This is a genomic window from Chitinophaga rupis (genome assembly GCF_900109685.1).
Classification (GTDB): domain Bacteria; phylum Bacteroidota; class Bacteroidia; order Chitinophagales; family Chitinophagaceae; genus Chitinophaga; species Chitinophaga rupis.
Genome location: NZ_FOBB01000002.1, coordinates 230685 through 285652, shown reverse-complemented (window position 1 = coordinate 285652; position 54968 = coordinate 230685). Strand labels below are relative to the sequence as shown.

The window sequence follows — 54968 nt, the reverse complement described above, 5'->3', positions numbered from 1 at the left end:
GTAGCGGATAGCGAGTAGCGGATAGCGAGTAGCGGATAGCGGGTAGCGGATAGTGGTAGCGGATAGTGGTAGCGGATAGTGGTAGCGGACAGTGGTAGCGGACAGTGGTAGCGGATAGCCGTAGCTGTTAGCCATAGTGATTAGCGGTTAGTGATTAGCGGTTAACGGTCAGGTATTAAGCGCGAAGGACTAAGAGCTAAAAGCTAAGAGCCAAAAGCTAACAGCTCTACAGATCCACCCACTTAATAGCCAGCGCATATGCCATAGCAGAAAACAGCGGTGCAAACACTACATCCGTAGTATAATGTACATGCTGTACCAGCAGCAGCACTGCCACCAGGAATGTGCTGATACCTGCCAGGTAGCGGTCCTGCTTTTTTTCGCAGCAAAGGAAAATGAGGAAAAGCAAAGAAGTATGGCCGGAATAGAACAGATCCTTACTAATAGACTGCCCACCATAAAATACACCGGTCAGCGGGTCGGTTAAGGCGATCATATTCACGGGCGGTGCCAGGGGCACCAGGAAAATGGTAAGGCAGCGGGATACGCAAAGCAATATATATGCTGTAATAGCGGTCAGGAACAGCTTGGGCCGTGCTGTGGCTCTCACCACAAACAATACCATCATTCCCCATATAAGGATCATTATAGGGATTGAAACGTCAATTGCAGGTATGCTGGCCAGGATCCAGTCGTTCAGTACCGTACCATCCCGTTTTTCGATATACCGGAAAAAGGATGGAAAGGTTAAAAAAATGAGCACCAGTGTAATGCTGCCGGCGATCATTTTCTTTTTAAAACTCGTATTCTCCCATGAAATTTGCCAGCTCCTTCTCAGAAGTTGAATTTTTCCAACACGCATTTACAGCTTACGGGTTTTGCTATGTTCTTACTTACGGGGTGTAATTTTAATATAAATATACCAATAATAAAAATATGTTACACTATCAGAGATAAAAATCTATGAGCGCACCAAAATAGGCATCCTGCCATCCTTCCACAATATCGGCATAGGCGTCGTCCGGAATATTGGTATGTTTCAATTCTGCCGAAGTGCCTTTCTTATCAGGATGCAGGATAATGGTTACAATAGAATCTTCCTCCTGGTCGCCGAAATACCATTGCTGCACGATCTTTTTATCTTCCACAAACTCCAGGTTGCGGCCGGCAATGCTCCCCTCCCACAGGGAAAATTCTGAGCCCGGCTCTGTGCTCATTTCTGCCGGCTCCCCGCTCCAAAGCTGTATGGTGGCGGGGTTGGTGAGTGCCCGGTATACATCTTCCGGAGGCGCCGGTACTATAAAATGCTTTTTATAATCCTTCATAATCAGCGTAACAATGATCGGTAATTATGCGCAAATGTATTCAAATTAATTACATTCTTAAACCCCTTGTAAATGAGGCGCAAAAGAGCCGGCCGGCCGGCTATGTTATTTTATGATTATTACATTTAAAATATTTTTAATATTATTATCTTTACGAACTCATCTTTATACCTGATCCTGTCAGCTTTTGAAACCGGGCATGAGACATTTTCTTACACAACCTGTTCTGCTACAGCGGAAGGGGCAGGTAATGCGAGGTTTATCCCGCGAATTATTAAAGTTTCTTTTGTCCCGATGCATCTTCGATGTCATCTGACCCGTAAAAAATCGAACCGGCGAAGGAGGTTCACAAATACAACTAAAAAAACAAAGAACTACGAAACCAGCGAAGGAGGTTCATTGAGGCCATTAAAAAAACAAAGAACTACGAAATAGATAAATATAACAGATGAAACATATTTTTTACCTGCTCTTATGCTGCCTGGCGTTACCTGCCATCGCGCAAAACCGCTACTACCCTTACGCAGAGGGCGCCAAATGGGGGCTTACCGATGAAAACCTGGCCGTATTGGTAACCCCGCAGTTTGATACCAGCTTCCGCTTTGTAGACAACAAATTTGCGATCGTAAAAAAACAACAGCATTACGGCCTTATAAGCCCGGATGGAAATATGATCCTTCCCTGTGATTATGAAGCCCTCAGCTATTTTGGGATGAATGCAGGTACTGCGCAATTACAGGGTAAATACCAGCTGCTGAATTTTACTACCGGCAAACCCATCTCCGCTTTTGTGTTTGACAAGCTGAATGATTACAGCTACAACGATGCTATTATACTGCTGGTTACCCAGGCCGGTAAAAAGTATTTTTTAAACATCTTTACCGGGCAGCCGTTAAACCCCAAAGGTTATGACGATGCTTCATTCCTGCGGAGCTATAATAACCGCGGTACAATAAAAACCGGTAATAAATACGGCCTCATAGACCTGCGTACCGGCGCCATTGTGCTGCCTGTTAAATACGATAAGCTGGAAACAGCATGGCAGAACGGTAACAAAATACTGGTGGCCACCACCGGTAAGCTCAATACCTGGTTTGATGAGCAGGGCGTTGTAGTTCCTCAGCCTAAAAAGGAAAAACCCGCCAAAACCAAAGCAAAAAAGGAGGAGGAAATGGTTGCAACCCTGGAGGAAACAGTCATGGAAGCACCGGTAGAAGCTACGGTTGACGGCCCTGAAATGAAAAAGGACATTTACATTTATAACCAGGGTAACAACAAGTGGAAGCTGACCCTTGAAAACCGCCCCCTGTATACCTCCGGAGAGACCGAGATCTTAAATACCTTTGACCTGAACGGCTATACGAACCTGCAAAAGCTGAGCTATGATCCTTACAGCCGCGATATACCTTCCGTAACGCTGAAAGCTGTAAAGGATGGGAAAACAGGCATTATTAACCCGGCAGGAAATGTATTGGCGCCTTTCCAGTACGATGATATTATTTACACCGGCAACTATTACAAAACCATCCGCAATAACAAGATAGGGATCCTGGGCAGGGACCTGAGCGAGATAACCCCGCCGGTGCTGCAGAACATATATGCCAGCGATCCTTACCTGCGCGCCTGGCTGGTGGAAATGCCCAATGGAAAAAAAGGGTATATGGACATGAAAAGCGGGAAAATCTTTATTCCCGGTATACAGCTAACCAGTAATTAACCCCATGCATATTATAATACGGAGGGGCGCCGCTGCCCTGCTGTTATGCCTGAATGCCGCTATGGCACTTGCACAGCAAACAACGGTACCGGCAGCGCTAAGCGGCAACTGGCTTAAAACAGATGGCAGCAACCAGTTTGTAATAGGACTGTATAACGGGGTTGCCTGTTACCAGAACAATGTCTCCTCTATTACAGCCTTTAGCGGCAGTAATAACCACTGGCAAATAACCTTAGCCGGCAAACGGCTGAGCCTTTCCCTGCAGGATGCCCATACCCTTATACTTACGGAGAACGGGCAGCCACGAACGTTAAAGCATACACGTACTTATAATTACGCATACCAACCCGTACAACAGCCTTTAAAACAACCGCTGTTCCGGGTAGGAACCGCTACTGTAAAAGGTTACCTGCAGCTGCCGGCCACTGCCCCCAGGAACAAGCTGCAATACAACTATGTATTGATAAGCTATGAAAATGTGCTGACCGGCGAGCCGGAGTACTTTCCGGCCGACCTGGATAAAACAGGCTGCTTTACCATTACCTTCCCGCTGTATAAGCTGCAAAAATGTACGCTGATCTATAACCAGGATAAAATAGCCACCTTCCTGGCGCAACCAGGCAGCAGCCTGCTGCTGGCCGTGAATCCGGACATTAAAGTAAGCAGCCCCAACCCGGACTATGACCTGATAGCGCAACGCGTAGCTGTTATGGGCGATGATGCAGATCTCAATAATCAGTACCAGCATTTTTTAACCTACCGCAGCGGTTTAAATGATACGGCTTATACACAGAACATAACCGCGTTATCGCAGGTATACTCACCTGCCAGGGCGCCGCAGGTTGTTATTGATTATATAAAGGAGGAAGTGTTGTACGATTATGCCTACAAACGCTTGTCTGATACACGTAATGCAGATAGCGCCATAGCACAGCAGCTGTACCAGCGCTACCTGGTACCCGTATCGCCATACGCCGTACTGCACGACAACTTTTACCAGCTGGCCGGTTATTATGCAGACCGGCTGCGTGAAGGCAGCCGCAGTAATGGTATGCGCTACTCTTTTTCTATCGATAGGATGGATCAGCGCATTAATAACGATTACAGCCGCCTTCTTTCACCGGAGTTTATGCAGCCTTTCAAAGCTATGAAAAAAGATACCGCCCGGCTGCGCAATATGAAGGATGAAGAAATTATTAAAACCTATTTCAATGGCGACAAAGATGCGGCCATTGCTTTCCGCTACCTGACCCGGAAAATACAGGATGAGTTTCTTAAAGAACAGCGCGATTCTGTGGCTTATGCCCGGAATGCCACTATCCTTAAAGACCCGGCAGCACTTTTTGCCGCTAACCTATACCAGCTGCTGCACAGCAGCTATTCTGACGATGATCTGCGCATCCCCTCAACCTACCGGCTGAATATCTTTAAGGATGCAGCAGCAGCAGACAATATGCCCTGGTGGCTGGTAGACAGCCTTAACCGGCAAGAAGCCATTAAAACTGCCAGCGCCGGCCTGGCGGTAAAGCTGGACAGTACGCGCATCCGCGAAGTTAATAACGAAGCAGATTGGCAGGCCGTGCTGAAAAGTTATCGCGGCAAAGTAGTGGTAATATCCATGTACAACCATTTCTTTCGAAAGGAAAACGCCACCCTTGGCTTATACAACCTGGAAAAACTGCAGACTTTATACAAAGGCAAAAATGTGGTGTTCCTGAAATGTATTATACAACGGCAGCGCAGCGATAAAATGAAACAGCTGTTCGGCTACCTGCAGCTAATGGATAGCCGGCATCAGCTGCAAAATGTGCTGTACATTAACCGTAAGATCAGCGCTATGGCATTAATGGAAGAGGCTATTGAAGGGAATATGGGTATTTACGGCGTTGCGGGGGAAGCGCATCACCCGGCCATTTTTGCAAAAAAATCCAGTTACAAAGAGCGGGACAATATTACTTTAGCCGCAGAGCTGAACGCAGTGCTGGCCGGCAAGGGACACTATTATGAAAGTGATGCCGCCGCTTATTTTATAAAAGATAAAAAGAATGAGAGCTATGTTCCCAGCTACAGGAATGAAACGCTCAAAACCTGGACGCGCCGGGATTCTGCCGGCGCCTATGAAGTGTACATACCTAAAGAGCCGGATGCACCGGATTATGAAACGGGGGATTCTGTTTACAGGCAGGTGATCTTTATGGCAGATTCCTTTTTTGTAAGTGCCAGGCTGGTATTACACAGGCAACCTGTAGAAAAGAATGGCCATAACCGCCTTTTTTACTCCGGCAATTACCAGAATGAATCAACATGGGAAGATGGGTATCGTTACGAGTTTAACAAACCTGCTAAACTGCTGCAGCTTTACAATAAGCAGAAAAAGCTACAGCGGCAATACCGGGTGGTAATGATCAATACCGACATGATGGTGCTGGAAAAATTGTAGGCAGCATTTAGCTTTTAGCGTTTGGCGTTTAGCGTTTAGCATTCAGCGTATTACCGGTTTTTTATCCTTAAAGCCTATCACCAGCTGGCGGTAATCTTCTACCGGTTTAAAGTCGGCCTGTTTAGGCTCCCAGGCCGGCATATTTTTTATTACGCGGATGGCTTCCTGGTCAAAAGCATCCCCCAGACCTGTTACCAGCTGTATGTTATCTGTAATGCCATTGGGCGTGATCCTGAACCGGATCACCAGCGCATCCTCCACATTCTCTTTTACACCAGCCGGGTATACAAAGTTAGCCTGCAGGTATTTTTCAAGGTCCTGCGCCTGTGTACCAAACCGGGATGGCCCTGCAGGCAGCTTATCACGTGAAAATTCTGCTGTGTTATCAGCAGCCTGCATATTATCTGTATAAAAATGAAAGACTTTTTCCAGCCTGGTCTTAACCCGTTTTCCATTGATCACACCCGGTTGCCATAAGGGCATGTGGCGTAACAGGGCAATGGCCTGCTCATCACAACCATAACCCAGCTTTTTGGTGACGAGGATGTCTGCTACCCGTCCGTTTTCATCAATCACAAACTTGGTAACCACATTACCGCTGATATTAGCCGCCAGCGCCGCCTTGGTGGTACGCAGGCCGGTGAGTATATACTGGTCAAAAGCCTGCTCACCACCCGGGTAAGCGGCCAGCGTATCTTCAGAAGCCTTTACGCCTTCCAGGGTAGTTTCCTGCGCTACGGAATGGCCAGCCAGCGCCGCAATCAAATTAAATAAAATTAAAATGCGTTTCATGCCGGCAAGATAGTAAAAATACCAGGCGTTTAAATGAAAAGAGGTCCCCTTTTACAGGCGGACCTCTTTCCTATATACATGAAGGACAAACTTATTAGTAGCTCACTGCTTTACCGGCATTAACCTGGCCATTCCCGAAGAAACGGTCTTTACCAGGCGTACCATAATCAGTAGCGCTTTTGCGGAACAGCAGATCTACCAGTAAGGGATTAGCCAACCGGCCGTATTTGCCATAGATCAGCGCTGCAGCGGCTGAAACGTGCGGGGCAGCCATGCTGGTACCGGCAGACCAGGTATAGTAATACGTATCTGTAGCTTCATCCCAGGCGCCAATGTTAAACACAAAGTCAAACACATATTCCGGGTTAACAACACCGCCTACATTTACGATAGTAGTATTAATAGGAATGCTGTAGTTACCGCCCGGCGCACCGTAAGAAATAAAGTTCTTACCGGAGTTGGTGAAAATAGAAGGACGGTACAAGGTAGTATCCTGGTTAATACCCCAGCCCAGCGGGCCGTTGGAGGAAATGGACAGTACGCCCAAACAGGCGGCAGGATATGTGATAAAGTTCTTTTCCACGTCATAGTTATATGCATCATTACCGGCAGCAGCTACTACGGTAGTGCCCAGTAAATTTGCATAGATGGTAGCACGGTTCATAGCAATTACCAGGTCTCTTACATCACGGTCATATACCACGGTGTAATCATCGCTGGGATCATCGGGCGTGCCGTTATCATCTACAAAAGTTCTGCGGGGCAGCTCGCCACCCAGGCTCATGTTAATCACATTGGCGCCATGATTTACGGCATAGAAGATACCGTCAATAATGCCGCTCCAGGGGCCGGAGCCATTATCATCCAGTACTTTTACCAGCATCAGCTTTGCTTCCGGGGCCACGCCTACTACGCCGTAAGCATCGTCCAGCGCGGCAATAGTGCCGGCAACGTGGGTGCCATGGCTGAAACCTTCTGCGCCATGATACTGTACTTCTTCACCTTCAATAAAGCTGTGCGTTAAAATAATGTTGGGTTTAATTTCTGCATCGTTCAGCAGGAAACCGCCATCCAGTACAGCTACTTTGGCGCCACGGCCTTTGTAGCCTTTTTGCCAGGCTTGCGGTGCTTTAATGGATTGCAGATCCCATTGCAAAAAGCTGTAGGGGTTGTTGGCTAATGCATTGGATTTGGCCATAGGCCCTGCGGCTGCGGCATGCGCACCGGGTTTGTAAGATACAGAAGAGCGATAAACTTTTGTGGGCAGGCGCCAGTTCATTACAATGTCTACCGCTACAGATTGCACCCCGGGGATCTTTCTTGCTTTTTCAGGAAAGCTGGGATCAGGGGTTTGTACGTGGATTAAACCTAATTCCTTGATAGCTTCTTTGAGCTTAAATTTCTTAACGCCTAAGGCGGTTAAACCTTCTGAGATGGTTTCAAGCTTTGCGCCTTCCTGCGCAATTACAATGAAACCCCGGTCCTGTTGTTTTTTGGATTTGTTCAGTGACCCATTAATGATGTTAAGGTCTTTTTTACATGAGGCGATAACAATGAGCATCATAAGGGGTAAGACCAAACGCATAAGTTGATTTCTTTTCATAGCGAATAAAATTTAAATGAATAACGAAACGGATTTTGGAAATTAAAAACAGATTGCTACTATTTATGTGTGCATGACTCTGGCTGCTACATAGGGCTAATTGAATGTACTTAAATATTTTAGATTAATCAACTTTATATAGGGAGTGCAGAAAAAATTAATATCCCCTGCAGATAAGCGTATAAGGGATCTGCGGGTTTACGCAAAAAACCTGCCGGTAATTACCGGCAGGCAGGTTTATATGATCAGGAGAAATGGCGGCCGATTATAAAACCATTTGTGCAAGGCCTTGTCCGAACGACCAGTTTTCGGCCGTTACTTCTGTAAGCACAATGAACACATCATCCATTGTAACCGGTGTGCGTGCAGCTATTTTTTCTGCAATGGAATGGTATAACGCTTTTTTCATTTCTACGGTGCGGCCATGGCGGGCAGTGATCTCAATAAACACCAGGTTATTGCTGTGCGGCACGTTCAGGTAACCGGACCTGTATACCAGGTCGGTAAGGCGCACTTCATGTATTACATGGAAATAATCATCAGCCGGCACATTAAAATGCGCCATCAGGCTTTCGTGCACAGAAAGGGAAATATCATTTTTTATTTTTTCCGTTAAGTTTTGTGCAAGATTGATCTTTACAAAAGGCATATGATTAGTTTTTTGTACCAGGAGAAAGTATGATAACGGGCTGCCCTTTTTTAGCCAGGTAAATAGCTACAAATTTGCAGGGCTGGTCTGCAAGCGCATTCTTAAAGGTTTGTATGGGCTGATTGGCAGCTTCATGGAAGCTATCGCCCGCCTTCAATATAACAGGCGACTGGCCGGATACCTGGTATTCGATCTGGCCGGATACCACATACCCGTATACCTCACAGGGATGGTAATGCGCCGGGGCGCCCTGGCCAGGCGCACAGGTAATTTCATCTATACGTATATCCTCTACCGTAGCAGGCGCCAATGCCTGCTCTAATAATATTTTGCGGCTGATGCCGGCAGGTGTGGATTGTGCAAATGCGCTCCCTCCCACTGCCAGCAATCCTATCAAGAAGCAAACTGTTTTCATTGCTGTAAATTTTTGCACCTCAAAATTAGGGCAATTCCATACTTTTGTAATATTGAAATATCTGATACAATACTTCAATTTTATTAAACTATGACCAGCGACCTTATGGACCTGGACCTGCTTCGCACCTTTGTGCTGGCAGTAGATCTTGACAGCTTTGCCAAAGCTGCGGACCGGGTAGCCCGTTCCCAGTCGGCCGTGAGCCTGCAAATGCAACGCCTGGAAGAAATGACCGGGCAACCGCTGTTCATTAAACAAGGGCGTGGCTGGCACCTGACTGCTGCCGGCGAAATGCTGCTGGGCTACGCCAAACAGCTGCTGGACATTAATGACCGCGCAGTACGTGCCCTGAGTGATACCCAGCTGGAAGGACAGGTACGGTTAGGTATATCTGCAGATTTTGCGGAGAGCGAGCTGCCCCTGGTACTGGCCCGTTTTGCAGCAGTATACCCGCAGGTGCAGATCACCATTGTGATAGACCGGCAGGCAGTGCTCATGAAACAGCTGCAGTCCGGCCAGCTGGATGTAATTGTGAATATGCACTTTCATACGCCGGCAGACGCTATTCCCATCGGGCAGCTGCCTTTGCGCTGGATCGGCGGCCCCGACACACGGCTGGTCCCGGATCAACCATTACCGTTATTGTTATTTGAATCGCCCTGCATTGTACGCCAGGCGGGTTTAGAGGCGCTGGAAGCCGCTCAGCGCAGCTGGCGGATAGTACTGACCAGTCCCAGCTTAGCCGGGCTGTGGGCGGCTGCGCAGGCAGGATTAGGGGTGACCATCCGCACAGCCATAGGCGTACCACCGGGATGTAAGCTGCTGCCAGCGTCTGCCGGGCTGCCCGCATTACCGGTCATGCACCTGTTCTTACAGCAGCAAAAGCAGCACCCCTCACCGGCGGTGGAACGGCTCACAGAAATATTACAGGAAACATTACGTGAGCAGGTGCAACGTGTTCGTAAAAAATAAAAAATCGGTTTCTTTGTAAAGTCATGTCGTTATTTATTACATCATTGAACTCAGGCAGCAACGGAAACTGTTATTACATAGGTAATGACTGGGACGCCGTGCTGGTAGATGCGGGGATCTCCTGCCGCGAAACGGAGAAGCGGATGAAACGCCTGGGACTATCCATGCACCAGGTAAGGGCCATTTTTGTTTCCCATGAACATACAGACCATATACGCGGGATACCCGTAATTGCCCGCAAATATCGCCTGCCGGTATATATTACTGCTGCTACCCTGCTCAGTGGCGGGCTGCAGCTTAATGCACAGCAGGTTATTTCCTTCAGCGCTTATACGCCGGTACAGGTAGGCTCTCTTACGGTAACCGCCTTTCCCAAATTCCATGACGCCTCTGAACCGCATAGCTTTATTGTGAACTGCGGCGACATTAACATTGGGGTATTCACTGACATTGGCGCACCCTGCGAGCATGTGATCCGCCATTTTCAGCAATGCCATGCAGCTTTCCTGGAATCAAACTATGATGAGCAAATGCTGGAGCAGGGACGGTATCCGTATTTTTTAAAGAACCGTATCCGCGGCGGACAGGGGCATTTATCCAACCGGCAGGCGCTGGAATTGTTCAAGGCGTACCGGCCGGCCTTCATGAGCCACTTGCTGTTATCGCATCTTTCGCAGGAGAACAACTCCCCTGACCTGGTGCAGGCTTTATTCAATGAACATGCGGACGGGACAGAGATCGTAGTGGCCACCCGGTTTGCGGAGACCGCTGTATACCAGGTTGGTTTGAATTTAATTTGAAGAATATTTGGAAGAAAAAGATTAATTCCTATCTTTGCACTCCCGAAATCAAAAAACGGGAATGATTCCGTAGCTCAGTTGGTAGAGCAATACACTTTTAATGTATGGGTCCTGGGTTCGAGTCCCAGCGGGATCACAAAAGGCATTCTTAGGAATGCCTTTTTTCGTTTATACATGCCACTGTAGCTGTTTTTGCAAAAATTGTATTGCAAAGAAAATCTATCAATAGCTATCCGTTCGGTTACCATTTCGGTTACCATTCAATTTTCTGAATTTTAGGTAACCGAATGACTGGAGGGAGTTTGAAATCTTTGAAAAAGCCCAAAATGTTCAAAGGATTTCATTTATAACCTCCTTAAAAGGATAAGTATATTTTTTGTATAACTTGCATATATTGAAGTACTAATAGAAATTAAACTATCAACATGCCGCACACACCTAAAGACATAACATGGTATGAAATTACCAAAGATTTAATCATACCCTTTTTAGGCGTCATAACGACAATAGTGATTGGGACAATTATAGCTTATCTTCTAAAAAGCAAAGAAGAGAAAGCAAAAATAAAGACCTTACTTATTGATAACTACATGTTATATCTGGACAAAAAAATGCAGTTTTTTGAATACGAGCTGACTTCATTTAAATATCAAATATTTAAGGACATATTCATTAATTACGAAAAATACTTTGAACAGCAGGTGAATAACCATTTCGCTAAAGAAAAAGTTGCAAAGCTTCGTGACACATTCAAGGCAAAATTGGATAGTACTATTCAAAATGATACAAATTGGTCACCATTCACATACAGATTTGCCTTTTTACTTGGGAAAAAGAATTACGACAAACACGTACAATCTTTGGAAGACAGTGTTGTTCAAAACTATATTAGGGAAAAAGCCCGTAGTGAATTCTTAGAGCAGCTTAAAACCAAAATAGCTGGAAACAAAGAAGTGGTTGACAAAATGAATTCGTTAAACACTAATAAAATAGTAGATGCCTTAGATGACATAGAGTATTTGATTTCCATAACTTACAACGACTATCAGTTTAGAATATTCAATCCGTTTGACACAAGAATTGCTAACTTGATAGACAAATATTAACTGCTACTAACATTGCATTTCAATATGGTGGGGCGACGCAAGTGAGATGCAAAAAGGTTCGAGTTCAAGTACCAAAAGGTCGTTATAAAACAACTAAAAATCAGTGATTCTATGTGTTTATTTAGATAACCAAAGCATCGGAAAAGATGTCTATTTTGATACATTGCTATTGAACATTACACCGGAAAAGTACAGGAAGAGAGCCATTACTATTCCTTCGAGCCATCCCATGAATCTAAAAGACAGAAATCGTTTTGCCGTTCTCATCGATCGGATCTGAGTAGAAGGTTATATCTGGACGCGATTGTTTGATCTTTGCTTTAACGCATACAAAGAGTGTCGATATATAAATATCATATAATTTTTTGCTCGTTTCGTGGGGTCGTCCAAAAATGTTGTGCACATTTGGTTCTCTTTTTTCAACAAATCCCTGTAAGCCGGAAACAGTTCTATCTGAATTAATCCTGGAAATAAGATGCTTAAAATCGTCTGCAAAAAGCTGTAGTTTATTTTCGTTTTGTTCCATTCGAATATCCATGAAGTGAGATCTGAATTGGCTACAATCATTCAAAATACAAATTCCTTTTAAATTGGGTAGCAATAGCAGTTTTTCAATATCTGACTTTTGGGTAATTAGAATGTTGATGAAGAATATGTTTCTCAGCCCCCAAAAAAAATTATTGCTGAATTCGTGTGGGTTCAAAATAGTGAGAGAACGATTAATTTCGATGCCTTGAATTGGACAAACAGGCAAATATTTTTTGAGGTATACAACCAGATTACTGTAGGTGGTTGTTTCGTACGGGATATCGAAATTTACCCGGTGCTGTTCTCTTGATACGATTGCATGGCACATTTCGCTGTGGAAGGCTTTCGCCTGTGACATACTCTCATAATTAAAAGTGTTTCGGAAATTCTCATTTTCAAATATTTCGAGGGAAAGGAAATATTCTAAAATAGATTTGTGCGAAAATTTATATTGTCCACTAGCGTTCCTATTAAGCAAGGATTTACTTTTAAGGTCAATAATTGTTAAATCAATATCAAATTTTCTGGCAAGTTCGGAGAGCTCTTCTGAGTTTATAAAAAGTCCATTTCGCTCTTTTTGATTATAATATATATCGATAGCAACAGCCCTAGAGAATAGGCGTAAATCCGCTTTAAACTTTCCTTTACTGCACACCGGCACTCGGCTGGATTCCCGGTCAAGCCATTTTGTGATCAATGTGTCATAAAGCTCGTAGGAGTATTTATAGGTTTGATTTTCTGTAACAAGATTGTCAATGTAGGCCAGCAACATTGGCCGTACCATTAGGTTAGGGCATTGTTCTACTATACCTTTAGCAACTCGCTTCTTGCGTTTGTTAAAGAAGCCGTACTTCTTATTTAAATAATCCGAGACATTCTTATCATCAAAGGGTGATACATACATCTTATAAAAGAAGTGCATACCTTTGTCACCGCCAAACTTCATCTGTCCTGTTTCGTAAGGTTCCTCAATCGCCGATTCAAAAAATTGTGTCCGTGAGGTAATAATTACCTTTCTGAATTCTGATGTGAGATCTAAGAGCTCATTCATGCGTTTGCGGTAGTCCTCTACGGCCTTTGGATCCTCATCAAATCCGTCCAGTAATAAAATTTTCTTTTGTTTATCAGTCTGGTTAATGCTCAGCAAGGTGCTGTCTAGATCTTTACTTCCAAGCGGGAGCAATTTAATCTCAAATCTTCGGCCGATTTGACGTAAATAAGTATAGTAAAGATTAATCAACATCGTTGTTTTTCCCATGCCGGAATCTGCTAGTACCATGAAATATTTCTGACTATCATCGCTGTTAAAAGACTTTTTAATAAGGAATGGTATAATCTTTTGTTTTGCAGAGAACACATTTGCCAAACGCGTTTCCTGTTCGTTGGCTGGATCAATATTTTGAAATCGTGTTTCTACATAGTATTTGGTTGCATTAACGATTTCAGCTGCGTCGAAAAAAGGGTATAGATTACGACGAAGAATTCCTTTTTTGCGACGTTCTAGTAAAAATATAATGAGTTTATGAAGTCCTGGGAGAAGAACGACGAATACCAAGGTGAGTAGAAGCAAAGAATGTTTTTCCAGCCAATATTGGCCGGCGTCGTGTAATAAGGGATTTATGTATTCTGAAAGTAATCGACTGATTTCTTCCATTTGCAATTATTAACGGACTACCTGAAGATACATCCTTTTTCTAAATTCTTAAATTGTATCTCTGCTAAAACCTATAGCGCTACCTAAATCAACGTTTGCTATTGGTATTAATTAACTTCTATTTCATGATTTTTAATACTGGAGTTAGTCAAGGTGAAGTCAACAAATGTAAAATAATTAATATAACACCTAGAGCAATCAACCTGCTGCCAATATTAGGGTACTTTGTATGGCTCCCGCAATACGCCCCAAAAACTCCCAGGACTCACGCTCTGTAAATTATTAACCATGAAGAATTCCAAGTCTAAACAAGTGTGATAACTAAGCCCAAGTGCTAAGTGTGCAGATGGTATGAGGTATTCGTTACCGCCTATGATAGAGGAAGTATCCAGAGCGATTGTTCCTTTATTTACTCATTGAATTAAAAAATATTAGGATGATCTTGGTAGAACTAATGTTTACCAGTACACGTATGTAACAGAACTTATTCGTAGCATTCGTTGTTGTTCATAATAACAAGAAGTCAGAGAACTCTCAAACTACTTCAGCTTCTTAACAGGTCAATGCTGAACTCATGGTTTAGGAAAAATTGCTTGATCGGGCTCCCAGCAAATAGTACAAATCCATTACGGCTGACTATCCACACGTGGCCGAAATTAATTCAGAAAACGGATTTGCGTAACTTCCAGGCAAAATATAGAAAACCTAAATTATGTTAATCAATAATATCTAATACCATACTTTTCTGATATCCCGCATTGTGAAATTACGTATATTAGTTGTTATCAGCAATATAACTGACAGATCGTAAAATGATAACCATACCAATCTCAATTCAGATTCCCGACCTTTGGAATACACAGACATTTACAAAAAACAACTGGGGTCAAATCAATTTAATAGTTGGCCCCAATGGAACAGGTAAATCTTTATTCGCCGAGCAATTAAAGAAACAACTAAGCCAAAAAGGCTATAAGGCGAGACTTTTAAATGCGGAACGCTTAAGCGGCTTAGAAAAGCAGAATTATTCATATTTTAGCCATGGAAGCGCGTTACAAGATGGATTTAATATTTCCCAATTTAACGAATTGAAAAGGCGTGGTGAAGATTATGGACTTTCTTCTTCTGCATTCGTTATTCTCAAAGAACGTCTTGATGTACGAGTAAAAATTGAAGCACTTCTTTCTGACATTTTTAATAAGACAATTAGACTTGTTGAGGAAGGTGGATATTTAAAGCCAAAAATTCAAAACAATATTGGGGGAACGGAATATGAACTAAGAGAGAAGGAATGTCATGGCTTGAAAGAAATTCTAACACTTCTAACTTTTTTATATGATGAAAGTAAAGATTGTTTGATTTTAGATGAGCCAGAATTGCATCTTCATCCACAATTTCAATCATTCTTTCTCACTGAGATAAGGAAATTTGCAGGCGACCCCAAAACTGAGCCGAGTAAAAAACTCTTCTTCATTATTACTCATTCTCCTTACTTCTTAGATCTAAGAAGTATTGAAGACTTGAAAAGCATTCTTATTTGCCACTATAATCTGCCGCCTGATCATGTAGATACCTTAGATGCACAAGATGAATATATCCTGAACAGATTTTTGCCACGTTTCAATACCCATCACAAGCAATTTTTCTTCTCACCTTACCCTGTATTTGTCGAAGGTTATACGGACCAACAAATTATCACTTTACTGTTTGACAAGTTAAATTATAACATTTATGCTTCCGGTTCATGTGTTATCGATGTTGGTGGTAAAGATGAATTGGCAGTTTTCTTTAGACTGTGTAAGCACCTCAAAATTCAAGCAAGAATAATCGCTGACATGGATGCATTCTTCAAAGGTAAACTTCGAGAAGTAGCTCAAGCTGACCCAAATTGCAATTCATTCATTCAACAAAATGGGTTAGGAACCGACCTATCATTATTGATCGGCGAGTTGGATAGAAAGCTGAAAGAAGTTGCTGATGATTTGGTAACAAAGATGTCTACCGACCCTGATGTTACTCACTTAATAAATCTCTTGAAACCAATCATATCCGTTGCGGACAAGAGAGGTACAGTTGTGAATTCATGTTTAATTGCACTTATTAAACATAAAACGAAAATCCTATCCGAAGTATCACTGGCTCAGCAACCAAATATTAATTATATCGTCCCGAGATTTAATTTACTTTTGGAAGCGTTCAAAGCTGCAAATATTTTTATATTTCCGAAAGGAGAAATAGAGCATTATTATACTCAATCTACATTTGACTATCTCACTTTTACAGACAAGGATAAAAACACGTCGTTCCACGCAGAGCGAGACTATATTTTAGCAACAACTGATAAAAATTTGCTTGAAACCACTTACCCGGAGTTGATCTCTATATTAAAAGCATCAGTACCACAAGTGAAGGTTGACTTAAGCAGACACCTAAAGTATCTGATAGTGGAATGGGTACAAACAGTTCAAATAGCCATCTCAAAAGGTGATATTTCGGAGCTTGCTGGGTTAAAAACAAATGCGAAGATTGATTACAAATTATTCAGCCAAATTATTGAAGTATTGGATTTGGATGTTCAACCTGACAAAAGATTTACCTGTAGGATAATAGTCAATAAGTCATTGACCGACTTGAACGCAGAGATAACCTTTAATGAGAAGACAACACCTCATGATTTCGTCTTGATAATATAAACTACCTGTGACATGGTATTTCTCCAATGGGGACTGAAGAATAAATTTTGAGAAATAGTAGTCTGTTATTCTATTGTAGTAAGCCCCAGCCCATCAATACGGACTGCTGTGATTTCCGAGGCATGGTTCGTGTCTGTAGGCACGTTAGCGGTCATGGATTCCATTGGTAGCAGTCCTTTTTGTGAATTTCTGCCTTTGAATTTTGCCAGAATGCTTTGATATAATTTAAATAACTTTGAGGGATTGTCAGGGGATGATTTAGATCGCCCCTTGCAATTTAGATCTTTCAATATTTCAAATACCTACCAAAGGAATCGGTTACCTTTTCGGTTACCACCATTGATAGCTTTTTACAGAATCAATACAGTGGCGCATTTGAGGTGCCTGTACTGAGTCCCAGCGGGATCACGAAAGGCATTCTTAGGAATGTTTTTTTCGTTTATATATGTCGCAGTAGCGGTTTTGCAAAAATTGTATTTCAAAGAAAGTCCATCAATAGCTATCGATTCGGTTACTTATCCGGTTACCTTGTAAAATCCGCAATTTTAGGTAACCGAATGATTGTGGCAGTTTGAAAGAATTTGAAAGAACTCAAAGTATTTCATTCTTAACCATCTTAAAAACGATAACTATGAGTAAGCAGGACCTTTCTATTTTATTTTGGCTAAAAAGAAGTATAGCCCGGAAAGCTAAGGATGGCAAAGCCCAATTTATACACGTTTTACAATTGATGGACTACATACCGAAATTTCATTAAGCCGGCAACCAGCAGCGTAAATAGCGGATCACGAATACGCGATATAGGCATTGCTTGAAATAGCTACGATTGCCGGATCAAATCTTAACTAATACATATTAAAGCAGACGCTATCTCCCGGATGGCGTCTGCTAAATAAATTACCTCAATTTTTGAATCCTCATAGCATACACTGTAGATTCTCCACAATCCCATTGTTGACTGCTGCCTGTCTTGAGGTTAGCGCTACTACTACTGAAATTGAGGGTAGGATACATACCAATGATCATCCTCCCATATTGCCTGTATCTTGCTGCTCCTCCCGGACAAGTAAGTACCCATCCTTGTGGTATCTTAACTGCAATGGAACCTTCATTTACTGACAGGCATTGAGGAACTAAGGTAGCCAGATCAGATCCAATATCCAGCGTACCAAAATTTGGAATGTCTTTCGTAATGCCAATTGCATAAGCCGTAATAGATGCAGGTGAACTTGTAATATGGTCTTTACTTGCAACATACCAGGCATTATCAGTACCAGTGGGATGGCTATCCGTTAAAAAATTGCCGGCGCCACTCCAATTCACTTTTGCACCGCCACCTATCAACGTGTATCCGCTACCTGTTAAACTTGCGGATGCCGATGGTTGGGATGCTACACCCGATGTAGCGGAAGTTAGCCTTATATAATTTCTCAGATCAGCGCTTGACAACCCTTCGATCTTAAGACCTATAGCATAACATGCCAGATAGTAAGGCGTTACACCCGGGCGCCCTTTAGATTCTATATACCACGTTCTTAGGTCGTTGCTGGGATAGGATCCTGTCAGGAAAGAACCGGGTTCTCCCTGGTAATTATAGGCACCTCCTCCCACAAGCACATAATCATCCGCCACAGTAACACTCCCCTGAACCAGATCACCGGGGCCAAAATCCGTTGAAACTAAAACAACACTAACCTTACCTGACCAATCGGTAAATGGGCCGGCTACACTCAGCGCACTAACGTTCTTTTCTACTTTAGCATTTTTGTCAGCAGCATTAAAAGGGTCAGATGGGCCTTTGCCGGTTTTAAGCTCTTTTCTGCAGCCGGCAACAGACAATGCTAATAAAAAGCATACGGCAATTGATAGTTGAATTTTCATAAAATGAAATTTAGGGTTTAAGGAATTATTAACTCAAATAGGATACAAAAATGCTTGAAACATTCCCGGGAACTTGCTGTGAAGCCCGGCGAGTGTCAAACTATGATCTGTTGCAGTTTAGGTCAACAACTAAGTAATTAAAATTGAGGGAACTGCCATTATGAGAACGTATAGGGTTTCAAATTGTGGCCTGTTTATTAATGAAAATGAAGATAACAAAAGTTATGATAAAAAAATCGTTTATATGTTGGTTATACTGTTCATGTTCAGGCGCACTGCTAACGTATAGCATACTTTATTTGTAATGGTATGTCGTTTTTAACCCGTATGAAAGTCGCATATGCCTGTCCTACACGTAACATGGTATTGCTGCCGAAATTTTAAGTCCATCCCAAGTCAGCCCCTATGAAGGTAAAAATAAGAGACAATCAACGTGGTATTAGGGATGTGTTATCAAACAACGTTTATTTCCGCTTCTCCTTTGTTGGTAGCAACTATACCAACTATTTTGAAGCGCTTTACGATGAAAGCTCCTAAAAATGAAAAGGCTGCATATAAAAGAGCATAAATATACTCTTCCAGGTCTTTGATAACATTATTAATCGCACCATCTTTATAAATATAGTAAGATAGTGACTCAAAATAAAAGTGTATGCACATAGCCAATAATGTACCATAAACAATAACTGCATATGAAGGGCACCTAAATGCTTTTGTCACTATAATGCTACCGATAAAAAAAGAAAAACAAGTTATTAAAGTCTCCCATTTGCTATAGTGCAAAATAACTCCGTTATTGACAATTCCAATGTCGTGCCCCCCGGATAAATTTTTAAAATCTTCTGGAACTGGAAAAAGTAGCGGAAATACTCCGTCAAAAACATCTTGGAGCAGTATGCGTATACCCGTTAAAGTAAATCCTATGACTAATACCTTCCAAATACTCTCCTTGCTACCAGCGGATTTGTCAGCTAGACTCAAAGAAACATTACGTTGGTCTGGAAATCTAAGATTCTCATATTGCTTGAAAATAGCTGTAGCAATTGCAGTAAGCGCCACACCGGCAACACCAGCAGTTTCTTTATTAATTAGCTTACTTAATAAAACTATTATGAAAACATAAACCACAGATATGCTTAGAGCAGTAACTATAAATCGTTTATCTAAAGTTGCAGGCATAGTAAAATAATAAATTTAAGCCCCTCAAGGCAAGGTTTATACAGGTGTATCTAACATCAATCGAACTATTTGGAAACTCTTCTGAGCGCGATAAATCAGTCATGCCGCTGTTATTTACATTCTACAAAAACATGTAAATCAGGATAATCTCTTTCTACATTACACTAACAAGCAGTCATATGAAGAATTTGACTATGAACTGATAAGCCATCTATATGAAGCATTAGTTTTTGGGGTTGCTTTATCTTTGCCGTTTAAAATAGTACAATGTTATGAAGAATGTAATTACCCCGGGATCCAAAATGAGTGAAAGATGTATTTCAGCTCGCATTCGTTGGTAAATCAAAAACATCCGATTATATTAAGGTAAGTCACACTTTAATCATTGAAATATATTATGTTTTTCTATAATAAATATTCTAACAACAATCTGGCAACAGATACGCCAATTAAGCCTCCATTTCTAAGTTCTAATCTCTACCGTACAAGTTTCATAAATCCCTTTATTTCCCCTAATATTAGTTATTTCTCAAAACTGTTTAAGTTTTTTCAAACGCGGTCAGCATAAGCTATTCAGAGAGCTAACAAATAGGATGGGAAGAGAGAAGGGCCTTTGTTAAAATTGCTAACTTCACAAAATGACTGAATTCATCTCTATTATACAGAATGTATCCCGATTCATCACCTTAACAAGAGAGGAAGAGCTGCTTTTTACCTCTTTGTTACGTATGCAAAAAGTCAGGAAAAAACAGTTTATTGTTCAACCTGAGTATGTTTGCCAGTACAGAACCTATATTGCTACAGGCGCGTTGCGGAGTTATTTTATGGGTAATGATGGACAGGAATATACAATTGCACTGGCTGTAGACGATTGGTGGATTTCGGATTTCACCAGTTATATTTACCAGGAACCTGCCACACTTTTCGTAGAAGCGATGGAAAATTCAACGCTTATACAGATCAGTTACCAGAACGAGCAAATGCTTTATGAGAAGCTACCTAAATTTGAACGATTCTTCCGTTTACATTCACAACGAGGTGCTGCAGCTATTCAAAAAAGAATGCTGGGGAGCATTAGCAAGACGGCTGAAGAAAGGTATGAAGAAATGCAAAAGAAATATCCGCAGTTTTTGCAGCGTTTCCCACAGTATGTGATCGCCTCTTACCTGGGAATGACCACTCAGTTCCTCTCCCGGATAAGAAACCAGAAATTAAAATGATGACAATAAAGCCCGGATCCCTCCGGGCTTTCTATTTACACCCCCTGCAAACAAGTTAAACTAGTTTAATCTAATTTCTTCCGGTAGTTGATTTTTAAAGGCTCCTGTTTGGAAGAGCTTTGTGTTATCAATTAATCAAAAAGAAAGTTAAAATGAAGAAGTTAGAGAACAAAGTAGCAGTGATAACCGGAGCTACCGGCGGATTGGCGCTTGCAACAGCACAATTATTTGTTGCAGAAGGCGCATATGTTTTTATTACAGGCCGTAGGAAAAAAGAACTAGACGAAGCTGTTAAAACAATCGGACAAAATGTTACCGGCGTTCAGGCCGATTCTGGAAAACTGGAAGACCTCGACAGGTTGATTGACACTGTTAAGAAAGAGAAAGGAAGGATAGATGTATTGTATGTTAGTGCAGGGATAGGCGATTTTGGTGTTCCTATTGGTACTGTTACGGAAGAAATATATCAAAAAACTTTCGATGTAAACGTTAAGGGAACCATATTCACAGTTCAAAAAGCCCTTCCCTTGCTGACAGATGGCGGTTCGATCATTATGACAGGTTCAATAGCAGGCATAAAAGCCTTTCCCGGAATGGGCGTTTACAGTGCCAGTAAAGCAGCTATCCGATCACTGGCAAGAACATGGACTGTAGACCTGCAAGCTCGTAAGATCAGGGTAAATGTCGTCGCCCCGGGACACACAGATACCAATGTATTCGCCGGTTTTTCCCAGGAAGTATTGAACGGACTTGCGAAATCAGTTCCACTGGCAAGAATGGGTCAGCCCGAAGATATTGCCAAAGCAGCTCTATTCCTGGCATCAGATGATTCCAGCTATATCGCTGGTACAGAGCTGTATGTTGACGGCGGCGTAGCACAGATATAACATACGCCACGGAACAGTTCATATTATTTCTATTGGCAAATTATTCAAACAAAGACAATGAAAAAATTAGCAGATAAAGTTGCCGTTATTACCGGTGGTAGCAGCGGTATCGGCTTGGCTACAGCCAAAAAATTCGTAGACGAGGGTGCTTATGTATTTATCACGGGCCGGCGTCAGGCAGAACTTGAGAAAGCAGCTAAAGAGATTGGTAGCAATGTAACAGTAATACAAGGCGACATCGCTAATCTGGATGACCTTGACCGTTTGTATACCGTGATAAAAAAAGAGAAAGGTCATCTTGATATCGTGGTCGCCAACGCTGCATTTGTCGAAGTAGCTCCTACCGCAGCAGTAACACCGGAACACTTTGACAAGACATTTAACACGAACGCAAGAGGGTCTTTCTTCACAGTGCAAAAGGCGCTCCCTATTCTTAAGGACGGAGGTTCTATTGTAGTGGTTTCATCAGGAGCGCATCAAAAAGGTATCACCATTTACCCCACTTACTCCGCCACCAAAGCCGCTGAAAGATCCTATGTGAGAACATGGGCGGCAGACCTTATGCCACGCAAAATTCGGGTTAACACTGTAAGCCCTGGGCCTATCGAGACACCCATTATCGACCTGCAATTCGGGACAAAGGAAAATTCCGACGCCATGAGAAAGATGTTTTCAGAAATGACGCCTATGGGCAGAATGGGTGAGGCAGACGAAGTAGCGAATGCGATCTTGTTCCTGGCCTCTTCAGACAGCAGTTTTATAACCGGAGCCGATATTCCTGTTGATGGCGGATTAACTCAGTTATAATGTAAAAACAAAAGTGGGTGAAGTGGTGATTACCGCACTTCATCCGCTTTTACAAAAACAATGTTATGACACATCATAGGGAAACCTTGGTAAAATGGTACTTGATGCATGGGATGCAAAAGTCAGGGAAATAGATACTCTCATTGCTGGACTGAACGATGAGGAATTGATGATGGAAGTTGCGCCAGGAAAAACAGAGGTATTTACCAGTTAGGTCATCTAACAGCTATGCACGATGCGTTGTTTAGTATACTTCGCATGTGTAAAGAGATATTCCCCGAATATGCTGATATATTCTTGTGGAATTCTGATAGGACGGTATCCGGTTTACCTTCTCCCGAAGAGGTTAAACAGCGATGGCTTAATATTGTCGTTGGTGCAGGGTCCATTAATCTACTTATCAGTCAGGGTTGGTATCAGACCAAAAATCTTCTGGCATTAACAGGGAATCCACAAATAATTTATGAAAGAGGTGACAGACAAAAACATCATCCAGAAATCCAAGGGTCTATCAACACTGAATACAATGAAGCTAGAAGAAACCCATACGAGAATGCCAGTTCAGTAATTGATGTTACTGACAAATCTCCTGAGAAGGTAGCCGATGAAATAACCAGGATAATAAAAGCTTACAGATAAGCCTCTATAAGAGGAAGTCGCTATTCCAGCGCCTTTTTCTCGTTTAAACTCCTTTACGTTTCATAATCGCGCACCAACGAACCCGTAAAGAAGCAGACGGCCTCTCTGGTAAAAGAGAAAGCGCAAAGTGTAAGCACGCTGATTGCTTGCTGAAAAGATGTTCTATATTTTTTTCCGGCGAAGAGCCAACCTGCTAAGTATTATGCCAACTAAACTTAACATTATAGCCAGAATTGCGCCGGCTTTCCCGCTTCCAGACCCGAACACAGCGCCTGCTGTTGTGACGAAATGCACTATACTAAATACCATTGCAAGCAAGCCCAGTATCAGGGCGGTTTTTGTTCCTGCTATTGAAGAACGTTTTTTAGCACGGATGGCAAAGAATATGCTCAATATACCTAAAAGCAATTCTACCAACCCGATAGCCCGTGCAGGAGTAATGCCTTTTACATAACCGCCTTCGTTAAAAAGGGCAGACTTTTTTGTTTCAGTAGTTGATACTTTATTTACAGGTTCAGCTGTTTGTGAAAATGTTTTTACGGTTGCAAATAGACAACAGGATATGATTAAACTTACAGATAAAACAAATGAAATGATTTTTCCCATATCAAAAAGGATTTATATAAAATTATTCTTCCTGCCAAAGATAAAATTGTAAAAAAACGACATGATGCTACCGGAACTCCACCGTACCTCTACCCGCCGCTGCAAGCATCTCCTTCTTAAAGTATTCTTTGGGGCTAATACCTGAAAATTTTTGAAAATCGTGAATGAAGTGTGATTGGTCATAGTAGCCACACTCCATACCTATTTCAGTTAAAGATTGATGTTGAAAATCTTTGTTGAGAACAGAATTAAACCTCGTAATCCGCAAAAATGATTTCGGGCTGAAGCCCGACAATTCTTTGAACCGCCTTTCAAATTGTCGTAATGACAGGAAATTGGTATCGGCTAAAGCCTGTACAGAACTCGTATGATAAGAGTCTACAACCGCTGCGATAGCGGAAGAAATAGCGGTGTGTTCGGTTTTCACATTTTTCAGTCGTGCTTTCAGAAAGTCAGACACAAGTTTCGCTCTCTGAAGATTATTTGAGGCCAACATCATTTTATCTTCAAGCATCTCACCATCTTTTCCCAATACAGCGCTCATGGTTGCATAATGATTGGAAAGTTCGTTTGCCGGCAAGTGAAATAATTGAAGGAATGCCTGAGGGTATAAGTAAACACCAAATATCCCAAAGTAATCATTATTCAAGGTCACCCGGCTAAAGGTTTTTGTCTGTCCGAAGATGCCGGAAGTAAGTATAGTTTCTTTCCTATGCTCAATGCCATACTTGAAATGTCCTTTGTAACAAAAGATAAATTCGGGACAAGGATAGGCAAAAGCATGATGAACGTATGGCAGATTGCCCTCTACAAACCAGTAGAACCGGACATATCCGGTAAGATGTGGAGGTGGTGGTATGATACCATAGTTCATTTGTATATTTTACGTCAACGTATCATAAAATTACGTAAATAATTAATGAATGTTTTGGGTTTTATACCCGGCCCTGCGCGCAAATGGTCAGCTGACCGTTTCTCTGGTAGCAGAGGAAGAGGGAGTATTGATAGGACATATTGCTATATCGCCTGTAACCATTTCTTCAGGAAGTGAAGGCTGGTTTGGACTGGGCCCTGTATCGGTGATACCTTCCAAACAGGGATCCGGCGTGGGTTGCGGCGGTACATCATCGACAATGATCAAGGGGCCGCGGTGCAACAGCCGCCTAAAGTACGTAAGCCACAGTGGCTATTGTCCATAAGCGCGACCCCTCCATGAACCGCACACCGCTTGCATTAACTGGACCCCTCAGTATTTTGAAATTGGCCTACCAAACCAGCCAGCGTAAGCGCTAATTTTACACCAGATTAATAAGATTATTTAACTACTTAAGTATTAAAATCATGTCGAAAACAATATTGTACTGCAATAACACTTCCTCAAGTGGGTGTTTGCTGATGAACAAAAAAGGAGGTATGGTATGAAAGCAATAGTTGTAACAGACCAGGCTGCAGGAAAGGCAGGAATGCAGCTTGTGGAACGGCCCGAGCCGCAAGCAGCGATCAATGACGTTGTTGTAGAGGTTCATGCATCAACAATAACAGGAGATGAGCTATCGTGGCCCGCGACCTGGACAGATCGCGCCGGCAAAGATAGAACGCCATCGATTCCTGGTCATGAGGTGGCTGGCATTGTCACCGCCATTGGCTATGGAACGACGGGCCTATCCATAGGACAGCGCGTGTTCGGTCTTACGGACTGGTATCGCGACGGCGCGCTGGCGGAGTATGTAGCCGTTGAGGCACGTAACCTTGCGCCATTGCCAGCCGATGTAAGCTTCATGGATGGCGCAGCCCTCGTAATGTCTGGTCTGACTGCGTGGCAAGGGCTGTTCGACCATGGCCGCCTCCGCGCGGGGCAGACCGTTCTCATACACGGCGCAGCCGGCGTGGTGGGTTCAATGGCGAGCCAACTTGCACGTGCTGCCGGTGCCTATGTCATTGGCACAGGCCGCGCAGACGGCCGCAAGACGGCGCTTGATTTCGGTGCGCACGAGTACATTGATCTTGAAAACGAAAAGTTGCAGGACGTTGCCGGAGTTGATTTGGTGTTCGATATCTTCGGTGGGGATGTTACCAACCAATCCGCAGGACTGATCAGGTCCGGAGGAACGCTGGTGAGCATCGCAGGTCCGACCGAAGCCCGGCCTGTAAACGGATCGGTAATCGACTTTGTTGTCGTTGCAGATCCGAACCAGTTGAATGAGATCGTGCAGCGGCTGCGCGAGGGACGTCTGCGGACCTACATCGGAAAAATATCCTCGCTCGACGACGCCGTTGCGACCTTCAATTCAACCGACCGGGTTAGCGGAAAGACGATCATCCGCGTTCGCCCTTAAAAGTCAAAACATCGAAGGGTACGCTACCCGCCAATCATCGTTATGATTTTTTTTGAACGAGTTAAGAAACGATGGAGTATGTACACTCAGTTTGGGTTAGTCATACTCCATTTTTTTGTATTGGCGGTGCAAATGATGTTTTCTCCCACCGTCCATTCACTGGCGTGATGCTGTACCTCCAGCTGATAGTACTTTTCTCTCATCTCAGAGAACGGCGGATGATTTCATCAAAATTATTTTTACTCATTACTTTCGGTTTTAGTGGGTCAGATCTGCTTTCACAAAGAATATTTTCCCGTTATTGAACGTAAAATCAAACGTCCCTCCTATTTCCCTTCCGGAAATTCTCCCGTAAAGACGGCTTCCAGACAGGCATACAATACAACTGTTACGAAGTAAACAACATCGTATACCGTATCAAATGACTCCTGTCACTCTTTATATTGACCCCAGTCATTTGCCCCTCTCCCATTGCAGAATAACTTAGTATTATAAAATATAAGTTTTATGCTATCGAACGAATTAAGCATTATACAGAAACAAGCCACACAATTACCTTGTGTAACTATTATAGTACCCCTGCAGGAAACAGGACCCCTGGATAAAAAGGCGGCGTTGCTACTGATAGAAAAATCCATTCAGAAAGCAGGCGATTTCCTGCACAATATGCATCCGCAGCAAGCAGTGTCCTTACTGGCTTCCTTACAGGCACTTGCAGACAGCTTTGCCCAGAATTATGACCTAACCGCGGAAGGGATAGGGCTTTATGTATCTCCCGGTTACAGCAAGCTGGTTAAGTTCCTTTTTCCCGTGCATGAAAAGATCCAGATCGGAGAAACCTTTGCTATCCGGGAGCTGTTGTACCTGGAGCGTTATGCCATTGGCTACTATGTACTCCAGGTGAATGAAAAAACTGCCCAGTGCTACAAAGGGCGCTTAAACAGGTTGCAGGAAATCAAGGACGGCATATTTCCGCGGCATTTCCATGACGATTATGAATACAGCAGGCCGGCAAAAGCCAGCTCCTATGCCGGGCAGGCCGGCGTAAAAGGTTTTGAACGGGATAAATCCGTAATAAAGGCCAACCGCCTGAAGAGTTTTTACCGGGAAACGGACCAGCTGCTTACAACTTACCTGGGAGAGCTGCCGCTGATCATAGCCGGACCAAAAAAAGATATTTCCCTGCTGCAGGAAGTAAGCCGCCACCAGAAAAATATTATAGGCACTATTAATGGCAACTACACTAATGTAACGCAAAAAATGCTGGAGGAACATGTTTGGCCGATGGTAAAGGCCTGGATAGACGAAAAGCAATATACTACAATGCAGCAGCTGATAGAGGAAAAATGGCGGCAACATACGGCAGATGGGATCACGGATGTTTGGGAAGCCCTGAAAGAGGGCCGGGGTTACCGGCTGATAGTTGAAAAAGACTATACCTACCCCGCGTTCGTTGATGACAAAACCGGGAAGCTGCATCTTAAAGCACCCAAAACCGCCCATCACCTGGTAATAGATGCTGTTGACGAGGTTTTAAGATTGACGATAGAAAAAGGCGGGGAAGTGCTGTTCGTTAAAAACGGCGCACTGGAGAATCATAGCCGTATTTCCCTCATTAAAAGGTACTGAGCATTATAGCTTTGTTGCCATAATTCATTTGCCATGAATAAAATTCTCATTGTTTTCGATGGGACAAATGTATCCCAGGGGGCGTTTGAATTCGCCCGCAGGCTCAATGAGCTGGAACCTATCCTGCTTGTAGGCGCCTTTTTACCGCAAACAGATCTTTCTGAATCCTGGAGCTACAACGCCGGCGAAAGGCCTTTGCATATACCTGCGGTAGAACCTTCCGTATCAGAAACGGTAGCGGAAAACATGCTGCAATTTGAGGCCTTCTGTAAAAGCAATGATATAGATTTCAGGATCCATGAGCATTTCCATCAGCTGGCGATGCAGGAGCTCCTGAAAGAAACCCGTTTCGCTCACCTGTTGATCGTGGGCAGTGAAAAGTTCTTTGGAGGGGACACTGCCTGTCTTACAGATCTGTTGCACGACGCGGAATGCCCGGTATTGGTTGTGCCGGAGGAATTTAACCCGCCGGAGCAGCTTGTGCTGGCCTACGATGGCAGCCGTGCATCGGTTTTTGCCATCCGGCAATTCTGCTTTTTATTTCCCGGACTATGCGGGCTGCCTGCAACACTTGTATATGCAGGGCCGGCGAATGATAAAGATGGATCCCTGCCGGAAGAACCCTACGTGGAGGAGCTGGTGGCAGGCCTTTTCAGTAACCTGAACATCCGCCATCTTGAACTGGCTCCCGGGACCGGGTTTGCTGCATGGTTAAGCGGCCTTCCCGCTCCGCTCTTGATCAGCGGCTCTTTCGGCCGTTCTCTTTTATCACAGGTTTTCAGAGAGAGCTTTGCCTAGAAAGTAGTGGATTATCAGATCATACCTGTATTCATCGCTCATAAATGATATTTTATGCAATACCAATTATCTCATCCGCAACCACAGCCGCATCCACTGCTTCTGGCTGTTTTTCTGCAATTCATGGAATGGGCCGTCACCATATTGCTGACCATAGCTGCATTCCCGCTGTTAAAACAGGCCGGTATGTTCCTTTTGATGAAGCTGTATGAAGTGTTTATCCAGTATCTTTTTTAGCGGGATAATTTCCCGGCCGGAAACGGATCATTATTCTTCATTAGAAAATAGGGCGCAAAAAATATTTCACATCTGAAAATAACAATTATGGAAAACAATCAACTTTGCCAAAGCTGCAGCATGCCGATCAATGACCCGGCAATGGCCGGCACAGAAAAAGACGGCTCTCCCAGCCGGGAGTATTGCAAGTACTGTTACCAGAACGGTACATTCACCAGCCCCGATATGACATTGGATGATATGCGTTCGGTAGTAAAAAGGGAGATGGAAAAACGAAATATAGGCGAGGATATCATTACGTTGGCTACAAACAGCCTGCCCCATTTAAAACGCTGGCAGAAAAAAATGGCGTGATTGCCACAACTCCGGGGATTTTGCACAAGAGGTTGTATCTTATATGGAGACAACCTCTTGTGTATTTATTGATCCCCGTATTCATTGTTTTATTAACGCTTCACACTTCCGCCGTACCGGCCGATTAGGAAGCTTTCCGGGCAAACACCCGTTTTAGCTGTGCCTGCAGCACAGGCCCCGTCCAGTTCCCATCCGGCATTATGCGCCGGATAGTATACAACGGTTTCCCCGGGCTGGCGCTGCCGCTTAGCTGGAATGCCGCCTTATAACCGGCAGCCGCCAGCTCCCGGATAATAACATCATTCCACTCACCGAACGGATAGGCGAAGTATTCCACCGGTTTGCCTGTGATCTGTTCCAGTGTTTGTTTAGGTTGCCGGAGCTGCTTTATCCAATCCATTTTACCGCCTGGGTTCAGATAGGGATGGTCCCAGGTATGCGCGCCTATTACATGGCCGGCCGTATTAAGCTGTTTTATCTCCGTTGCGCTCATGTATCCGGGCTTTCCAATAGCCACCGTCATTATAAAGAACACCGCCTTAAAACCATATTGCTGCAGCAATGGTGCAGCAATATGGAAGTGGGCAGCACGCGTATCATCAAAGGTGATCATAATAGGCTTGGGAGGCAGCGCAATACCCCGGGTAAGGTAAGCGGTCAGCTGATCCGGCAATATGGTATGGTAGCCACTGTCTGCCAAAGCCTTTAGCTGCTCATTCAACCGGTTGCGGCTAATGAAGTATATATTATTCCTGTGTGCCTCATCTGTAAAAATGTTGTGATAACACAGCACCGGCACATCCGTTCGTACCGGCAATTGCGCGGCTGCGGCAGCCGGTAGCCACAGGCAGCATGCCAGCATAAACAGCAGATCTATTCTTTTGCTTATATACATAACATAAAGCTATCGCTTCCGCTTATGCCGGTATATGATGAAAGGCAGTATGGCATATGATCGCCGTCATTCTGCAACACCTTGATGAACAGTTACCTTTAGCATATATACTCAGGCAGAAATGACAAACGAACAACCTTTAACTTATGTAACAAAAGCCGGTGGCTACACAGCGCCCTTCTCTGCTGAGAAAGTGCGGGCATCGCTGGAACGTTCCGGCGCCAGCCCCAAGGCAATAGATGCAGTAATAAAGGAGCTGACCCTGCGGGCGTATCCGGGTATGCCCACACATATGGTGCACAAAATAGCATTTAACCTGCTCCGCAGATATTCACGCCCGGCAGCGGGACGCTATCATCTTAAGCAGGCCATATTTGAGCTGGGCCCTACCGGATTTCCCTTTGAGCAGTTTATAGCAGCGCTGTTCCAGCAGGCAGGCTTTGCCGCTGTTACCAACCAGCTAATGAACGGGCACTGTGTAAAACACGAAATAGATATCCTGGCAGTAAAACAATCCAGCTACCATATTATAGAATGCAAATATCACCAGGTAGCCGGCACGCATTGCGATGTAAAAACACCGCTGTATGTACAGGCCCGTTTTAAGGATATTGAATCCGGGTGGGCGGCATCCCGCGGAAAAGAACCCGCTGCGTGCCAGCCCTGGCTGGTGACCAACACACGTTTTACGCCGGATGCCCTTCAATACGGGCAATGCGCCGGTTTACACCTGATGTCATGGGACTTTCCCAATGGGAAAAGCCTGAAAGATGTGATCGACAAAACAGGCCTGTATCCTGTTACCTGCCTTACAACGCTTAACCGTAATGAAAAACAACGGCTGCTGGTAAAGGGAGTAGTGCTTTGTGAAACGCTTGCCGCACATCCCTCCTACTGCGATGCCGCCGGTATATCGCCCCACAAGAAAACCGCTGCCATAGCTGAAGCGCAGCACCTATGCAACAAGATGGTGAAAACGGAATGGGTAATGTGATAAAAGTTACCGTCATCTTCCCTGCCTTGCGCCACCTTTGTATAAAATTCAGCAGAATGATCTTGTTAGGTTACATAGCAGCCATACTTATTGGGCTTTCATTGGGACTTATTGGTGGTGGTGGCTCCATATTAACAGTGCCGGTGCTGGTGTACCTGTTTCATATAGCGCCCCTGCCGGCTACCTCCTACTCACTGTTTATTGTAGGCCTTACCAGCCTGGTGGGCGCTTATGGCAATTTAAAGGAGCACCAGGTAAGTGTATCCACCGCATTGTGGTTCGGCGCCGCTTCCGTTGTAACAGTATTGGTTACACGCCATTTTTTAATACCGGCCATACCGGACACGCTATTCTTTGCAGGCAGCTTTGCAATAACAAAATCATTCGCCATTATGGTGCTGTTTGCAATACTGATGCTCTTTGCTTCCATATCCATGATAAGGCCGGATAAACCTTCGGCGCCGCAGGCCCTCAACAGTCCCGGAAAAAAGCATTATATGCAGCTGGTCATATACGGGATGCTCATAGGGCTGGTGACCGGCGTACTAGGCGCGGGTGGCGGTTTTCTGCTGATACCGGCCCTGGTTCTACTGGTAAAGCTTCCTATAAAAAAGGCTATCGGAACCTCTCTTTTAATTATCGCTATTAACTCGCTCATAGGTTTCCTGGGCGATGCAGGACACTACCCCATTCGCTGGCCGCTGCTGCTCAGCATAAGCATACTGGCAATTGCAGCCGTGCTGGCAGGCAATGTGCTGAAACGTAAAATTGATGGCAACCGTCTTAAAAAGGGCTTTGGCTGGTTTGTGCTGGTAATGGGCATTTATATTATTACCAGGGAGCTGTTTATATAACGCAAACAATCATTTTTCATAAATAAAATCCTCTATTATGCGTATTGAACAAATTTATACCGGCTGCCTTGCGCAGGGCGCATATTACATTGAAAGCAACGGAGAGGCTGTGATCATTGACCCGCTGCGGGAAACAGCGCCATATATTAAACGGGCTGAAAAAGATCATGCGCGCATCAAATATATTTTTGAAACGCACTTCCATGCTGATTTTGTAAGCGGCCACCTGGACCTGGCCCGTAAAACCGGCGCCACCATTGTTTATGGGCCAACGGCCAAACCGGCTTTTGCCGCCCATGTTGCGGCAGATAATGAAGTGCTGAAAGTGGGCAATATTACCTTTACCGTATTACATACCCCGGGCCATACCATGGAAAGCAGCTGTTACCTGCTGAAGGATGAGCAGGGAAAAGCTACCGGCCTGTTTACCGGTGATACCCTGTTCATAGGCGATGTAGGCCGCCCGGATCTGGCGCAGAAAGTGGTAAAGGAGCTTACCCAGGACAAGCTGGCCGGCTACCTGTACGATTCCCTGCATAATAAGATACTGCCGCTGGCGGATGACATTATTGTTTATCCCGCACACGGCGCAGGATCGGCCTGCGGTAAGAACATGAGTAAAGAAACTACCGATACCCTTGGCCACCAGAAAGCAGTGAACTATGCGCTGCAGCCTATGGATAAGCCTACCTTTATAAAACAGGTAACAACCGGGTTAATGCCGCCGCCCGCCTATTTCCCGCTGAATGTGATGATGAACATTCAGGGTTATGATACTATTGACCAGGTACTTGCCCGCGGCCTGCAGGCGCTGGAGCCGGCTGCTTTTGAAGCAGCCGCCAATGAAACCGGCGCTATCATGCTGGATACCCGTGATGCACAAAGCTTTGCCAAAGCATTTGTTCCCAATTCAATTAACATTGGCATTAATGGCAACTTTGCACCCTGGGTGGGAACGCTGATACCGGATATTACCCATCCCCTGCTCATCATTGCCGATCCCGGGCGGGAGGAGGAAGTGATCACCCGCCTGGCACGGGTAGGCTATGATCATACCATCGGTTACCTGAAAGGCGGTATTAATGCATGGCTGGCCGCCGGCAGGGAAACAGATCAGATTGAAAGCATTAGCGCAGCAATGCTGGCGGAAAAAATGAGGAACGATGCAAGCTGTAAGATATTGGATGTGCGCAAACATTCAGAGTATACTTCCGAGCATGTGCTGCAGGCGGAAAATATGCCGCTTGATTATATTAACGAGCACCTGGGCAGCCTGGATAAGCAGCAAACCTATTACGTACATTGCGCCGGTGGCTACCGTTCCATGATCTTTAATTCTATACTGCGTTCAAGAGGTTATCATAACCTGGTAGATGTGGATGGCGGCTTTAAAGCAATAAAGGAGAGCGGGCTGTTCCCCGTTAGCGATTATGTATGCCCAACCACCCTGCTTTAACCGGCCGGGAATGGATGACTGAAAACAGAAAGGCTGTCTCAAACAATGAGACAGCCTTTCCGATTATAATAAGTGTACGGTTAATGCGGCAATCTTTCCCTGAACCGGCCATATACCCAGGTGCCTGCTATAGCGCTTAACAGCACTACCGCCACCACACCGGCGCCGGTGCCGATCTGCGCAAATAAAGGGCCCGGGCATGCGCCGGTTAACGCCCATCCCAAACCAAAGATCAATCCCCCGATCCACTGGCCATGACTGAACTTTTTGTTGGTGAAAGTAATGGGTTCCCCATAAATAGTACGGATACGGAACCTTTTTATGAGCCATACTGCAATCATGCCGGTGACCACTGCGGAGCCAATGATGCCATACATATGGAATGATTGTAAGCGGAACATTTCCTGTATGCGGAACCAGCTGATCACCTCCGCCTTCACGAAAACAATACCGAACAGGATACCTACCACCAGGTATTTAAAATTATGATACCATTTGTGCTGTAAACGCGATTCATTTATACAGATGGTATCCAGCGATCGTACTTCAAGATCATTATTGTTCATAGGAAAAGTTTTATAAAGTGAGTATAAGCGGCAGCAGCCAGTTAGCCATCATAAAGCCCCCGGCCATAAAACAAACGGTAGCTACCAGGGAAGGCCATTGCAGGTTGCTAAGCCCCATAATGGCATGCCCGCTGGTGCAGCCGCCTGCATAACGGGATCCGAAACCTACCAGGAAACCGCCGCCCGCCATCAGGATGATACCTTTGATCGTTAACAAGCTCGCCCAGCTATACAGTTGAACAGGCACCATATTGGAGTAGTCTGTAATGCCATAATGCGCCAGCTCTTTTGCCAGCCGGGGATCTACCTTTATTACAGCGGCATTGGCCAGGAAAACAGCTGCAATAATGCCTCCCAGCAAAATACCTGCAACAAAGAACAGGTTCCATATCTCCTTCTTATAATCGTATTTAAAGAAGGGAATGTTTGCAGGAAAACAGCTGGCGCACACATGGCGCAGGTTAGCGGAAATGCCGAAATGTTTGTTGCCCAGCAGCAGCAGGGCCGGCACAGTAAGCCCCACCAGCGGCCCTGCTACATACCAGGGCCAGGGTTGTTTGATCCATTCAATCATATGCATAGTAGTATTATAACACGCTAAATTCCGGAATTAACCGGCCGTTCTGTGTGATAAAAATCACACAGAACGGGTTTTACAGGCAGTAGCTTTGGAAATTCGTAATTTTCCGGTCAATACTATTTACTACATGCCAGTATCCAATACTACCATTGCTGAATATTTAACCAAACATTTCAATCATTTTGATAGCGAGCTGAAAGCGCTGCTGGAGGAAAAAACTTCCCTGCGCACGTTTGCCGCTGGCGAGGTAATGATGCAGACGGGCCAGTACTTCCGTGCTACCATGCTGATTGCAGAAGGCCGTGTAAAGCTATACCGGGAGGGGGAAGACGGTGGGGAATTTTTCATGTATTATCTTGAACCGGGTGATGCCTGTGCCCTGTCCATGATATGTGCCACCCGGCAGCAGAGAAGCGAAATAATGGCAAAAGCAGTGGAAGATACCACCGTGATAGCCATACCTATTGAGCTGATGGATGAGCTGATGCAGCAATATAAATCATGGTATTATTTTGTGCTGGAAACCTACCGGCAGCGTTTTGAAGAGCTGCTTGAAGTGATTGACAGCATTGCCTTCCGCAGTATGGATGAGCGCCTGGAATTTTACCTGAAAAAACAGGTACGGGAGCTGCGCAGCAAACAGCTGCGTACTACTCACCAGGAAATTGCCAATGACCTCAGCACCTCCCGTGAGGTTATTTCCCGGCTGCTGAAAAAAATGGAGTACCAGGGTAAGGTAGCGCTGTATAAAAGCTATATTGAATGGCTGAGTGAAGTATGATCTTACTGTGAGATCCATCCGCCGTCAACAGGGAGGGCAGTGCCTGTAATAAAGGATGCAGCATCGGAACAAAGCCATACGACTGCTTCCGCTACTTCTTCAGGCTCTCCTAAGCGCCCTATAGGCTCCATATCCCGGAACTGTTGCTCCACGTGTTTATCCTTCCCGGTGAAACGGTCTATCATAGGCGTTCTTATAACACCGGGGCATACTGCATTTACGCGAATACCGGATTTGGCGTATTCCAGCGCAGCGGTTTTTGTAAGCCCTATCACACCATGTTTGCTGGCTACATATGCAGGAAGCGCAGTAAAGCCAACCAATCCTGCAACGGATGCACAATTTACAATTACGCCGCTTCCCTGCCGTAACATGTGAGAAAGCTCATGTTTCATGCATAACCAAACACCGGTAAGATTTACGGCCAGCGTTCTTTCCCAGTTTTCCTGCGTGCACTCCTGGGTAGTGGCGGCAATACCTTCAATACCGGCATTATTGAAGGCAAAGTCCAGTCTGCCGTATGTACTGAAGGTTTTATCAATCATCGCAGTAACATCAGCCGCTTTGCTTACATCACATTTTACAAAAATAGCTTTACCACCTGCCGCTTCTATCTGCTGCAATGTTTCCCGGTTTGCATCTTCCACACAATCCGCAATCACCACTGCCGCACCGCGTTGTGCAAAGGCCACGGCGGCAGCACGCCCTATGCCGAAGCTGCCGCCCGTAACAATGGCTACCTTGTTATTGAATATAGCTTCCATACTTTTAAATTTTATAAGCTGGTAAAATATATCTCCTAATACTCGCTTTCCAGGAAATCGTCAAAGGCATCCTCATGTTTACTTTCCATGGCCAAACGTGCTACTTCATTCTGCTCTTTCAGTGTAACCAGATCGCTGCCGGCGGTTTGTATCCAGCCATTTGCCTCAATCCGGTATACCTGCGCATATAAGCCGAAGCGATTCTTTAACTGCTTTTCAATATAATAGGGCGTATGCCGGGAATTTATTTCCAGTGTGCCCTTGTTATGGCGGTTCCGGATATTGCCTACCAGGTTGTGCTGTGATAGCCTGTGCCCTTCCGGCGAGCCTTCAGACAGGTGATGAGGCTGATCAAAGAATTCCAGTTTCAGGAAAGGGAAATGCCCGGAAAAATCTTTCTTCAGCATAGCAATGGTTTTATCGTCACGTATTTCCAGTAACATATTGCAGCATTTTAATCGGTGAAGCTATAAGGTGTTATTAATGCTTTGGATGGCCGGCCACGGTATTATCCTGTTTCCGGGGTGTGGTTTGAATGCCCAGTATTGTATACAGGGGGCAGGTTCCAAATGCCGCGGTAATGAAAAGTATAATGCTCACAATAGTAAGCACCAGCACCAGGTTAGCATTAGTAATTTTATAATAGGCTAAATAGCCCAAAACAAGCGCAGCGGCTATACGGATGATACGGTCTGTGGTACCCATATTCTTTTTCATACATTCAGGAATTTAAAGTGAATAAGATGTAGTACTAAATTACACCCGCTATGCCCCCGGATGAATGACGGCCGCCAGTTGAAAGATTGATTGTGATCATGCGGCTGATCATGGTTAGCCTGGTTATTAATGCGGATCATTACCTGCTGCAATTGTTATACGTAACTTTAGAGGGATTGTATTATATCACCGTAATCTTAAACGCACATGTCTTCATTAATGCTGGCAATGGTTATGGAGGGGCCCGGGCAGCCCCTGGTGCTCCGGAACCTGCCGCTTCCTGTTCCGGCAGAGGGACAGGTACTGGTAAAAGTAATTGCCTGCGGCGTATGCCGTACAGATCTGCATATTATAGACGGTGAGCTGGCGCATCCCAAGCTGCCGTTAATACCGGGTCATGAGATCATCGGTGTTGTTATAAGCGGTGGCCCTGGCGCTAAGCTGCAACCGGGCGCCTTAGTGGGTATACCCTGGCTGGGCTATACCTGCAACACCTGTAAATATTGCCGCAGCGGCAGGGAGAATCTGTGTGAGCAGGCCGGCTTTACCGGTTATACTATCAACGGCGGCTATGCTACCCATACTGTAGCCTGGGAGCAGTATTGCTTTCCACTGCCGGAGCGGTATGGCAATGCCTCTGGAGCGCCTTTATTATGTGCGGGATTGATCGGCTACCGCTCCTACCGGATGATACACCCGGCAGCGCAGCACATTGGTATCTACGGTTTTGGAGCGGCGGCGCATATTATTACGCAGGTGGCGGCATACGAGGGAAAAAAGATCTATGCCTTTACCCGGGAAGGTGATCTGAAAGGACAACAATTTGCAAAAGAAACCGGCGCAATATGGGCCGGTGATTCCTTACAAATGCCTCCGCAGCCGCTGGATGCCGCTATTATTTTTGCGCCGGACGGTAGCCTGGTGCCACAGGCGCTGGCAGCAACCGATAAAGGCGGGCAGGTAGTTTGCGGAGGTATTCATATGAGCGATATACCCTCCTTTCCGTACAGCATACTGTGGGAGGAACGCAGTATTTGTTCGGTAGCAAATCTTACGCGGGAAGATGGTACCCGGTTACTGGACATTGCCGGTAAAGTACCGGTAAAAACCACCACTAAAATGTTTGAGCTGCACCAGGCAAATGAAGCGCTGGATCAGCTGCGGAAAGGCGCATTCGAGGGCGCCGCAGTGCTGGTAATGCCGGGTCAGATCTAAACGCGGATCTTTCTTCCTGAAACCACCTTTCCAATTTCCACCGCAATAAATACCACCGAAGAAAGCAGGCCGGTAATAACAAACTCCGCCAGGGAAAGTGCCTGCGTGTGAAAAACCGACTGCAGGAACGGGATATAGGTAATGGCCACCTGCAACAGCAGCACCATTATTACAGCGCCTGTAAGCTGCTTATTTGAAAGGAGGCCGGTGCGGAAAAGGGATTGTTTTTCCGAGCGTATGGCCAGCACATGGCCCATCTGGCTAAGGCATAATACATTCAGCACAATGGTTTGCCAGTGCAGCCCGTTCCTGATAGCCCAGCTTTGTGCAGCCAGCGTAACGCCCGCCATCAGCATACCCACCCAGATCATATGCAGGCCCCTGCCCTGGCTAAAAACAGTTTCTCCCGGGGGGCGCGGTGGCCTGTTCATAATATCTTTTTCTGCTTTTTCAAACGAAAGGCAAATGGCAGGCAAACCATCAGTTACCAGGTTAATCCATAAGATATGACTGGGCAGCAAAGCCACCGGCAGCCCTATGAACGGGCCTAACAGCAAGGTCCATAATTCGCCGGAGTTGGAGGTCATCAGGTATTTGATGAACTTAAGGATGTTGTCATAGATCCTTCTGCCCTCCCGCACCGCTTTTACAATAGTGGAAAAATTATCATCCAGCAATATCATGTTCGCCGCTTCCTTTGCCACATCGGTACCGGTAATACCCATGGCTATGCCAATATTGGCGCGTTTCAGGGATGGCGCATCGTTTACACCATCGCCGGTCATGGCTACATAATGCCCCTTATGCTGCAGCGCTTTTACGATCTGCAGCTTTTGCTCCGGCGATACCCGGGCATATACCCTTATATGCTCTACCTGTGCCGCAAAAGTGTCTTCATTCATAGCAGCCAGCTCCCCACCGGTGATCACCAGGTCATGCTCACTGGTTAAAATGCCTATGCGTTGTGCGATATTCCTGGCAGTGAGCGGATGATCGCCGGTAATAATAACCGGTATAATGCCTGCTGCCTTGCACTGTGCTACGGCCTGCAGCACCTCTTCCCGCGGCGGATCTATAATACCGGCCAGCCCCAGGAACTGCAAACCGCGCTCATGTACTTCGCTCACAGGATCTGTGGGTACTGTATCCCAATACCGGCAGGCAAAACCCAATACCCGGCGCCCGCCGGCAGCCATGGTATCCACCTGTTCAGCAATGGCAGCTGTATCTGCATCAATGCAATGCTGCAGCAATACATCCGGCGCACCTTTGGTGAAGGCAATATAATGGCCGTTATATGCGTGAAAAGTGGTCATTAATTTGCGTCCGGCATCAAAGGCTATTTCTGCCAGCCGTGGTCCGGCCGCAGGGTGTATATCCTGCGCTATGGCGGCCTCCAGCAACGCTACTTCCGTGCTGTCGCCCCGGATATTTTCCCCTTTATCGGGCGCCGCATCATTGTTCAGCACAAAAGCTTCCAGCAACAACCTGCCGGCAGGCTCCTGTGCAAGTAAGGGAAGCTGTGTATGCCCGTACAACCGGCCGTTTACAAATACTTCCTCCACATGCATTTTATTAAGTGTGAGGGTGCCTGTTTTATCCGTGCAGATATACGTTACTGCGCCCAATGATTCTACGGCAGGCAGCTTTCTTATAAGGGTATTAAAACGTACCAGCCTTTTGGCGGATGTTGCCAGGGAAATAGTAATAACTGCCGGTAATGCTTCGGGAATAGCCGCAACAGCCAGGGAAATGCTGGTGAGTATCATTTTCATCACGTCCTCACCACGCAGGTAACCGGCTATAAAAAAAATAAAACAAAGGAACAGCACCAGTACTGACAGATGTTTTCCAAAGGAAGCCATCCGCTGCTGCAGGGGGGTAAGCGTTTCTTCCTCCCGCAGCATCGATGCAATGCGGCCCAGCTCCGTTTGCATACCGGTGGCTACCACCATCCCGGTGCCACGGCCGTATGTTACAAGCGTACCTTTAAAAGCCATATTCTTTTTATCGCCCAGCGGCGGATCCGCTTCATCCAGCGAAAGCCCGGTTTTCTGTATAGCATGTGATTCGCCGGTGAGCACCGCTTCTTCAATGGTGAGGTTGAAGGATTCAATAATGCGCAGGTCCGCCGGTACCGCGTTACCGGCTTCCAGGAAAACTACATCGCCCGGTACCAGCTCCGCTGCAGCAAGCCAGGTGCTTACGCCGTCGCGTAATACCCTGGCCTGCGCAACCGCCATTTTCTTTAATGCCTGCATGGCTTTTTCCGCGCGGTATTCCTGTATAAAACCAATAAGGGCATTCAGCAGTACAATGATAAGAATGATAATTGTATCTGTAAGGTCACCCATAATACCGGAGATCACCGCAGCAGCCAGCAGGATCAATATCATCAGGTCTTTGAACTGGGCCAGCAGTACGCCGGCTATGCTTTTTCTTTTACCTTCCTGCAGCTCATTGGGGCCGCCTTGTAATAACCTTTCCTCCGCATCTGCTGTACTTAAGCCCTGGGGGCTGGTATCCAGCAATTCCTGTATTTCGTTTATACCTAACCGGTGCCATTTCATAATATCTTAGCGATGGGTAATAAATACCGGTAAACGATGGCTGCCGGTAACCTGCGTTACAAAGCTCTGTTTAAAGGTCCGGGAAATACCGGAGCGGCCAAATGAACCGCATACCAATATGGGATCTTTGATCTCATTTAACCAGGTTTCAAAATATTTTCCGGGATCAGCAGCCAGCACTTCCAGGTTAAGATCAGCAAAATGGCGTGCGGCCAGCTCCTGGATATACGGCAGGTCCGGCATCTCAGGGTTTGATTTGTTTGAAGAATATACCAGGGTGGTGCTGTTCCCGCATAGTTCCGGGAATAAGCTGCTAAAGCTTTTAATGGCATATACCGCATCGGCGCTGCCGTCGTAAGCTAATACATTTGATGCGGGGAAGTTAAAGTCCTCCGGAGCCAGTATCACCGGGCATTCAGCTTCATGCAGCGCCATGCGCAGATATTCATTCGGTATTTCGGCGCCTATATTGCTGTAGAACTTTTCGCTGCCCAGTATAAGCAGGTCGGCAAAACGGGTTTCTTTTCTGAGCTCCGGCATGGCAAAATCCAAATGATCTTTATGTACACGGAACTCTATCTGGTGGCGTACACAGGCTTCTTCAAACATCTTCACCTGCCGTGCTATAATGTCAGGGTAATAGTCTTCTATAATCGGCAGAAACGTACCTGCGCCGCCGTTGGCATAATTAAGGGCGCCGGTAAAGTCAACCTGCGGCAAAAAAACACCGGTTAATAATATGGGTTCAATTTCGTTCAGCCTGCGGGCAAATTCAAAAGCTCCGTTTGAATAATGTCCGTCATCAAAGGCAAGCAGTATTTTTTTCATGATCTTATTTTTTAAATGTCTTTATAATAAGTGCGGGATAAGATGGTGTTTTATGCCTGGTGCAGCAATCTTGTTACAGAAGCCCTGTGCCCCTGCGATTTTTTTTGTGTATCATGGATCAGCAGGTACTCAATAATGCTATCCAGGCTAAGTACTCCGGCCAGCTGGTTATCAGACAGTACGGGATAAACTGCATTATTCTGCAGTAACAGCTTATCAATAATGCTGTCACCGGTGCGCTCCCCCGCTAATATTTCCGGGGATTGGCTTACCAGGGTTCCAATAGCCTCGTTATACCTTCCGGCTGCAAGCGCCTGCAATAATACACTCCGGGTTATTACTCCCACAAGCCCGTGTTTGCCGGTTATGGCAAAGTACTGATAGTGTGCGGGCAGCCATTCCTCAGCCACCTCCTGTATGGTAAGGTCATCCTGCAAAGTGGCATAGTCGCGCACCGCCAGCTCCTTTAAGCGTATACCTTTAACCGCGGTGCGCAGGTATACCAGCTGCTCCTCTCCCGCATCCGCAAACACGATCAGCAATCCTATTACAGGCAGTATCAGGTTAAAGGAAAATAAGCCTATGAGAATAAATAACGTTGCTATAATACGGCCGGTTAATATTGCAATGTATGTTGGGCTATCATCATGCAGGAACAGGCCCAGTATGCCTCTCAATACCCGGCCGCCATCCATGGGAAAAGCGGGGATCAGGTTAAACAATGCCAGGATCATGTTAATGCTGTGCAGGTATAACACGAAATTGCCGGCCTGCACATTATCGATCACACCTGCAGTTTTCCAGAAGGGTACATAATCCGGTATAAAGGGCAGCAGCACGGCCGCTATCACCAGGTTTACCAGCGGGCCTGCCAGGCTGATAATAATTTCTTCCGGCGGTTTTGACGGCAGCTTTTCCATAGTGGCTATACCGCCAATCGGGTACAGGGTAATATCCCTTGTTTTTATATGATAATAGGAAGCGGTCAGCGCGTGGCCCAGCTCATGCAGCACCACGCAGGCAAATATGCTGCTTATGGCCACCAATGCCCATATGGTTTGCTCCATGCTGGCACGGCTTACCGCCTGCATGATCAGTATCCAGGCAATCAGCAGCAGGAAGGTCCAGTGTATATTTACACGTACCCCCAGCACAGTTAGTAATTTGATCTTTTTCATGATGCTTGTTTTGTTTGCCATGGCCGGTAATTAATTGTGTGCAATAAAAACAGGATGTGATAGGGTACCCACTACCGGCCGCCCGTGGCTGGGTGAAAAAATGTTGGACGGCAGGCTGCGGCCATAAGCGCCCATCACTACAAAAGCATTATTTTTCTCCAGCAGGTATTCCAATAACCGGGTGCGGGCGCGGCGGTCCTCTATGATCTCAAATGCTATATCGTCATAATGATCTTTTAACCATTCTTTCAGCTTATACTTGTCGAGGGTTGATCTGCCGGGGGGCATTACGCTCACGATGGTGACCTTACGGTCGCGCAATTCCGGGAACAGCTGGGTGAATTGCCGGATGGCGAATGCAGCGGAACGGCTGTTATCGTAGGTAAAAATGATCTCCTCTATAGCTTCAAAGCTTTCCGGTGCTATTACCACCGGGCATTCAGATTGTTTCAGCACATCCCTGACAAAACCGGTGGGCGCTCCTTCCCTCTCCTCTGTAAAAGAGGTGTTGGCATCTATTATAATAAGATCGGCATAACGGCTTTCTGCCATTACTTCCAGAATGGGTACGCCCCTGTCGTGATGCACATTACAACATACATCCCTGACCTCACAAGCTTCTTTGAAATGCTGTATGTTATCCTCGCAATAGATCTCTTTTACTTCCTTCCTGGTTTTTCCGTACAGGCGGGTACCGACAGCCGCCGCCTGTAATGCTTTCCTGGAACGGGCTTCATATTCCAGGTTTTCGAGAAAAACGCCGGTAAGCCTGGAATGGGTGAGATTACACAGGAAACAGGCAAAATCAAGGCATTTTATATTTAGCTGCACGGCATCTGTAACATATAAGATCTTTTCCATAAAATAGGTTTTGAGGTAAGATTGCACACTAAATTATATGTTGATATAAGCCTAAAGAATGACCGTGCTCACGCGCAGCAATGATCGTTATCAGACAGGCTTTTTTCCTTAACTGACAATGAGGAGGTTGATGCACGTCATTCACCCGGCTAATGAAGGTCATTGCCGCACAGGTATAGATAGCGTTAAATTTGAGCTGAAACAGGATGTAATGAATGAATTATGAAATGAAAGCGTGGATGTAAACACCCAATTGATCATGGCTTCATAAACATACATTTATGCTTACCGCATTTCCCCCACTTAAACAGGCCGGCGAAGGTTTAATGAGCAGTCCGGAATCCGCCATCAGCAAGGAATTCCTGCAAACCTCCGGTTACGGCGCTTACAGCGCTGCTACTATTTGCGGCTGCAATACGCGCAAATATCACGGTCTGCTGGCTGCACCGGCAATGCCGGACAGCGACGAGATGCATGTGCTGCTTTCTTCACTGGATGAAAAGGTGCTGAGTGAAGATACCGCCTGGCGTTTAAGCACACATCGTTATACCGGGGTATACTACCCGGAAGGATACCGGTATATCACCGCATTTTCTGCAAGCCCATTCCCCTCCTGGATCTACGAGTTCGGAAATGCCGTCCTTAAAAAGGAGCTGCTTTTTGACGGTCAGACCAATACCCTGCTGATCCGTTATACCCTGCTGGATGCGCCTGCGGAAGTTACCCTGTGCCTGCTGCCGATGCTGGCCTTCAGGAATGTACACGCGCTTACCCGGCATAATGAACAGGTAAACCAGCAGATCATTCCACTGGAAAACGGTATTGCCGTACAACCATATGAATGCTACAGCACCCTTTACCTGCAGCTATCCGGGCCGGTAACGTTTACACATACACCGGACTGGTATTACCATTATGAATACGAGGAAGAGGCACAAAGAGGATATGACTTTCATGAGGATCTGTACACACCGGGATATTTTGAGCTTAGCCTTCTTCCCGGCCAGTCCATTATATTCGGCGCCGGCCTGGAAGGCACAGACCCCGCCGGTTATGATACGGCATTTAATACGCAGGTAATTGAAAAAAAGAAGCCGCACACCATGGAAGACCATCTTAAAAATGCGGCCGCCCAGTTCATTATCCATAAGGGCGATACGGCCTGCATCAAAGCTGGTTACTACTGGTTCGGAACCTGGGGCCGGGATACCTGCATATCGCTGCCAGGCCTTACACTGCTTACCGACAACGCGCCAGCGTTCATCCAGGTGCTGAATACGTTATTGTCCGGTCTTAAAGACGGGCTGCTGCCTAATACCGATAGCGGCGGGCATATTATGTATAATACCGCAGATGCCTCCCTGTGGCTGATATGGGCCTTACAGCAATATGTGCATTATGGCTATGAAAGCCCCGAAGAAGTATGGCATACTTATCACCGGGAGCTAACATCCATACTGCAGCATTACAGCAAAGGCACTCATTATGATATTAAAATGGATGTTGACGGCCTGTTAAATGCAGGCAGAACCGGCGATGCATTAACATGGATGGATGCCGTTGTGGACGGCGGGCCGGTAACACCCCGCAATGGTAAAGCAGTGGAGCTGAATGCGCTTTGGTACAATGCTATTTGCTTTTGCCTGGAGCTGGCTTATGAAGCAGGTGATAGCAGCTTTGAAGAAGAGTGGGGACCTTATCCCCCCCTCATAAGAACATCTTTTACACATTGCTTTTGGGATTATGAGAAACGGTACCTGGCCGATCATGTGCAGGACGGGTTTAAGGACTGGTCCATCAGACCCAACCAGCTTTTTGCAGTGTCATTGTACTACTCTCCCCTTACGGCGCACCAGCAGGCAGAGGTAATGGAAAAGGTAGTGAGCGAGCTGCTTACCAGCCGCGGCCTGCGCACGTTATCAACCTCAGACCCGCGTTACCACGGGCATTACGGCGGTAACCAGCAGGTACGGGATATCGCCTATCACCAGGGAACAGTATGGCCCTGGTTACTGGCACATTTTACAACAGCCTGCCTGAGAGTGTTCCGGGATGCTGCCCTGCCCATGCTGGAAGAGCTGTACGCAGGCATGGAGCCGGTACTGGAAGAAGGATGCCTGCATACGATACCGGAAGTATTTGACGGTGATTACCCCCATAACGGCGGTGGCGCCGTAGCACAGGCCTGGAGCGTAGCAGAGCTGATCAGGATGAAGAATATTATTCATACTTATAAAACGAAACCGGTTCCGGCAGCTTAAACACAACCCATAAAAACCCGATGAAAGACACAACATACGAGCCTGATTATATTTTTGAAGTAAGCTGGGAAGTGTGCAATAAAGTAGGCGGCATACACACCGTATTGGCAACAAAAGCACGCCTGCTGCAGGAGCGCTGGGGCGACCGGCTGATCATGATAGGGCCCGACCTGCAAACCGCCAGCGGGGAGCATCCGGAGTTTATTGAAAACAAGAATCTGTTCACCACCTGGAAAGCGCATATCCAACATGAAGGCCTGCGCGTGAGAACCGGGCGCTGGAACATTCCGGGAAAACCGCTGGTGATACTGATAGACTTTACACCGCTTTACAAACAAAAAGACAAGCTGTTCACAGAGCTGTGGGTAAAATACCGGCTGGATTCCCTGCGCGGGCAATGGGATTATATAGAGCCGGCAATATTCGGATATGCAGCGGGTATTGCCATCGCGCATTTTTACCATTGCCACCTGAATGCAACAGATAAAATAATTGCCCAGTTCCATGAATGGATGACCGGCGCGGGGATCCTTTACCTGGAAGATAAGATACCGCAGATAGCCACTGTATTCACCACACATGCAACAGTGCTGGGCAGAACACTTGCCGGCAGCGGACAAGCTTTTTACAGCCGCCTTAACAGCATTAATGCCGAACAGGCTGCGCGTGACAACAATGTGGTAGCCAAATGCTCCCTGGAAAAAACTGCGGCAGCTACTGCCGATTGTTTCACCTGTGTAAGTGAGTTCACTTCCCGTGAGTGTGAGCAGCTGCTGGGTAAGCGCGCCGACCTTATAACACCCAATGGTTTTGATGATTCTTTTGTACCGGATGCCGCGCAGTTTGAGGACCGCCGCCAGGCTGCCCGGAAAAAAATACTGGCCGTAGCTACAGCCCTGCTGCAGCAGGCCTTACCGGAAAACAGCCTGCTGGTAATAAAAAGCGGGCGGTATGAGTTCAGGAACAAAGGTATGGACGTGTTTATTGACAGCCTGGGCCTGCTGAACAAAACACCTTTACAGGATAAAACGATTGTAGCTTTTATATTTGTGCCGGCTGCGCATACAGGCCCCAGGAAAATGCTGCTGGACAGCCTTGACACACCGGACCTTTCACATCCACGCACGGGTGAGATCCTTACACATAACCTGCAAAATGCAGACACTGACCCGGTATTAACCCGCATACGGCAGCAGCAGCTGAACAATGCCCCTGGTACTAATGTGAAAATATTTTTTGTGCCCACTTACCTGGATGGCGCAGATGGCGTTTTTAATATGCCGTATTATGATGTAATGATAGGTTTTGACCTGGCCGTGTTCCCCTCCTATTATGAACCCTGGGGGTACACACCACTGGAAAGCCTTGCCTTTCATATACCGGCTGTTACCACCGCGCTTTCCGGTTTTGGCGCTACGGTAAGCCAGCTGCCCGCTTACAAGGGACAGGGAATGTATATAGTAGCGCGTAATGATAACAATGAAACCGAAGCTGCAGCCGCCATCGCGGGAATTATCCGTGAATATGCGGCAGCCGGCAGCAATGCTGTGACGGCAGCCCGTGAAAGCGCAGCAGCACTGAGCCGGCAGTTCCATTGGGAGCAGCTTATCAGCCGGTATTACCAGGCCTATGACCTGGCGCTGCAGAAAAGCCTTCAAAGAGAGGAGCTTTTCCGCGACAAACCACAGGCAGCCCCCGTAGTAGTGGAGGAAGAGGAGCTGTTATCAATACCTGTATGGAGGAACATACAGGTAGAACCTGCCCTGCCGGCGGCTTTACAGCCATTGCAAAATATTGCCGCCAACATCTGGTGGAGCTGGCAGCCGGATGCAGCAGCACTGTTTGCCTATATAGATAATACACAGTGGGAATTGTGCCGGCATAATCCACCGGCATTAATTAACTCGCTTGACCTGCCAACCGTTAACCGCCTGGTAAATGATGCATATTTCATGCACATGCTTAACCATGTGCATGAGCGGCTGCAGCAGTATTTACAGGCGCCGCCGGAGAGCATGCCGCTGACGGCTTACTTCAGCATGGAGTACGGTATTTATAACAACCTGAAAATATACGCCGGCGGTCTGGGTGTGCTGGCCGGCGACTACCTGAAAGCTGCCAGCGACAGTTATATACCACTGGTGGCGGTGGGCCTGTTATACCGGGAGGGATATTTTAAACAGGTTATATCACCACAGGGCGATCAGCTGGTATTGCCGGATATAATGACACCGGGCGACCTGCCCGTTTATCCTGTTTATGACAGCAACGGCGCGCCGCTGCTTATACCCGTGGCCTTCCCGGGTCGCACGGTAAGCGCGGGTGTATGGAAGGTGCAGGTGGGGCGTGTAAGCTTATACCTGCTGGATACAGACGTGCCAGGCAACAGAGCGGAAGACTGCCATATTGCAGCGCGCCTGTACAACAGCAATACGGAACTGCGTTTGCAGCAGGAAATATTGCTGGGTATAGGCGGTGTTCGTTTGCTTGCTTCACTGAACCTGCAGCCGGACCTATACCATATCAACGAAGGGCATGCCGCATTTGCAGGCCTGGAAAGAATAAGGCAGCTGGTACAGCAATCGCACCTTGGCTTTGAAGAGGCATTGGAAATTGTTAAAGCCGGTATGCAATTTACAACGCATACCGCTGTAGCCGCAGCTATGGATACGTTTGAAGAAGCGCAGCTCCGGGCTTATTTATCTTACCTGGCAACAGACCTTAACATTCCCTGGGAAAGGTTAATGGCATTTGGAAGAGCGGATAACGGCGGTGACCGGTTCTCCATGTTCTACCTGGCAGCGCACCTATCGCAGGAGATCAATGCCGTGAGCCGCTTACATGAAGAAATATCGCGCCGGCTGCTGCAGCCGTTGTGGAAAGATTTTAAACCGGCGGAGCTGCATATTACCCATGTAACCAATGGTGTACATACGCCCACCTGGACTGCTGAAAAATGGAAACAGGGTTATAGCAACAGCGCAGCAGCTGCAGACATATGGAAAATACGCCAGTCGCTAAAAAAGGACATGGTACAGGCCATCCGAAAAAGACTGCATGCTACGCTTACCGGCACACATGAAAATACCGGGAGAATATTGCAGGTGCTGGATAACCTGAACGCAGCTACGCTGTTTATTGGTTTTGCCCGCAGGTTTGCCCCCTATAAAAGGGCGCAGCTGCTGTTTACAGATCTGCAGCGGCTGTCGGCTATTGTAAATAACAGCGCGCGACCGGTGCAGATCATATTTGCAGGTAAAGCGCACCCGGACGACGGAGATGGCGCCGGCTTGCTTAAGCAGGTGATTCAGGCATCCAGGGACCCGCGGCTGAACAACCGCATCCTGTTCCTGGAAGATTATGATATGGAGCTGAGCGCACTGCTGGTAAAGGGAGTAGATGTATGGTTGAATACACCGCGCATAGGAAAAGAAGCTTCGGGTACCAGCGGTATGAAAGCTGTATTGAACGGCGCGCTGCACTGCAGTGTAAAAGACGGCTGGTGGGCAGAAGCTTACCGTGAAGACGCGGGCTGGGCCCTGGAAGGCGATAACATTTTTATGCAGGATGCATTGCAGGATGTGCAGGATGCCTCCCTGCTATACAGCATGCTTGAGAACGAGATCGTTCCCCGTTTTTATGAGCGGAACGCTAATGGCGTACCGGAAAAATGGATCGCTATGATAAGAGCATCGCTTTCAGAAATTGCACCTAGCTATGACATGATGCGTGTGGTAAAGGAATACCGCGGGAGTTACGAAAAGTTATACCAAAGAACCCAGGCCCTGCGGGCTGACAAATATGCGCTGGCAAAACAGCTGGCTGCATGGAAGAAAAATACCCGCGATGCCTGGCACGGGATCCATGTAATGGATATAACCCTGCCCGCCGGCGACAATCCCGTACAAAAAATGGGAGAAGCCCTCACTGCTGTAATAACCCTGCACATAGGCAGCCTGGCGGTGAATGATGTAGGGGTTGAAGTACTGCTATCCCGTAACAGCCAGGCAGATGATTATCTGCACGTGCAGGAGCTGGAAGTAAGCGCGGTAAAGAACAATAATATAACATTCCAGTGCCGGCTGCCGCTAACATTCTCCGGAACCTACAGCTATAGCTTCAGGATATTTGCAAAACATCCGGCGCTACCTCACCGTATGGATTTTCCGTTAATTACCTGGATATAATAAGCCGGCCGGCTCAGGGTGCAATGCCATATACATCATCGTAAAACCGCAGCTGTTCTTCTTCGTTTAGCCAGGCAGTATTATACAATATAAATACCCAGGCTGGCTCTGTTAAAGGAAATGTAATGGGTTTCCCGGTTGGGGAAGCTGCTCTTGTAATCAGGGTATCTATAACAACAGCCTGTTCTTTCAGCAAAATACGGGCTAACACTGCGGCCTCCTCCACTCTTACGCAGCCATGGCTAAAGAAGCGCTGGTTCAGCATGAACAGGCTTTTCCAGGGCGTATCATGCAGGTATACACTAAAGGGGCTATAGAAGTTCAGCTTTATAATACCCAGCGAATTATCACAACCGGTATTTTGCCGGATAACATAGGGGAAATAACCAGGGCTGAGGGTATGCCATTTTACATTGAAGGGATCTACGGCCCGGCCACTTTTATCCAGCACCTCAAACCCGTTTGCTTCCAGGTAACCGATATCCTGCTGAATATGGGGTAATAATTCTTTGGTGGCTATCTTATAGGGTACCATCCAGTAAGGGAACAAAATAACCTCTGTAATATGACTGCAAAGTGTAGGCGTTGGCGTGCTTTTTTTACCTGTGATCACCCGGGAGTGAACCAAAGGTGTATCCTGCCGGTACATAACCAGGTCGCCGGAAGGAATGTTCACTATAACGGCAGCCTGCTTTTTAGCGGCAGATAACCACCGCTGAACATTTAACGCCTGGTCAAGGGCCTGCAATCTTGCCGCAATGGGTACATTCAGCGCCTTCAGTACACTGCTGCGTAAGGAGCCATCATCCAGCAGGTTAAACATCCGCTGGGCATATCTTAGCCTTACCTGCGGCACAGTAAGCTTTCCTGTTACCTGCATGGTATCCGGAATGCCCAATTGCTTTAACCTGAGCAGCAAAGGCCGGTTGCTGCTATCTACGTTAGCAGCCCTGACCGGAATTTCTTTAAAAGCAGTGTCTGTAACCTGGTTATAAAGGAAGGCGATCTTATCCTTAATAAGATGATAGGCCGGGTCATCAGGCTCTGTTTCCCGCAAAAAAGTATCAAAGGTATTAGTTAACAGGGAGGCGGCCAGCATTGCGGATATGTCGCTCTCTTTTCTGGGATCATAAGCCGGGCCGTTAAATTTCACCGGCGGTCCTTTAAACCAGCCATAGGCTACATCGCTAAAAAACTGAATGGCGATGGCCGTTACCTGCTGGTCTGTTAAAACCGAATCGGCCCCGGTGGGCGGGATGACAGGCATCCCATCTAACAAACCGCTTAACAGCTGCGGCCTGTAGCTTTGCGGCTGCAGGCCCAGGTATGGCGCTTGTGCTATATAACCTGCCAGCAATAAAAGATTTTTTCTTCCGGCTGCATTTACCCAGACCAGGTTGTTGCCGGTTGCTTTGTAAAATGCAGCCGTTGCTGTTCTTACCTGCGCATGAGAGCTAAGTGCCGCTGGCAGGAAAACCATAAAACAGGTAAAACGTATAATGGTTTTCATACAACTTTCAGGCTGCCGTACAATTTGAAAACATCTTCTTTCTTAAACAATTGTGTACCCGCATTCATGGTTGCCGCGCTGCCGCAGGCTACTCCGAATTGCACACAATCACTTAACGGAGCGCCCTGAACCAGCATGTAGGCGATACCCGCCACCATACTGTCGCCCGCCCCTACGGTACTGAGCGGAACGATCTCCGGCGCCGCAATATGCTCGCTGCTGTCTTTTGTGATTAACCAGGCTCCTTCCGGCCCCATGGATACCACTAATACCTCACAGTTACTTTTTGCAATAACGTCCCTGGCTACACGCTCAATTTCATCTATTTGCAGGTATTCCCTGCCGGCCAGGCTGCAAAGTTCCGTAAGGTTAGGTTTAAGCAGGTACACACCTTCCTGCAGGGCTAATTGCAGGGGCCTGCCGGAAGTATCTGCAATAAATTTTATGTTGCGTGCCTTTGCAATGCGGGCAATGCGCGCATAAAAGTTATCCGGTACACCCGGCGGCAGGCTGCCGCTGGCCACTATGAGCTGCGGAACGGGATACACATTGCTGATAGCATGCAAACACTTTTCAATTTCGTCTTCGCTCATCGGTCCTCCGGGTGTTACAAAACGGTATTGTGCATTTGTAGCAAGTTCTGTTACTGTAAAATTCTCCCGCGTTTCTGCCGCCGTGTGAACGGCATCATAACGGATATGTGCTGCTGCCAGCAGCTGCTGCAATAATTTTCCATTGGTACCGCCCTCAGGGAAAACAGCCAGGCTTTCACCACCCAGCAGTTTTATAGCCTTGCTCACATTAATACCGCCACCACCTGCTTCAACCAGCGGCTCTGTACAACGTAATTTTTTGTCCCGGATCAACTTGGGCAGAGTGGTTGTTCTGTCTATTGCAGGGTTTATGGTAACTGTAAGGATCATGGCTTGATTATTTTACAGGTTGTTTAAGCATATCTTTATCAATGGATACTGATGGTATCCTGCATTGGTCTCTGACCGTATTTATCAGGCTTTGCAGGTGCGCCTCTTTTACTTCATCATAGTCTTGCATTACGATGGTTTCACCTTTTTTCTTTCCCAGCCAGGCTCCAATCCTGAGCAACAAACGATCTGTCCAGGAGAGCTTCTTAAACACCAGCCGGCCCGGCAAAAAATGAAAAGAGCAACGTTGCCGGATCAGTAGCGGCACATTTTTTTCAATATACTGCTCCAGCTTAGCCCGCTCATTTAACGGCGTACCACATACCACGAAAAAAAACAGTTTTTTATCCAGCAGTAACGCCTCGTTGTTAAGCATCCACTCACCCAGCTGCAGCTTACCGATGTAAATGCTGCTGCCCATGATCACGTAATCTGCCACCGCAAATGCGGAGGGCCTCTCATCCCCCGCAGGGAACACCGGTAATCCCAGAGCATCGCCCAGCCAGTCTGCATATTGCAGTGTGGCTCCATACTTTCCTTTATAGATTATAATACCTTTCATAACAGGTGTATTTAAGGATGTGTAATAAATACAGGGATATCCATGCTGCGCAAAACATTCTCTGCATTGCTATGCTGGAAAAAACGGAACAGCGTGCTCCTGCCAAAGGCCCCGTAAGTTACCAGGCAATTCCTGTGATGGGACAGCAGGTTTAAAAATTCTGCCGCAGGATCGCCATTCAGCACGGTATATTTTACCTCGTCATAGTGGTAGTCCAGGTAACCCAGGACCAGGCTTTCGTTCGGCAAAGTGCTGCGGTTGCCCTCTGCCACATATACCAGGTTTACAGGTACATCACTAAGGTCGGGGAATAGTTGTGTGAACTGACGGATGGCATACATGGAAGAGAACGTGCCGTTATAGGAGAAAATGAGCTCTTTAATCCGGATGCTTTTTTCCGGCAATACCATCACGGGGCATTGCGCCTGTACCAGCACATCTTTTACGAACTGTGGCGGCTTGCTGTCATACAAAGTAGCAAAAGAAGTGCTGCTGCTTATCAGCAGCAGATCTGCAAACCGGCTTTCCTCCACTACTTTTTGCACAGGTGAGCCAATGGACTCATGCAATGTAAACTCCACTTCACCATCGCCACAGATAGTGAACAGATAATCGAGATGCTCTTTCCGCAGGCGATCCCGTTCATCCATACTCTCCTGCAACAGCGCCTGGTAGTTTGCTGTGTAGGCCTCAGGGTAAGCGCTGGCCAGTGGTATGCCGCCTGCAATAATGTTTTCGAGAAATACAATGCTAAGCTTGCCGTTCACTTCCCTGGCAATGAGTTTCAAATTACTTAACAGCTCTTCGGAAAAATTCAGCATATCAATAGCAGCAACGATCTTTTTCATAGCAATTGGGTTTTATAATGTTATAAGTTAAATGCGGCATAGATCAATGTCCGTGGATAATCGGGGTACATGCCGGCTATCAGCACCCGGCCTTTAAAGTTTTTCAGGATATTAAAGAGATCCTCCTGCGAGGTCACCGGCAGGTTATTTACTTCGGTGATAATAAAGCCGGGTTCAATACTGGTGCACTGGTCTATTGTACCATTGTTCAAACTAACCACGCGCAGGCCTCCGTTCAAATGAAGCTGGGTTTTCTCCTTTTCAAACACCTCGGCTACTTCAATGCCCAGCTGCCGGAAAAGCAGGTCCATTCCCAGGGCCGCGCCGGATGCCGTATAGTCCTGTGCATCCAGCACCACTGCCTGTGAACGGGCTATGCCATTGCGTTCGAGGGTTAGGGTCACCTGGTCGCCGGGGTGGTGCAGCATCAGCTCATGGTTTAATGTTTCAACTGTGGTTACGGGCCGGCCGCCAAAAGCAGTAATGATATCCCCTTTTTGCATGCCGGCTTTCTCAGCGGCGCCATTCTTTGCAAGCGCGCCGATATATGCACCGCGTACCTGCGGCATCTCCAGGAGATGTGCAGCCAGGTAGGATCGGCGGTTGCGCCCATAGCGGATCAGGTCATTGCTTACCTTCACCACTATCTCTGCCGGAATGGAAAAGGAATATCCGCTATAATTGCCATCACGGGTAAAGTTGCCTGCGCTAAGGCCTATCAGCTCTCCCTGCATATTTACAAGGGCGCCGCCGCTGCTGCCATCATTAGTTACGGCGTCTGTTTGAATAAAAGCATATTTACCGGGCTTACCATCCTGCGTACGAACAAACCGGGATCTTGCGCTGATAATGCCGGCGGTTACCGTAGACGGCAGGTTTAGCGGATTACCTATTGCCAGCACCCAGTCGCCTTCCTCCAGGGAATCCGTACGGCCGGCTTTCACGAAAGGCAATAATCTCTCTGACTCTATTTTTAATACTGCCAGGTCTGTCATAGAATCTGTGCCCACAACTTCTGCGCGGTAAATACTATGATCATAGAGAATGGCATCCAGTGAGCGGGTACCTTTTACTACATGATAATTGGTTACAATATACCCATCGTCGCTTAGCAGCACGCCGGAGGCGCTGCCTACCAGCTCGCCTTCCGG

The 54968-nt window shown here is 46.3% G+C and carries 49 protein-coding genes and 1 tRNA gene (1 of these 50 only partly in view); 24 read left to right on the top strand and 26 right to left on the bottom strand.

Features of this window, described 5'->3' with window-relative positions:
* Positions 1-226 precede the first annotated feature (226 nt).
* Together BMZ54_RS08440 and BMZ54_RS08435 are read right to left on the bottom strand one after the other, a co-directional pair.
* Positions 227-862, bottom strand: coding sequence for a phosphatase PAP2-related protein (locus BMZ54_RS08440; RefSeq protein WP_089909139.1), 636 nt, complete (start codon positions 860-862; stop codon positions 227-229).
* An 85-nt stretch (positions 863-947) separates the two neighbouring features.
* The gene (locus BMZ54_RS08435) at positions 948-1325 is read right to left on the bottom strand and encodes an SRPBCC domain-containing protein (protein ID WP_089909136.1); all 378 of its coding nucleotides are present in this window, start codon (positions 1323-1325) and stop codon (positions 948-950) included.
* Positions 1326-1773: 448 nt separating this feature from the next.
* Between BMZ54_RS08435 and BMZ54_RS08430 the strand changes: the two genes are divergently transcribed.
* A complete protein-coding gene (locus tag BMZ54_RS08430; protein WP_089909133.1) occupies positions 1774-3042 on the top strand; it encodes a WG repeat-containing protein in 1269 nt (422 codons plus the stop codon).
* Positions 3043-3046: 4 nt separating this feature from the next.
* Positions 3047-5482 carry a hypothetical protein gene (locus BMZ54_RS08425; RefSeq protein ID WP_089909130.1) on the top strand — a complete coding sequence of 812 codons (2436 nt, stop codon included), beginning with the start codon at positions 3047-3049 and terminating at the stop codon, positions 5480-5482.
* Positions 5483-5524: 42 nt separating this feature from the next.
* Here the strand turns inward: BMZ54_RS08425 and BMZ54_RS08420 are convergent, their stop codons facing one another.
* From BMZ54_RS08420 to BMZ54_RS08405, 4 genes are all read right to left on the bottom strand, one after another.
* Entirely contained in the window at positions 5525-6274 is a 750-nt protein-coding gene (locus BMZ54_RS08420; RefSeq protein ID WP_089909127.1) for an energy transducer TonB, read from the bottom strand.
* Positions 6275-6368: 94 nt separating this feature from the next.
* Complete coding sequence (locus BMZ54_RS08415; protein WP_143080940.1) at positions 6369-7877, bottom strand: S8 family serine peptidase; 1509 nt, start codon at positions 7875-7877, stop codon at positions 6369-6371.
* Positions 7878-8142: 265 nt separating this feature from the next.
* Positions 8143-8526, bottom strand: coding sequence for a tautomerase family protein (locus tag BMZ54_RS08410; RefSeq protein ID WP_089909124.1), 384 nt, complete (start codon positions 8524-8526; stop codon positions 8143-8145).
* A gap of 4 nt (positions 8527-8530) precedes the next feature.
* Positions 8531-8941, bottom strand: a complete 411-nt coding sequence (locus tag BMZ54_RS08405) for a cupin domain-containing protein (protein WP_089909121.1) — start codon at positions 8939-8941, stop codon at positions 8531-8533.
* Positions 8942-9031: 90 nt separating this feature from the next.
* Between BMZ54_RS08405 and BMZ54_RS08400 the strand changes: the two genes are divergently transcribed.
* The 4 genes from BMZ54_RS08400 to BMZ54_RS08385 all read left to right on the top strand — a co-directional run bounded on the left by BMZ54_RS08400 (position 9032) and on the right by BMZ54_RS08385 (position 11819).
* Positions 9032-9913: a LysR substrate-binding domain-containing protein gene (locus tag BMZ54_RS08400; protein ID WP_089909118.1), complete on the top strand. Its 882-nt coding sequence runs from the start codon at positions 9032-9034 to the stop codon at positions 9911-9913.
* A gap of 23 nt (positions 9914-9936) precedes the next feature.
* Positions 9937-10713 carry an MBL fold metallo-hydrolase gene (locus BMZ54_RS08395; protein ID WP_089909115.1) on the top strand — a complete coding sequence of 259 codons (777 nt, stop codon included), beginning with the start codon at positions 9937-9939 and terminating at the stop codon, positions 10711-10713.
* 63 nt (positions 10714-10776) lie between these two features.
* Positions 10777-10849 (top strand) — tRNA-Lys (locus tag BMZ54_RS08390).
* 289 nt (positions 10850-11138) lie between these two features.
* A complete protein-coding gene (locus BMZ54_RS08385) occupies positions 11139-11819 on the top strand; it encodes a hypothetical protein (protein ID WP_089909112.1) in 681 nt (226 codons plus the stop codon).
* Positions 11820-12054: 235 nt separating this feature from the next.
* Here BMZ54_RS08385 and BMZ54_RS08380 read toward each other — a convergent pair whose 3' ends face one another.
* Positions 12055-14001, bottom strand: coding sequence for an NACHT domain-containing protein (locus tag BMZ54_RS08380; protein WP_089909108.1), 1947 nt, complete (start codon positions 13999-14001; stop codon positions 12055-12057).
* 812 nt (positions 14002-14813) lie between these two features.
* On the opposite strand from BMZ54_RS08380, the gene BMZ54_RS08375 reads away from it, so the two are divergent.
* Positions 14814-16694, top strand: coding sequence for an ATP-dependent nuclease (locus BMZ54_RS08375; RefSeq protein WP_089909105.1), 1881 nt, complete (start codon positions 14814-14816; stop codon positions 16692-16694).
* A gap of 897 nt (positions 16695-17591) precedes the next feature.
* Here the strand turns inward: BMZ54_RS08375 and BMZ54_RS08370 are convergent.
* Entirely contained in the window at positions 17592-18575 is a 984-nt protein-coding gene (locus BMZ54_RS08370) for a hypothetical protein (RefSeq protein ID WP_089909102.1), read from the bottom strand.
* Positions 18576-19028: 453 nt separating this feature from the next.
* Entirely contained in the window at positions 19029-19754 is a 726-nt protein-coding gene (locus BMZ54_RS08365) for a hypothetical protein (RefSeq protein WP_089909099.1), read from the bottom strand.
* Between the two features lie 638 nt (positions 19755-20392).
* Between BMZ54_RS08365 and BMZ54_RS08360 the strand changes: the two genes are divergently transcribed.
* The 4 genes from BMZ54_RS08360 to BMZ54_RS08345 all read left to right on the top strand — a co-directional run bounded on the left by BMZ54_RS08360 (position 20393) and on the right by BMZ54_RS08345 (position 23307).
* A complete protein-coding gene (locus BMZ54_RS08360; RefSeq protein WP_089909096.1) occupies positions 20393-20974 on the top strand; it encodes a Crp/Fnr family transcriptional regulator in 582 nt (193 codons plus the stop codon).
* Between the two features lie 152 nt (positions 20975-21126).
* The gene (locus tag BMZ54_RS08355; protein WP_089909094.1) at positions 21127-21861 is read left to right on the top strand and encodes an SDR family NAD(P)-dependent oxidoreductase; all 735 of its coding nucleotides are present in this window, start codon (positions 21127-21129) and stop codon (positions 21859-21861) included.
* Between the two features lie 57 nt (positions 21862-21918).
* The gene (locus tag BMZ54_RS08350) at positions 21919-22668 is read left to right on the top strand and encodes an SDR family NAD(P)-dependent oxidoreductase (RefSeq protein ID WP_089909090.1); all 750 of its coding nucleotides are present in this window, start codon (positions 21919-21921) and stop codon (positions 22666-22668) included.
* Positions 22669-22926: 258 nt separating this feature from the next.
* Positions 22927-23307, top strand: a complete 381-nt coding sequence (locus BMZ54_RS08345) for a nucleoside/nucleotide kinase family protein (RefSeq protein ID WP_143080939.1) — start codon at positions 22927-22929, stop codon at positions 23305-23307.
* Between the two features lie 162 nt (positions 23308-23469).
* Here the strand turns inward: BMZ54_RS08345 and BMZ54_RS08340 are convergent, their stop codons facing one another.
* The gene (locus BMZ54_RS08340; RefSeq protein WP_089909083.1) at positions 23470-23913 is read right to left on the bottom strand and encodes a DUF6223 family protein; all 444 of its coding nucleotides are present in this window, start codon (positions 23911-23913) and stop codon (positions 23470-23472) included.
* Positions 23914-23980: 67 nt separating this feature from the next.
* Complete coding sequence (locus BMZ54_RS08335) at positions 23981-24787, bottom strand: helix-turn-helix domain-containing protein (RefSeq protein ID WP_089909074.1); 807 nt, start codon at positions 24785-24787, stop codon at positions 23981-23983.
* 49 nt (positions 24788-24836) lie between these two features.
* Here BMZ54_RS08335 and BMZ54_RS33135 point away from each other — a divergent pair, with 49 nt between their 5' ends.
* From BMZ54_RS33135 to BMZ54_RS08305, 6 genes are all read left to right on the top strand, one after another.
* The gene (locus tag BMZ54_RS33135; protein ID WP_202909183.1) at positions 24837-25112 is read left to right on the top strand and encodes a GNAT family N-acetyltransferase; all 276 of its coding nucleotides are present in this window, start codon (positions 24837-24839) and stop codon (positions 25110-25112) included.
* A gap of 219 nt (positions 25113-25331) precedes the next feature.
* Positions 25332-26249, top strand: coding sequence for an NADP-dependent oxidoreductase (locus BMZ54_RS08325; protein WP_089909071.1), 918 nt, complete (start codon positions 25332-25334; stop codon positions 26247-26249).
* A 507-nt stretch (positions 26250-26756) separates the two neighbouring features.
* Positions 26757-27878 carry a baeRF3 domain-containing protein gene (locus BMZ54_RS08320; protein WP_089909068.1) on the top strand — a complete coding sequence of 374 codons (1122 nt, stop codon included), beginning with the start codon at positions 26757-26759 and terminating at the stop codon, positions 27876-27878.
* A 33-nt stretch (positions 27879-27911) separates the two neighbouring features.
* Entirely contained in the window at positions 27912-28676 is a 765-nt protein-coding gene (locus BMZ54_RS08315; RefSeq protein WP_089909065.1) for a universal stress protein, read from the top strand.
* A gap of 54 nt (positions 28677-28730) precedes the next feature.
* Positions 28731-28913, top strand: coding sequence for a hypothetical protein (locus tag BMZ54_RS08310; protein ID WP_089909062.1), 183 nt, complete (start codon positions 28731-28733; stop codon positions 28911-28913).
* Positions 28914-29000: 87 nt separating this feature from the next.
* Entirely contained in the window at positions 29001-29267 is a 267-nt protein-coding gene (locus BMZ54_RS08305; RefSeq protein ID WP_089909059.1) for a zinc ribbon domain-containing protein, read from the top strand.
* Positions 29268-29391: 124 nt separating this feature from the next.
* Here the strand turns inward: BMZ54_RS08305 and BMZ54_RS08300 are convergent, their stop codons facing one another.
* Positions 29392-30162: a polysaccharide deacetylase family protein gene (locus BMZ54_RS08300; protein ID WP_089909056.1), complete on the bottom strand. Its 771-nt coding sequence runs from the start codon at positions 30160-30162 to the stop codon at positions 29392-29394.
* Positions 30163-30283: 121 nt separating this feature from the next.
* Between BMZ54_RS08300 and BMZ54_RS08295 the strand changes: the two genes are divergently transcribed.
* The 3 genes from BMZ54_RS08295 to BMZ54_RS08285 are packed head-to-tail and all read left to right on the top strand — an operon-like array spanning position 30284 to position 33466.
* Positions 30284-31156, top strand: coding sequence for a restriction endonuclease (locus tag BMZ54_RS08295; RefSeq protein ID WP_089909053.1), 873 nt, complete (start codon positions 30284-30286; stop codon positions 31154-31156).
* 56 nt (positions 31157-31212) lie between these two features.
* Positions 31213-32010, top strand: a complete 798-nt coding sequence (locus tag BMZ54_RS08290) for a sulfite exporter TauE/SafE family protein (RefSeq protein WP_089911809.1) — start codon at positions 31213-31215, stop codon at positions 32008-32010.
* A gap of 37 nt (positions 32011-32047) precedes the next feature.
* Complete coding sequence (locus BMZ54_RS08285; RefSeq protein ID WP_089909051.1) at positions 32048-33466, top strand: MBL fold metallo-hydrolase; 1419 nt, start codon at positions 32048-32050, stop codon at positions 33464-33466.
* 80 nt (positions 33467-33546) lie between these two features.
* Here BMZ54_RS08285 and BMZ54_RS08280 read toward each other — a convergent pair whose 3' ends face one another.
* Together BMZ54_RS08280 and BMZ54_RS08275 are read right to left on the bottom strand one after the other, a co-directional pair.
* Positions 33547-34032, bottom strand: a complete 486-nt coding sequence (locus BMZ54_RS08280) for a DUF6691 family protein (RefSeq protein ID WP_089909049.1) — start codon at positions 34030-34032, stop codon at positions 33547-33549.
* A gap of 10 nt (positions 34033-34042) precedes the next feature.
* Positions 34043-34606 (bottom strand): YeeE/YedE family protein, encoded by a 564-nt coding sequence (locus BMZ54_RS08275; RefSeq protein ID WP_089911806.1) that lies wholly within the window; start codon positions 34604-34606, stop codon positions 34043-34045.
* Between the two features lie 133 nt (positions 34607-34739).
* Between BMZ54_RS08275 and BMZ54_RS08270 the strand changes: the two genes are divergently transcribed.
* Positions 34740-35393: a Crp/Fnr family transcriptional regulator gene (locus BMZ54_RS08270; protein WP_089909045.1), complete on the top strand. Its 654-nt coding sequence runs from the start codon at positions 34740-34742 to the stop codon at positions 35391-35393.
* A gap of 2 nt (positions 35394-35395) precedes the next feature.
* On the opposite strand, the gene BMZ54_RS08265 is transcribed toward BMZ54_RS08270, so the two are convergent.
* Genes BMZ54_RS08265 through BMZ54_RS08255 form a run of 3 tightly spaced genes read right to left on the bottom strand, consistent with a single transcriptional unit; the run spans position 35396 to position 36874 of the window.
* On the bottom strand, positions 35396-36157 hold the full coding sequence (locus tag BMZ54_RS08265) for an SDR family oxidoreductase (RefSeq protein ID WP_089909041.1): 762 nt from the start codon (positions 36155-36157) through the stop codon (positions 35396-35398).
* A gap of 35 nt (positions 36158-36192) precedes the next feature.
* A complete protein-coding gene (locus BMZ54_RS08260) occupies positions 36193-36600 on the bottom strand; it encodes a hypothetical protein (protein WP_089909038.1) in 408 nt (135 codons plus the stop codon).
* 37 nt (positions 36601-36637) lie between these two features.
* Positions 36638-36874: a YgaP family membrane protein gene (locus BMZ54_RS08255; RefSeq protein ID WP_089909035.1), complete on the bottom strand. Its 237-nt coding sequence runs from the start codon at positions 36872-36874 to the stop codon at positions 36638-36640.
* 207 nt (positions 36875-37081) lie between these two features.
* Between BMZ54_RS08255 and BMZ54_RS08250 the strand changes: the two genes are divergently transcribed.
* Positions 37082-38089, top strand: a complete 1008-nt coding sequence (locus BMZ54_RS08250) for a zinc-dependent alcohol dehydrogenase family protein (RefSeq protein WP_202909182.1) — start codon at positions 37082-37084, stop codon at positions 38087-38089.
* Here BMZ54_RS08250 and BMZ54_RS08245 read toward each other — a convergent pair.
* Genes BMZ54_RS08245 through BMZ54_RS08230 form a run of 4 tightly spaced genes read right to left on the bottom strand, consistent with a single transcriptional unit; the run spans position 38086 to position 43526 of the window.
* Positions 38086-40659 (bottom strand): cation-translocating P-type ATPase, encoded by a 2574-nt coding sequence (locus BMZ54_RS08245; RefSeq protein ID WP_089909029.1) that lies wholly within the window; start codon positions 40657-40659, stop codon positions 38086-38088. The two genes, BMZ54_RS08250 and BMZ54_RS08245, sit on opposite strands and share 4 nt — an antisense overlap.
* A gap of 6 nt (positions 40660-40665) precedes the next feature.
* Positions 40666-41487, bottom strand: a complete 822-nt coding sequence (locus BMZ54_RS08240; RefSeq protein ID WP_089909026.1) for a hypothetical protein — start codon at positions 41485-41487, stop codon at positions 40666-40668.
* Positions 41488-41537: 50 nt separating this feature from the next.
* On the bottom strand, positions 41538-42665 hold the full coding sequence (locus BMZ54_RS08235; RefSeq protein ID WP_162277499.1) for a site-2 protease family protein: 1128 nt from the start codon (positions 42663-42665) through the stop codon (positions 41538-41540).
* A gap of 30 nt (positions 42666-42695) precedes the next feature.
* Positions 42696-43526 carry a universal stress protein gene (locus BMZ54_RS08230; protein WP_089909021.1) on the bottom strand — a complete coding sequence of 277 codons (831 nt, stop codon included), beginning with the start codon at positions 43524-43526 and terminating at the stop codon, positions 42696-42698.
* A gap of 281 nt (positions 43527-43807) precedes the next feature.
* On the opposite strand from BMZ54_RS08230, the gene BMZ54_RS08225 reads away from it, so the two are divergent.
* Both BMZ54_RS08225 and glgP read left to right on the top strand, forming a co-directional pair.
* Positions 43808-45787 carry an amylo-alpha-1,6-glucosidase gene (locus BMZ54_RS08225; protein ID WP_089909019.1) on the top strand — a complete coding sequence of 660 codons (1980 nt, stop codon included), beginning with the start codon at positions 43808-43810 and terminating at the stop codon, positions 45785-45787.
* A gap of 20 nt (positions 45788-45807) precedes the next feature.
* Positions 45808-49974: an alpha-glucan family phosphorylase gene (gene glgP, locus BMZ54_RS08220; RefSeq protein ID WP_089909015.1), complete on the top strand. Its 4167-nt coding sequence runs from the start codon at positions 45808-45810 to the stop codon at positions 49972-49974.
* Between the two features lie 13 nt (positions 49975-49987).
* Here glgP and BMZ54_RS08215 read toward each other — a convergent pair whose 3' ends face one another.
* The 5 genes in view from BMZ54_RS08215 to BMZ54_RS08195 are tightly spaced (at most 20 nt apart) and all read right to left on the bottom strand, a layout consistent with a single transcriptional unit that may run on beyond the window.
* Positions 49988-51484, bottom strand: a complete 1497-nt coding sequence (locus BMZ54_RS08215; protein ID WP_089909012.1) for a L,D-transpeptidase family protein — start codon at positions 51482-51484, stop codon at positions 49988-49990.
* Positions 51481-52407: a 1-phosphofructokinase family hexose kinase gene (locus tag BMZ54_RS08210; protein ID WP_089909009.1), complete on the bottom strand. Its 927-nt coding sequence runs from the start codon at positions 52405-52407 to the stop codon at positions 51481-51483. The genes BMZ54_RS08215 and BMZ54_RS08210 overlap by 4 nt, the downstream gene beginning before the upstream one ends.
* A 7-nt stretch (positions 52408-52414) precedes the next feature.
* Positions 52415-52969 (bottom strand): flavodoxin domain-containing protein, encoded by a 555-nt coding sequence (locus tag BMZ54_RS08205; RefSeq protein ID WP_089909007.1) that lies wholly within the window; start codon positions 52967-52969, stop codon positions 52415-52417.
* Positions 52970-52980: 11 nt separating this feature from the next.
* Positions 52981-53817, bottom strand: coding sequence for a universal stress protein (locus BMZ54_RS08200; RefSeq protein WP_089909004.1), 837 nt, complete (start codon positions 53815-53817; stop codon positions 52981-52983).
* Positions 53818-53837: 20 nt separating this feature from the next.
* Positions 53838-54968, bottom strand: the 3' portion of a protein-coding gene (locus BMZ54_RS08195) for a trypsin-like peptidase domain-containing protein (RefSeq protein ID WP_089909001.1). Its footprint extends 375 nt past the window's final position; the window shows 1131 of its 1506 coding nt (coding positions 376-1506); its start codon lies beyond the right edge, outside the window — the gene reads right to left on this strand; its stop codon occupies positions 53838-53840.

Excerpts from the sequence above, each read along its gene's own strand:
- BMZ54_RS08360 (WP_089909096.1), top strand. The coding sequence starts at position 20,393 with ATGACTGAATTCATCTCTATTATACAGAATGTATCCCGATTCATCACC.
- BMZ54_RS08420 (WP_089909127.1), bottom strand. The coding sequence starts at position 6,274 with ATGAAACGCATTTTAATTTTATTTAATTTGATTGCGGCGCTGGCTGGC.
- glgP (WP_089909015.1), top strand. The coding sequence starts at position 45,808 with ATGAAAGACACAACATACGAGCCTGATTATATTTTTGAAGTAAGCTGG.
- BMZ54_RS08395 (WP_089909115.1), top strand. The coding sequence starts at position 9,937 with ATGTCGTTATTTATTACATCATTGAACTCAGGCAGCAACGGAAACTGT.
- BMZ54_RS08425 (WP_089909130.1), top strand. The coding sequence starts at position 3,047 with ATGCATATTATAATACGGAGGGGCGCCGCTGCCCTGCTGTTATGCCTG.
- BMZ54_RS08315 (WP_089909065.1), top strand. The coding sequence starts at position 27,912 with ATGAATAAAATTCTCATTGTTTTCGATGGGACAAATGTATCCCAGGGG.
- BMZ54_RS08240 (WP_089909026.1), bottom strand. The coding sequence starts at position 41,487 with ATGAAAAAAATACTGCTTGCCTTTGATGACGGACATTATTCAAACGGA.
- BMZ54_RS08400 (WP_089909118.1), top strand. The coding sequence starts at position 9,032 with ATGACCAGCGACCTTATGGACCTGGACCTGCTTCGCACCTTTGTGCTG.
- BMZ54_RS33135 (WP_202909183.1), top strand. The coding sequence starts at position 24,837 with ATGTTTTGGGTTTTATACCCGGCCCTGCGCGCAAATGGTCAGCTGACC.
- BMZ54_RS08305 (WP_089909059.1), top strand. The coding sequence starts at position 29,001 with ATGGAAAACAATCAACTTTGCCAAAGCTGCAGCATGCCGATCAATGAC.
- BMZ54_RS08435 (WP_089909136.1), bottom strand. The coding sequence starts at position 1,325 with ATGAAGGATTATAAAAAGCATTTTATAGTACCGGCGCCTCCGGAAGAT.
- BMZ54_RS08325 (WP_089909071.1), top strand. The coding sequence starts at position 25,332 with ATGAAAGCAATAGTTGTAACAGACCAGGCTGCAGGAAAGGCAGGAATG.
- BMZ54_RS08265 (WP_089909041.1), bottom strand. The coding sequence starts at position 36,157 with ATGGAAGCTATATTCAATAACAAGGTAGCCATTGTTACGGGCGGCAGC.
- BMZ54_RS08355 (WP_089909094.1), top strand. The coding sequence starts at position 21,127 with ATGAAGAAGTTAGAGAACAAAGTAGCAGTGATAACCGGAGCTACCGGC.
- BMZ54_RS08370 (WP_089909102.1), bottom strand. The coding sequence starts at position 18,575 with ATGAAAATTCAACTATCAATTGCCGTATGCTTTTTATTAGCATTGTCT.
- BMZ54_RS08200 (WP_089909004.1), bottom strand. The coding sequence starts at position 53,817 with ATGAAAAAGATCGTTGCTGCTATTGATATGCTGAATTTTTCCGAAGAG.
- BMZ54_RS08350 (WP_089909090.1), top strand. The coding sequence starts at position 21,919 with ATGAAAAAATTAGCAGATAAAGTTGCCGTTATTACCGGTGGTAGCAGC.
- BMZ54_RS08235 (WP_162277499.1), bottom strand. The coding sequence starts at position 42,665 with ATGAAAAAGATCAAATTACTAACTGTGCTGGGGGTACGTGTAAATATA.
- BMZ54_RS08275 (WP_089911806.1), bottom strand. The coding sequence starts at position 34,606 with ATGATTGAATGGATCAAACAACCCTGGCCCTGGTATGTAGCAGGGCCG.
- BMZ54_RS08270 (WP_089909045.1), top strand. The coding sequence starts at position 34,740 with ATGCCAGTATCCAATACTACCATTGCTGAATATTTAACCAAACATTTC.
- BMZ54_RS08335 (WP_089909074.1), bottom strand. The coding sequence starts at position 24,787 with ATGAACTATGGTATCATACCACCACCTCCACATCTTACCGGATATGTC.
- BMZ54_RS08225 (WP_089909019.1), top strand. The coding sequence starts at position 43,808 with ATGCTTACCGCATTTCCCCCACTTAAACAGGCCGGCGAAGGTTTAATG.
- BMZ54_RS08280 (WP_089909049.1), bottom strand. The coding sequence starts at position 34,032 with ATGAACAATAATGATCTTGAAGTACGATCGCTGGATACCATCTGTATA.
- BMZ54_RS08205 (WP_089909007.1), bottom strand. The coding sequence starts at position 52,969 with ATGAAAGGTATTATAATCTATAAAGGAAAGTATGGAGCCACACTGCAA.
- BMZ54_RS08295 (WP_089909053.1), top strand. The coding sequence starts at position 30,284 with ATGACAAACGAACAACCTTTAACTTATGTAACAAAAGCCGGTGGCTAC.
- BMZ54_RS08300 (WP_089909056.1), bottom strand. The coding sequence starts at position 30,162 with ATGTATATAAGCAAAAGAATAGATCTGCTGTTTATGCTGGCATGCTGC.
- BMZ54_RS08215 (WP_089909012.1), bottom strand. The coding sequence starts at position 51,484 with ATGAAAACCATTATACGTTTTACCTGTTTTATGGTTTTCCTGCCAGCG.
- BMZ54_RS08245 (WP_089909029.1), bottom strand. The coding sequence starts at position 40,659 with ATGAAATGGCACCGGTTAGGTATAAACGAAATACAGGAATTGCTGGAT.
- BMZ54_RS08250 (WP_202909182.1), top strand. The coding sequence starts at position 37,082 with ATGTCTTCATTAATGCTGGCAATGGTTATGGAGGGGCCCGGGCAGCCC.
- BMZ54_RS08320 (WP_089909068.1), top strand. The coding sequence starts at position 26,757 with ATGCTATCGAACGAATTAAGCATTATACAGAAACAAGCCACACAATTA.
- BMZ54_RS08340 (WP_089909083.1), bottom strand. The coding sequence starts at position 23,913 with ATGGGAAAAATCATTTCATTTGTTTTATCTGTAAGTTTAATCATATCC.
- BMZ54_RS08380 (WP_089909108.1), bottom strand. The coding sequence starts at position 14,001 with ATGGAAGAAATCAGTCGATTACTTTCAGAATACATAAATCCCTTATTA.
- BMZ54_RS08210 (WP_089909009.1), bottom strand. The coding sequence starts at position 52,407 with ATGATCCTTACAGTTACCATAAACCCTGCAATAGACAGAACAACCACT.
- BMZ54_RS08260 (WP_089909038.1), bottom strand. The coding sequence starts at position 36,600 with ATGTTACTGGAAATACGTGACGATAAAACCATTGCTATGCTGAAGAAA.
- BMZ54_RS08290 (WP_089911809.1), top strand. The coding sequence starts at position 31,213 with ATGATCTTGTTAGGTTACATAGCAGCCATACTTATTGGGCTTTCATTG.
- BMZ54_RS08415 (WP_143080940.1), bottom strand. The coding sequence starts at position 7,877 with ATGAAAAGAAATCAACTTATGCGTTTGGTCTTACCCCTTATGATGCTC.
- BMZ54_RS08410 (WP_089909124.1), bottom strand. The coding sequence starts at position 8,526 with ATGCCTTTTGTAAAGATCAATCTTGCACAAAACTTAACGGAAAAAATA.
- BMZ54_RS08430 (WP_089909133.1), top strand. The coding sequence starts at position 1,774 with ATGAAACATATTTTTTACCTGCTCTTATGCTGCCTGGCGTTACCTGCC.
- BMZ54_RS08310 (WP_089909062.1), top strand. The coding sequence starts at position 28,731 with ATGCAATACCAATTATCTCATCCGCAACCACAGCCGCATCCACTGCTT.
- BMZ54_RS08385 (WP_089909112.1), top strand. The coding sequence starts at position 11,139 with ATGCCGCACACACCTAAAGACATAACATGGTATGAAATTACCAAAGAT.
- BMZ54_RS08255 (WP_089909035.1), bottom strand. The coding sequence starts at position 36,874 with ATGAAAAAGAATATGGGTACCACAGACCGTATCATCCGTATAGCCGCT.
- BMZ54_RS08440 (WP_089909139.1), bottom strand. The coding sequence starts at position 862 with ATGCGTGTTGGAAAAATTCAACTTCTGAGAAGGAGCTGGCAAATTTCA.
- BMZ54_RS08365 (WP_089909099.1), bottom strand. The coding sequence starts at position 19,754 with ATGCCTGCAACTTTAGATAAACGATTTATAGTTACTGCTCTAAGCATA.
- BMZ54_RS08285 (WP_089909051.1), top strand. The coding sequence starts at position 32,048 with ATGCGTATTGAACAAATTTATACCGGCTGCCTTGCGCAGGGCGCATAT.
- BMZ54_RS08230 (WP_089909021.1), bottom strand. The coding sequence starts at position 43,526 with ATGGAAAAGATCTTATATGTTACAGATGCCGTGCAGCTAAATATAAAA.
- BMZ54_RS08375 (WP_089909105.1), top strand. The coding sequence starts at position 14,814 with ATGATAACCATACCAATCTCAATTCAGATTCCCGACCTTTGGAATACA.
- BMZ54_RS08405 (WP_089909121.1), bottom strand. The coding sequence starts at position 8,941 with ATGAAAACAGTTTGCTTCTTGATAGGATTGCTGGCAGTGGGAGGGAGC.
- BMZ54_RS08345 (WP_143080939.1), top strand. The coding sequence starts at position 22,927 with ATGTGTAAAGAGATATTCCCCGAATATGCTGATATATTCTTGTGGAAT.